At 57.1% G+C, this 57150-nt stretch carries 54 protein-coding genes and 2 pseudogenes (1 of these 56 only partly in view); 19 read left to right on the forward strand and 37 right to left on the reverse strand.

From position 1 onward, the window contains the following. Positions 1-280 precede the first annotated feature (280 nt). From IQ265_RS07245 to IQ265_RS07275, 7 genes are all read right to left on the reverse strand, one after another. A complete protein-coding gene (locus IQ265_RS07245; protein WP_194052009.1) occupies positions 281-676 on the reverse strand; it encodes a type II toxin-antitoxin system death-on-curing family toxin in 396 nt (131 codons plus the stop codon). Next, positions 663-962 (reverse strand): hypothetical protein, encoded by a 300-nt coding sequence (locus tag IQ265_RS07250; protein ID WP_228037684.1) that lies wholly within the window; start codon positions 960-962, stop codon positions 663-665. The genes IQ265_RS07245 and IQ265_RS07250 overlap by 14 nt, the downstream gene beginning before the upstream one ends. Before the next feature lie 19 nt (positions 963-981). Next, positions 982-2190 (reverse strand): 4-hydroxy-3-methylbut-2-enyl diphosphate reductase, encoded by a 1209-nt coding sequence (locus IQ265_RS07255; RefSeq protein ID WP_194052011.1) that lies wholly within the window; start codon positions 2188-2190, stop codon positions 982-984. A gap of 79 nt (positions 2191-2269) precedes the next feature. Then, positions 2270-2476: a DUF2283 domain-containing protein gene (locus IQ265_RS07260; protein ID WP_228037685.1), complete on the reverse strand. Its 207-nt coding sequence runs from the start codon at positions 2474-2476 to the stop codon at positions 2270-2272. Positions 2477-2778: 302 nt separating this feature from the next. Further along, positions 2779-4182: an ATP-grasp enzyme gene (locus tag IQ265_RS07265; RefSeq protein WP_194052609.1), complete on the reverse strand. Its 1404-nt coding sequence runs from the start codon at positions 4180-4182 to the stop codon at positions 2779-2781. A gap of 38 nt (positions 4183-4220) precedes the next feature. Continuing rightward, on the reverse strand, positions 4221-5042 hold the full coding sequence (locus IQ265_RS07270; RefSeq protein ID WP_194052013.1) for a class I SAM-dependent methyltransferase: 822 nt from the start codon (positions 5040-5042) through the stop codon (positions 4221-4223). A gap of 20 nt (positions 5043-5062) precedes the next feature. Then, positions 5063-6316 carry a sedoheptulose 7-phosphate cyclase gene (locus IQ265_RS07275; protein WP_194052015.1) on the reverse strand — a complete coding sequence of 418 codons (1254 nt, stop codon included), beginning with the start codon at positions 6314-6316 and terminating at the stop codon, positions 5063-5065. A gap of 1341 nt (positions 6317-7657) precedes the next feature. On the opposite strand from IQ265_RS07275, the gene IQ265_RS07280 reads away from it, so the two are divergent. Next, complete coding sequence (locus IQ265_RS07280; protein ID WP_194052017.1) at positions 7658-8092, forward strand: hypothetical protein; 435 nt, start codon at positions 7658-7660, stop codon at positions 8090-8092. A gap of 77 nt (positions 8093-8169) precedes the next feature. Here the strand turns inward: IQ265_RS07280 and IQ265_RS07285 are convergent, their stop codons facing one another. The 9 genes and pseudogenes from IQ265_RS07285 to IQ265_RS07325 all read right to left on the reverse strand — a co-directional run bounded on the left by IQ265_RS07285 (position 8170) and on the right by IQ265_RS07325 (position 21339). Next, positions 8170-8622, reverse strand: coding sequence for a hypothetical protein (locus IQ265_RS07285; RefSeq protein WP_194052019.1), 453 nt, complete (start codon positions 8620-8622; stop codon positions 8170-8172). Positions 8623-8675: 53 nt separating this feature from the next. Beyond that, a pseudogene (locus tag IQ265_RS07290) lies at positions 8676-9368 on the reverse strand (DUF924 family protein). Positions 9369-9392: 24 nt separating this feature from the next. Further along, the gene (locus IQ265_RS07295; RefSeq protein WP_194052021.1) at positions 9393-9875 is read right to left on the reverse strand and encodes a hypothetical protein; all 483 of its coding nucleotides are present in this window, start codon (positions 9873-9875) and stop codon (positions 9393-9395) included. Between the two features lie 359 nt (positions 9876-10234). Continuing rightward, on the reverse strand, positions 10235-11851 hold the full coding sequence (locus tag IQ265_RS07300) for a DUF3574 domain-containing protein (RefSeq protein ID WP_194052023.1): 1617 nt from the start codon (positions 11849-11851) through the stop codon (positions 10235-10237). Positions 11852-12003: 152 nt separating this feature from the next. Next, positions 12004-14070: a calcium-binding protein gene (locus IQ265_RS07305; protein ID WP_194052025.1), complete on the reverse strand. Its 2067-nt coding sequence runs from the start codon at positions 14068-14070 to the stop codon at positions 12004-12006. Between the two features lie 263 nt (positions 14071-14333). Then, complete coding sequence (locus tag IQ265_RS07310) at positions 14334-14987, reverse strand: VOC family protein (RefSeq protein ID WP_228037687.1); 654 nt, start codon at positions 14985-14987, stop codon at positions 14334-14336. Between the two features lie 156 nt (positions 14988-15143). Continuing rightward, positions 15144-15593 (reverse strand): hypothetical protein, encoded by a 450-nt coding sequence (locus IQ265_RS07315; RefSeq protein ID WP_194052027.1) that lies wholly within the window; start codon positions 15591-15593, stop codon positions 15144-15146. Between the two features lie 302 nt (positions 15594-15895). Then, entirely contained in the window at positions 15896-20107 is a 4212-nt protein-coding gene (locus IQ265_RS07320) for a BTAD domain-containing putative transcriptional regulator (RefSeq protein ID WP_194052029.1), read from the reverse strand. A 215-nt stretch (positions 20108-20322) separates the two neighbouring features. Further along, the gene (locus IQ265_RS07325) at positions 20323-21339 is read right to left on the reverse strand and encodes a zinc-binding alcohol dehydrogenase family protein (protein WP_194052031.1); all 1017 of its coding nucleotides are present in this window, start codon (positions 21337-21339) and stop codon (positions 20323-20325) included. A 119-nt stretch (positions 21340-21458) separates the two neighbouring features. On the opposite strand from IQ265_RS07325, the gene IQ265_RS07330 reads away from it, so the two are divergent. Beyond that, positions 21459-21689: a hypothetical protein gene (locus tag IQ265_RS07330; RefSeq protein ID WP_194052033.1), complete on the forward strand. Its 231-nt coding sequence runs from the start codon at positions 21459-21461 to the stop codon at positions 21687-21689. A gap of 199 nt (positions 21690-21888) precedes the next feature. Beyond that, the gene (locus IQ265_RS07335) at positions 21889-23163 is read left to right on the forward strand and encodes an S-layer homology domain-containing protein (protein ID WP_194052035.1); all 1275 of its coding nucleotides are present in this window, start codon (positions 21889-21891) and stop codon (positions 23161-23163) included. Positions 23164-23420: 257 nt separating this feature from the next. Here IQ265_RS07335 and fetB read toward each other — a convergent pair whose 3' ends face one another. Then, positions 23421-24224 (reverse strand): iron export ABC transporter permease subunit FetB, encoded by an 804-nt coding sequence (gene fetB / locus IQ265_RS07340; RefSeq protein ID WP_194052037.1) that lies wholly within the window; start codon positions 24222-24224, stop codon positions 23421-23423. Between the two features lie 98 nt (positions 24225-24322). Beyond that, positions 24323-25027 carry an ATP-binding cassette domain-containing protein gene (locus IQ265_RS07345; RefSeq protein WP_194052039.1) on the reverse strand — a complete coding sequence of 235 codons (705 nt, stop codon included), beginning with the start codon at positions 25025-25027 and terminating at the stop codon, positions 24323-24325. Between the two features lie 95 nt (positions 25028-25122). Here IQ265_RS07345 and IQ265_RS07350 point away from each other — a divergent pair, with 95 nt between their 5' ends. Next, positions 25123-26022: an EamA family transporter gene (locus IQ265_RS07350; RefSeq protein ID WP_194052041.1), complete on the forward strand. Its 900-nt coding sequence runs from the start codon at positions 25123-25125 to the stop codon at positions 26020-26022. A 114-nt stretch (positions 26023-26136) separates the two neighbouring features. Here the strand turns inward: IQ265_RS07350 and lnt are convergent, their stop codons facing one another. Beyond that, positions 26137-27750: an apolipoprotein N-acyltransferase gene (lnt, locus tag IQ265_RS07355; protein WP_194052043.1), complete on the reverse strand. Its 1614-nt coding sequence runs from the start codon at positions 27748-27750 to the stop codon at positions 26137-26139. 164 nt (positions 27751-27914) lie between these two features. Between lnt and IQ265_RS07360 the strand changes: the two genes are divergently transcribed. Further along, a complete protein-coding gene (locus IQ265_RS07360; protein WP_194052045.1) occupies positions 27915-28220 on the forward strand; it encodes a hypothetical protein in 306 nt (101 codons plus the stop codon). Here the strand turns inward: IQ265_RS07360 and IQ265_RS07365 are convergent. Continuing rightward, positions 28162-28878 (reverse strand): heme oxygenase (biliverdin-producing), encoded by a 717-nt coding sequence (locus IQ265_RS07365; RefSeq protein WP_194052047.1) that lies wholly within the window; start codon positions 28876-28878, stop codon positions 28162-28164. The genes IQ265_RS07360 and IQ265_RS07365 overlap by 59 nt on opposite strands. Before the next feature lie 303 nt (positions 28879-29181). Continuing rightward, on the reverse strand, positions 29182-30036 hold the full coding sequence (locus tag IQ265_RS07370; protein WP_194052049.1) for a universal stress protein: 855 nt from the start codon (positions 30034-30036) through the stop codon (positions 29182-29184). Positions 30037-30278: 242 nt separating this feature from the next. On the opposite strand from IQ265_RS07370, the gene IQ265_RS07375 reads away from it, so the two are divergent. Both IQ265_RS07375 and IQ265_RS07380 read left to right on the forward strand, forming a co-directional pair. Further along, the gene (locus IQ265_RS07375) at positions 30279-30716 is read left to right on the forward strand and encodes a thioesterase family protein (RefSeq protein ID WP_228037688.1); all 438 of its coding nucleotides are present in this window, start codon (positions 30279-30281) and stop codon (positions 30714-30716) included. 151 nt (positions 30717-30867) lie between these two features. Beyond that, a complete protein-coding gene (locus tag IQ265_RS07380; protein WP_194052051.1) occupies positions 30868-31374 on the forward strand; it encodes a pentapeptide repeat-containing protein in 507 nt (168 codons plus the stop codon). A 71-nt stretch (positions 31375-31445) separates the two neighbouring features. Here IQ265_RS07380 and IQ265_RS07385 read toward each other — a convergent pair. The 3 genes and pseudogenes from IQ265_RS07385 to IQ265_RS07395 all read right to left on the reverse strand — a co-directional run. Continuing rightward, positions 31446-31781, reverse strand: a pseudogene (locus IQ265_RS07385) (radical SAM protein); the annotation flags it as partial. Between the two features lie 11 nt (positions 31782-31792). Then, positions 31793-32495 (reverse strand): IS1 family transposase gene (locus IQ265_RS07390; RefSeq protein WP_194052070.1). Its coding sequence is split into 2 segments (ribosomal slippage): positions 31793-32161 and positions 32163-32495, totalling 702 coding nucleotides; the frame shifts between segments, so codons are not numbered across the junction. A gap of 27 nt (positions 32496-32522) precedes the next feature. Beyond that, positions 32523-33827 carry a radical SAM protein gene (locus IQ265_RS07395; protein WP_278002733.1) on the reverse strand — a complete coding sequence of 435 codons (1305 nt, stop codon included), beginning with the start codon at positions 33825-33827 and terminating at the stop codon, positions 32523-32525. Between the two features lie 391 nt (positions 33828-34218). Here IQ265_RS07395 and IQ265_RS07400 point away from each other — a divergent pair, with 391 nt between their 5' ends. Continuing rightward, positions 34219-35199 (forward strand): tetratricopeptide repeat protein, encoded by a 981-nt coding sequence (locus tag IQ265_RS07400; protein WP_194052071.1) that lies wholly within the window; start codon positions 34219-34221, stop codon positions 35197-35199. 125 nt (positions 35200-35324) lie between these two features. Here IQ265_RS07400 and IQ265_RS07405 read toward each other — a convergent pair whose 3' ends face one another. Further along, positions 35325-36338, reverse strand: coding sequence for a type I glyceraldehyde-3-phosphate dehydrogenase (locus IQ265_RS07405; protein WP_194052072.1), 1014 nt, complete (start codon positions 36336-36338; stop codon positions 35325-35327). A gap of 524 nt (positions 36339-36862) precedes the next feature. Between IQ265_RS07405 and murC the strand changes: the two genes are divergently transcribed. Beyond that, complete coding sequence (gene murC / locus IQ265_RS07410) at positions 36863-38410, forward strand: UDP-N-acetylmuramate--L-alanine ligase (RefSeq protein WP_194052073.1); 1548 nt, start codon at positions 36863-36865, stop codon at positions 38408-38410. Between the two features lie 59 nt (positions 38411-38469). After that, positions 38470-39396: a UDP-N-acetylmuramate dehydrogenase gene (gene murB / locus IQ265_RS07415; RefSeq protein WP_194052074.1), complete on the forward strand. Its 927-nt coding sequence runs from the start codon at positions 38470-38472 to the stop codon at positions 39394-39396. Between the two features lie 131 nt (positions 39397-39527). On the opposite strand, the gene IQ265_RS07420 is transcribed toward murB, so the two are convergent. The 3 genes from IQ265_RS07420 to IQ265_RS07430 all read right to left on the reverse strand — a co-directional run bounded on the left by IQ265_RS07420 (position 39528) and on the right by IQ265_RS07430 (position 41639). Beyond that, positions 39528-40709, reverse strand: coding sequence for an FAD-binding oxidoreductase (locus tag IQ265_RS07420; protein WP_194052075.1), 1182 nt, complete (start codon positions 40707-40709; stop codon positions 39528-39530). Between the two features lie 85 nt (positions 40710-40794). Then, on the reverse strand, positions 40795-41451 hold the full coding sequence (locus IQ265_RS07425; RefSeq protein ID WP_194052076.1) for an HAS-barrel domain-containing protein: 657 nt from the start codon (positions 41449-41451) through the stop codon (positions 40795-40797). 2 nt (positions 41452-41453) lie between these two features. After that, positions 41454-41639, reverse strand: a complete 186-nt coding sequence (locus IQ265_RS07430; protein ID WP_106873072.1) for an NAD(P)H dehydrogenase subunit NdhS — start codon at positions 41637-41639, stop codon at positions 41454-41456. Between the two features lie 413 nt (positions 41640-42052). On the opposite strand from IQ265_RS07430, the gene IQ265_RS07435 reads away from it, so the two are divergent. Next, positions 42053-42556, forward strand: coding sequence for a DUF4168 domain-containing protein (locus tag IQ265_RS07435; RefSeq protein ID WP_194052077.1), 504 nt, complete (start codon positions 42053-42055; stop codon positions 42554-42556). 114 nt (positions 42557-42670) lie between these two features. Further along, the gene (locus IQ265_RS07440; RefSeq protein WP_228037690.1) at positions 42671-43276 is read left to right on the forward strand and encodes a CAP domain-containing protein; all 606 of its coding nucleotides are present in this window, start codon (positions 42671-42673) and stop codon (positions 43274-43276) included. A gap of 38 nt (positions 43277-43314) precedes the next feature. Here the strand turns inward: IQ265_RS07440 and IQ265_RS07445 are convergent, their stop codons facing one another. Further along, positions 43315-44928 carry a histidine kinase N-terminal 7TM domain-containing protein gene (locus IQ265_RS07445; protein ID WP_194052081.1) on the reverse strand — a complete coding sequence of 538 codons (1614 nt, stop codon included), beginning with the start codon at positions 44926-44928 and terminating at the stop codon, positions 43315-43317. A gap of 313 nt (positions 44929-45241) precedes the next feature. Between IQ265_RS07445 and IQ265_RS07450 the strand changes: the two genes are divergently transcribed. After that, on the forward strand, positions 45242-46276 hold the full coding sequence (locus tag IQ265_RS07450) for a hypothetical protein (protein ID WP_228037691.1): 1035 nt from the start codon (positions 45242-45244) through the stop codon (positions 46274-46276). 158 nt (positions 46277-46434) lie between these two features. Here IQ265_RS07450 and IQ265_RS07455 read toward each other — a convergent pair whose 3' ends face one another. The 3 genes from IQ265_RS07455 to tmk all read right to left on the reverse strand — a co-directional run bounded on the left by IQ265_RS07455 (position 46435) and on the right by tmk (position 48774). Beyond that, complete coding sequence (locus IQ265_RS07455) at positions 46435-47097, reverse strand: DUF4145 domain-containing protein (protein ID WP_228037692.1); 663 nt, start codon at positions 47095-47097, stop codon at positions 46435-46437. A gap of 64 nt (positions 47098-47161) precedes the next feature. After that, the gene (locus IQ265_RS07460; RefSeq protein ID WP_347404927.1) at positions 47162-48118 is read right to left on the reverse strand and encodes a DNA polymerase III subunit delta'; all 957 of its coding nucleotides are present in this window, start codon (positions 48116-48118) and stop codon (positions 47162-47164) included. Then, entirely contained in the window at positions 48091-48774 is a 684-nt protein-coding gene (gene tmk / locus IQ265_RS07465; RefSeq protein WP_194052083.1) for a dTMP kinase, read from the reverse strand. The genes IQ265_RS07460 and tmk overlap by 28 nt, the downstream gene beginning before the upstream one ends. A 224-nt stretch (positions 48775-48998) precedes the next feature. Between tmk and IQ265_RS07470 the strand changes: the two genes are divergently transcribed. Beyond that, positions 48999-49316: a hypothetical protein gene (locus tag IQ265_RS07470; protein ID WP_228037693.1), complete on the forward strand. Its 318-nt coding sequence runs from the start codon at positions 48999-49001 to the stop codon at positions 49314-49316. A 74-nt stretch (positions 49317-49390) separates the two neighbouring features. On the opposite strand, the gene IQ265_RS07475 is transcribed toward IQ265_RS07470, so the two are convergent. Together IQ265_RS07475 and IQ265_RS07480 are read right to left on the reverse strand one after the other, a co-directional pair. Further along, positions 49391-49846 (reverse strand): FHA domain-containing protein, encoded by a 456-nt coding sequence (locus IQ265_RS07475; protein WP_194052085.1) that lies wholly within the window; start codon positions 49844-49846, stop codon positions 49391-49393. Between the two features lie 317 nt (positions 49847-50163). Then, positions 50164-50739 (reverse strand): cyclic nucleotide-binding domain-containing protein, encoded by a 576-nt coding sequence (locus IQ265_RS07480; protein WP_194052087.1) that lies wholly within the window; start codon positions 50737-50739, stop codon positions 50164-50166. Between the two features lie 287 nt (positions 50740-51026). Here IQ265_RS07480 and IQ265_RS07485 point away from each other — a divergent pair, with 287 nt between their 5' ends. The 4 genes from IQ265_RS07485 to glp all read left to right on the forward strand — a co-directional run bounded on the left by IQ265_RS07485 (position 51027) and on the right by glp (position 54408). Beyond that, entirely contained in the window at positions 51027-51872 is an 846-nt protein-coding gene (locus IQ265_RS07485) for an RMD1 family protein (RefSeq protein ID WP_194052088.1), read from the forward strand. A 7-nt stretch (positions 51873-51879) separates the two neighbouring features. After that, positions 51880-52698: a tetratricopeptide repeat protein gene (locus IQ265_RS07490; RefSeq protein ID WP_194052090.1), complete on the forward strand. Its 819-nt coding sequence runs from the start codon at positions 51880-51882 to the stop codon at positions 52696-52698. A gap of 119 nt (positions 52699-52817) precedes the next feature. Beyond that, complete coding sequence (locus tag IQ265_RS07495; RefSeq protein WP_194052092.1) at positions 52818-53036, forward strand: hypothetical protein; 219 nt, start codon at positions 52818-52820, stop codon at positions 53034-53036. 142 nt (positions 53037-53178) lie between these two features. Continuing rightward, the gene (glp, locus tag IQ265_RS07500) at positions 53179-54408 is read left to right on the forward strand and encodes a gephyrin-like molybdotransferase Glp (protein WP_194052094.1); all 1230 of its coding nucleotides are present in this window, start codon (positions 53179-53181) and stop codon (positions 54406-54408) included. Between the two features lie 8 nt (positions 54409-54416). Here the strand turns inward: glp and IQ265_RS07505 are convergent, their stop codons facing one another. The 3 genes from IQ265_RS07505 to IQ265_RS07515 form a co-directional block, all read right to left on the reverse strand. Then, positions 54417-54755 carry a hypothetical protein gene (locus tag IQ265_RS07505; RefSeq protein ID WP_194052095.1) on the reverse strand — a complete coding sequence of 113 codons (339 nt, stop codon included), beginning with the start codon at positions 54753-54755 and terminating at the stop codon, positions 54417-54419. Positions 54756-54979: 224 nt separating this feature from the next. Then, complete coding sequence (locus IQ265_RS07510; RefSeq protein ID WP_194052097.1) at positions 54980-55618, reverse strand: type I restriction endonuclease subunit R; 639 nt, start codon at positions 55616-55618, stop codon at positions 54980-54982. 70 nt (positions 55619-55688) lie between these two features. Further along, positions 55689-56501: an A24 family peptidase gene (locus IQ265_RS07515; RefSeq protein ID WP_194052099.1), complete on the reverse strand. Its 813-nt coding sequence runs from the start codon at positions 56499-56501 to the stop codon at positions 55689-55691. Between the two features lie 205 nt (positions 56502-56706). Between IQ265_RS07515 and IQ265_RS07520 the strand changes: the two genes are divergently transcribed. After that, a protein-coding gene (locus IQ265_RS07520) for an aminotransferase class V-fold PLP-dependent enzyme (protein ID WP_228037695.1) crosses the window boundary here: on the forward strand, positions 56707-57150 show its start. The gene runs 681 nt beyond the window's last position; the window shows 444 of its 1125 coding nt (coding positions 1-444); the start codon lies at positions 56707-56709; its stop codon lies off the right edge, out of view.

Here is a 57150-nt window from a genome sequence, read left to right on the forward strand (position 1 = left end):
CGACAGCCCCGAATGAGGGTGGGGTTTTCGGTCAGGGGGCGAGTTTCCTGGGCCTGGGCTGGGGCAACCGCTAGCGTGCTGGCTGAAACGAGGGCGATCGCGCCAAACGAAAAATTTCGCAGCATTTTCGGTGACATAGATGCTCCTGGGGGCTAATCTCAAGGATTTTGGGACAATTTGGCGATCGCCCCCGCTATTCTACCATCCTCAAAATTAGCCCCAGCCAGGGCGTAACGAAGCTTACCGAAGCGTCAAAGCCCAGCCGCGCCGCCGATACCGCTTAGGATCGCGGTTCTAAAGCACCCACCAGGATTTCAGCCAAGGTAGCCTTATCCACCTGCCCCTGGGCGACTCGCATCACCAGGTCGTAAGCGTCGTCATCGCTAAGGGTTAAACCGTAACCATTTACCTCTAAAAATGTATCCATCACCGCAAAGGCTGTTCGCTTGTTGCCATCAATAAAGGGATGGTTGCGCGACAGATGGTACAGGTATGCCGCCGCCTGCTCCGCTAAGGTAGGATGCAGCAGCTCACCGCCAAAGGAAGCCTTTGGTTGAGCCAGAGCAGAATCTAGTAGCCCCTCATCGCGCACGCCAGGAGTGCCGCCAAAACTCTCGATTTGGTCGGCATGAAGCAGTAAAACATCGTCTCGGCAGAGAAAATTAGGAGTCGGCAAGACGACGATAAACCTCGGCACGCTTTTGCTTAGACCGCTGATAGGCTTGCCAGATAGCGGAATCTTTAACTGTTTCGGCTAATGGCTTGCGAGATTTGATGTAAACCAAAATCTCTGTCAGTGTTTCCGCAGGCAGGTCGTCTATCGCTTCTAAAATTTCGTCTTTGAGTGTAGTGGTGGTGGTCATTGCTCTGGCCTTAAACAATGGCTTGAGTCCTTCTATTAATAGTAATGGGGTCGCGTTGAACCCAAAGGCTTGGGCTTTGCCCATCGCGCCGTAGCCCATAGGCAGCCCCTAACCTGGCTTAAACCACCGCCGTAGCGGCTTTGATCGCAAAGATATGCTCGATGGTGTCTTCGACAGAGCGATCGGGGGTAGACGCGCCGGAGGTAACGCCGACGGTAATGGGGCCGTCGGGCAGCCAGTTCTCGGTTACCGTCAGGTCGCCGTGAAGGGGCTTGTGCTCGATACGGTTGCCGGGGCCAATGCGGCTCGCGCTGTCGATGTGGTACGAGGGAATGCTGCGATCGATCGCAATTTCTTGCAGGTGGGTAGTGTTAGACGAGTTGTAGCCGCCAATTACCACCATCAGATCGAGCTTTTCATCCACCAGCTCAAACATGGCGTCTTGGCGCTCTTGGGTGGCGTCACAGATAGTGTTGAAGCTGAGGAAGTGGTCGTTGAGGGCCTGGGGGCCAAACTTCTTCAAGATGGTGTGCTCGAAGAGTTTGCCAATTTGCTCAGTCTCGCCCTTGAGCATGGTGGTCTGGTTGGCGACGCCGATGCGATCGAGGTCGGTGTCGGGGTCGAACCCGGCGGAGCAGGCACGGCCAAACTTGGCCATAAATTCGGCCTTGTCACCGCCGTTAAGAATGTAGTCGGCCACGTAGTTGGCCTGGTCTAGATTGAGCACCACCAGATATTTGCCCGCAAAGGAGCTGGTGGCGACGGTTTCTTCGTGGTTGTACTTGCCGTGGATGATGGAGGTGTGGTCGCGTTTCTTATGCTTTTCGACCGTGTTCCACACCTTAGAGACCCAGGGGCAGGTGGTATCGACAATAGTGCAGCCCTTGTCGTTGAGCAGTTGCATTTCCTGTACGCTAGCCCCAAAGGCGGGCAGAATCACCACATCGCCCTGGCCCACTACGGAGAAATCCTTCTCGCCGTCTACCACTTCAATAAATTCCACCGCCATGTCTTTGAGGCGCTGGTTGACGCTGGGGTTGTGAATAATTTCGTTGGTAATCCAGATGCGCTCGGTGGGAAAGTGCTGGCGAGTTTCGTAGGCCATCGCTACGGCCCGCTCGACTCCCCAGCAAAAGCCAAAGGACTGGGCCAGCTTAATAGTGACGGTGCCGCGAGTGAGGGTGTAGCTGCGATCGCGAATTTCCTGAATTAGCCCGCTGTTGTACTCAGTCTGCATTTGCCCGGCCACCGCGTCTCCGTGGCCAAACCCCTGGCGAAAGTACTTGTCGGAGTGGTTGAGCGATCGCTTAAAAGCCTTAGTATCCATCGAATCCTCACCAGGTGCAGCACGTTATCTAGGATAACGGGTTGTGGGCGGGGGTTTGGGTGCGATCGCCCAGTAAATTTCAATTGTTGACCATAGCGCCGATCCAATTCACTACCAACGTCAGTGTCGGCAACAATTCCCCTGGTAGGCTCACTTCTATGGCGGGGGTGGTTACGGCCCGACTGTAATGCTCCGCCATAGTGCCCACCAGGCGGCCTTCATCGTCGAAGTCGATAATCAGGTTCTCGTTTAGCACCTCTGATTCGGGGCTGGGGCGATTGGCCAAATCAATATATATGGAAAAATTACTTCCCAGACAGGGGTGAGCAATATCTCACCTAACGGTTTGTGGTTACTTTGCAACGACCGCGAGCATTTCTTGCCCCGCTTGAATTCCGAATTGCGACAATTGTGCAGCATTGCCGATTGTGACGCTGTAGGCGAAAGCAGCAATTGGCAAATTGTCGGCGAACGCAGAATGTCAAACTAGGATGGTTCAGTTCATTTGCAGCCTTTGTTTAACGAAGGCTGCAATTCCTGCTTTACCTAAAGAAAAGCCTGCCGAACTGAGTTAAAGCCAGCAAACTCCTACTCAATTAGTTCCCCAATATTAAAATCAATGCGAATCCAGCTTCTCAGCTTTCTCAAACTGTCGAGCAGTAGAAGAGGAATTTGCCAGTGATGCACCATCAAGAACGGTAGGGGATCGTTCACCATAAAAACGGCTTCCTTACCCTGCCAGATGTTGTTAAACCAGCATTGCAGTTGTTGAAGCGATCGCACCTCATTCAACCGCCACAGTTCGTGATAAAGCCAGTAGGTAGGTCTGCTACTCGTGAGCGGTTGCAAAGGTTCTAGGGGAGCATTGGAACTCAGGTAGGCATCGGCGACACCGGGATGGTTGTAAAACATGGTGAGCGCCGAGTGAGTGCGGGGGTTACACTCGATCGCGTGAACCGTTCCGTCTTCAGCTTGAATCAGGTCAAAGGAGGCCTGTCCATAACCCGGAACAGCCGACAGAAACCGTTCAACCCAGGCGGCAATTTCAGGTTTATCGACCTGCTCGTAGTTCACCTGAAAGGCAGAGGACTCACAGCAGCAGTAGAGCGTTGAGCGACCGTCGCGAACAGTGCTGTGGGTACAATACTCCTGCCCCGGAATAAACTCCTGCAAAATCCAGGGTTTGGCCTCGCTAATCGGCAAACTGTTCACAAAAGCCGCCGTTTCCCCTGGGGTTTCGCAGGGGAGTTTGGTTAGATCGAGACGATGCTTAGAATCGTAGGGGATGCTTTTCAGAATGTATTTGCGTTTCTCGTTTGAGAAATCAAAATTTAAGACCTGTTCTGGGGATGTGATTTGATAGGACTTGGGCACGGTCAAGGAAAGCGATCGCGCCTGTTCTGCAAAGGCAAACTTATCATCCAGCATCCGAATTGTTTCGGCATCAAAATGGCAGACCTCACAGTAGTCGGCCAGCGGATGCTCTGTCATACCGTCGTAGTAAAGCACAGAAAAAATCGCAACGGGAATGAACAAGTCAATCTTCTCTCTCCGAGCGATCGCCTGGAGAGTATTGATGTAACCCTGCAAATCTTTCGCCGGATCGGGCACGGTATAGAACGCTGCAACCGCGTTGGAGTACTGGTTGCCGCTATGCCAAAACTTTTCTGTATCAATCAAAATTGCCCGGTGTCCAGCCGCATGAAATGAACGAGCAAGCTGAAGTGCCTTGGTCATTCTGCCGCCCGCAATTAAGATGCTTTTAGGTTGCTCGGCTGCAATGACCGATGGTGACGAACGACGCAACCCACTCCAGAGAAGTGATCCAAGCACGAGCATCAGGTTAAAGGGCAGGGCAATTGTCAATAGAGCCAATACGCCAAGATTTTGTAGAATTGCCCAAACGACAGTTTGAAGATTGCGGCCCACTGTAACGGTCTTGATCGGAGATGTTGTCTCTGTTGGCTTAGGCAGCAGCGTTTCGGTTGACATGGGTTTGTAGGTTTCGGTCATAATCTCTAGCCCAGCCCTCAAACTCGACGAATGAGCGTCAGGCCATCTCGCACCGGCAGTAGCACCTGCTCGGTTCGTGGATCGTCAGCAACGACCTGGTTAAAGTGAGCGATCGCCTTGGCAGTGTCCGATCGCTCCGACTCTGACAGGTAAACTTCTCCCAAAAACAGAGTGTTGTCGGCACAGATATAGCCGTTGGGAGCCAGTAAATTGCTGCCAATCAGTTTTTCGTAGTACTCCACGTAACCCGCCTTATCCGCATCAATAAAGGCAAAATCAAAGCTTGCCCGGTCGGCAATCAGTTGATCTAGGGTGTCGGAGGCAGGCCCTAATTTAACCTCGATTTTGTGCCCGTGGGGCGATCGCTCAAATAAGCTCTGAGCAAATTGGGCGGCATAGGGGTCGATTTCACAGGCAATCATAGACCCATCGTCGGGTAAGCCTTCTGCCATTGCCAAGGCAGAGTAGCCAGTGAACATCCCAACATCTAGAATCCGCTTTGCCCCGACCATCCGCACAAACATCTTCAGCGCCTGCCCTTCCAGGTGCCCGGTTAACATTTCCTGCTCTAGATGTTGCTCCGTTTCCCCACCCTCAAATTTCGCCTGCCAGGGTTCGTGCTGCGTTTTTTGGGCAATCTGCGTCAAAGCAGGAGATTCGGGCGTAGTCGATCGCTCCAGGTAGCCATCCAACCCGGCAATTAGCAGCAGCGCTTTTTGCAGATGGATGCTTAAATCGCCAGGATCATCGGTCACCTGTGGCAACAGGGCGATCGCTTGTTCCAGATGGTGGGCCGCAATGGTTACAGGCGTAATGGGGCGAGGTGGAGATATGGGCATGGGGTTTGCAACGCCGAATGTCATACTTGACCTCCCACCAGTGAAGGAACGGATTTAGCAAAGCTTTCTTCTGGTTTTACATAGGCATCAATTCCATCCCCTGCTCTGGCATAGTCGGCACACAAATTCTTGTGTTCTTTCAACGTTGCCTCCAGTTCGTCACGGGTTAGATCATTGACAAAGTGGCATTTACCAATGGGATGAGGAACCGCTGCCCGCAGTAAACCATCACGGGTGAGGGTAATAGATTGGTTGGCTTTCCAAAGCAGTTCAACGTCTAAACTAGGATGATCCAGAGCTAATCCCAGACGACTCATTAAGCCTAGAATGCGATCGCGCTCTGCGGAGGTAATGTAACCACGACGAGCGGCAAGGGTGGCGGAAAATGCCATATCAATGTTGACGGCATGACCGTGAAGTAGCGGTGGCTCTGGCGTGAGTTCTAAGGTTGGACTCCAGGTATGACCGTAGGCAATCACGCGATCGAGCATCAACTCATGCAGGTTAGGGGTTTCTAGCTCCAGCATGGTTTTAATCGATTCGTAGTTCACCTGATGCCCAATCTTCTGCAAGAAAGTATCATCATTGCGGTAGCCGAAGTGGTTGTACAGCAGATCTTCGCCGTAGCGATCGAGCAGGTCAAACACCTGTCGATTGGAGACGACGGCGATTTTAACTAGTTCTGCCATGCCATTGCGAATTTGATCGACGGGCAGCGTTCGCAGAAACGAAAAATTGAGGAAGGTAGCTTTTGGAGCGTGGTAGGCACCCAAGCGGTTTTTTAACTTACCGTGATTAACCGCCACTTTGATGGCAATTCCGGCATCAATCAGGCCGATCAATGTAGTTGGAATTCGAATATAGTTGGTGCTCCGCCGATAGGCGGCACAGGCAAACCCTGCCACATCGGTCACCAAACCACCGCCAATTACTAAAACAGGTTCCTTGCGTAAAAGATTAAAGCGACAAAAGGCATCAATGATGGCCTGCCAGGTTGCGACCGTTTTATCAGGCTCTTTAATAGAGACCGGAAAGACCGTTAAATCAATTCCATAGTACTGAAAGTATTGCTGCAGTTGGGGGCCATACAATCGGTTAACGGTATCATCCACGATCGCAAGACATCGCTTGAGGGTTGTGTAATAACTTGCCAGTTCGGGGTGGTGAATGTCGAACAACCCTTCAACAAACTGAAAATCAAGTTCGATCTTCTCATAACCTTCAACTCGAAAACCGGTTGAAGTTGCAGAAAACTGCGCCTGAATATTGCTCATGGCTCTAATGGTAATTTTGCTGAGTTAGGGGACTAGCAGGCAGAGGCATATCAGCGGAGATGTCCTAAAATAGACATCTCCATGAAACTGTTCCAGCATAAATGATGTGTCCTAAGCCACAAGCAGCTTGGGACAGGGGGCATTGAAGCCTCGACGGATTGAACTCAACGACGACCTGAACAAACTGCTTACAGATTCTTCAGCAGTTAGTAGATGTTCAAAAGTTGAAGTTCAACAAGGCTAGATCTGGAAGAGCCAATCCGTGACCACGAAATGAGAGTAAATAAAAACTCGAATTCGGATAGACTTGGCAAACTCCCAAAAAGTCACGATTCCAAAGATGCCTCTGCGCTGAATCATCGTGGAGTAATACCAAAACTGTGGGTAGCTTAATTTACTCCTGCAAATGATGAACTCTATCAATGGGTAGAGAACAGCTGCCGCAGTAAGGCTCCGTTAAAGAGCTATCCGAGCAGTTTTCTGCCTATTTGTAGGGGCAGACCGTCCTACCAAAGACGGCAAATCACAGATGCAACGCTGATTTCGGTGCCTAGGCAAGGCAACACTCAGCACGAAAACTAAACCATGCAAGCAGGGCAAGATATCGCCTGGTACCAAGTGCGAGGTTCAAAACCCTCGGATCAAAACAGATATTCCGCAGGACAAGTGGTCGTTTGTCCCTAACCAATCAGGGATAGGCAACCAGGGTTTGTCTAAAAATAGCCGTCCCTATCGACTTCGCTTGGGGAACGGCTATGGCTGTTATTGTTGAAGGTGCCGCGCTAGAGGTATGGACGATTAGTCTGAGATCAAAAAAATAGAAGCTTAGTTTCTATCCACCGAGTATCTCCTTCAAGCTCTGCCCAACTCTCACCAGGTATGATGGCAGCCAAGTTTTAGAACAGCAGGCCATACCGAGTTGCTGTATTCAGGCTGCAACACAGGAAGGAACCGCCGCCCACATGCTTCCAGGCGACGGTATCTTCTACGACGAGAACTTGCCCGCAAGGGAATTTGAGGCAATGCCAATAACCCTGCGTCCTGCCGGAAAGATCTGCAGGACACCTCAAAAGGGCAAATGATTCTGGGGCTGCAGCTAGGGGCTGTCAGCAGTTAACTGCTGATGACCTCAGAATCTAGCGGTTACGGCCTCTAACCTGTTTTTGGGGTCGGGCGTGGCACCACCTATGGGATAAGGATTGTAGCGAGAGTTGATGATTCGCCCTAGGGCACACTTCCCCTTAGGGACGACCAATTCCTAACGAGATGTGTAGACAGGGCATCAGGGTGCCCCGGTAGCGATTACAACAAAAGATCCGTTTTCCTGTGAGGATCGTTGCTGTGAAGAAGCGTTTGCCGTCTGGTGTTTTAGTTGGAGGATGTTTGGTTGGCCTGGCGGCCTGGATGCTGAGCGTGCCCACTGCTCTAGCGGCTCCTTGCACCGTGAACTGTAAGTCGGGGCAAATTCAATTTACGCCGGGCGATCGCATCACTATCCAAGTCGTCAACGTGGGCAGTCGCCCCCTCAGCCTGGAGCAACCGCCTCTGCTTGGCCCTCGCGTGCTCTATACCGGCAACACCATTGAAACTCAGGTGGGCTGGACGGCTCAGCCCAACCCATCGGTGTTTTTTTGGTCGCAGGAACGGCTGCCTGTGCGGGCAAGACTGAACCGCCCCGGCCCCAATACGCTGCGGGTGGAAGTTTACGATGCGCCCAGTGAACCGAGCGATCGCAGCATCACCATCGAAGCCGATGGCCGCGTCTCGGTGAAATAACGGTGCGGGTGTCAAGTTGCCTAAGATCTTGGAAGTTCTTTGACACCCCGCCAACGCGCTCAACCGCAAGATAGCGCTCAGGCTGGCGCAAAGGCCAGGGCCAGCATAGCCAGAGTAAAAACAGCGGAACCAGTAATGCCAAGGGTTCGCGGCCAGTTGTAGGCAATTAATTCCTGAATGACTTCAGGCTGCTTACCGCCCCGCTCCAGCCGAAAGTGGCGCGGAATCTCTAGCGCTACCGTAACCCAAAGCCCTAGCAGACCGCAGGCCGCATTGGCCAGAGCCAACCCCAGGGGCACCGACCCGGGGCGCAGAAAGATAATCGCTATGGGCACAAGGAAGCAGGAGAACCCTGGAATAATGACCGGCAGCGGTATTTGACTGGAATAAAACTTGTGGTATGTGACATATTCTGCTGGGCCAACCTTGGCAAAAAGAGGATAGACCACAAGCTGCGCGAACCAGATGGTACCGAGGTTGTAACAGATGAGCACCGTGTAAAACAATAAGAAACCGTGGGAGAAATCCATTGAATTCGCTCTCTATAAATGACAAGTTTGACTGGTGAAATGAATTGTCCCTGTCACTGATCACTGAGTAGTACAGACAGGTGAGATGGCATTGAACGGGTGTGGACCAACTGGCCTGTCGCCAGGTAATCGAGTTCTTCAGGGGTTGAGTGGCGGCCTAGCAAAGCGTTGCGGTGGGGCTGTCGGCCAAACCGGGCAATCACCTCTCGGTGGGCGCGCGCTTGGGAGGCAGAAAATGCCAGCAATTCGCGATGTTCAGGTAGGGCCTCTTGCACCAGTTCATCGGCCAATTGAACAGCCAAATCCAATTTTTTCAGCTCTTCAGAATGGCCCAGCGGCAGCAAGAAAAACGTTTTTTCCTAAGGTGTTTTTAGGGCGGCGTAATGGCCGATATTAACGCCTTCTAATGCCAGTAGACAGGCTTTTGCATCCTGGGCGAAGGCTTGGGCTGTGCCTTGATAGCTCGTCCGGGAAAACTGATCAAGAAGAATGATGAGCGCTAGGCGCGATCGCGGTTCCTTCGCCCAGCTATCAAGTTCACCTCGGGCGGCCTGCTCAAGCAGCGGCAAAAAACGCTCGTTTTCACTGGCGCTTATGCCACCTCGAAACCACCATTGCCACTGGCGAACGATGGCCGCCTGCCCCTGGTTGAGTTGATTGGGAAACCAGAACTGAAGAATAGTTTCAAAAGGTTGGATAGTCATGGTGTACATTTCTTTCTGCTGACCGTCAACGTGTGATGCCATTGTTTTGGCAAACTATGATGTGACCTAAACTGACGCTAACTGAATTGGCTGTCCCATCATTTTTTGAATTGACTCGGGTCGCATGGCTTCTTCATACTGAGGCACAAACTCTGGCGGCATAAACTCAAATAGGATGCGATTTTCGGCCCAAAATTCAACTACGCTAAAGGGCACAACATCACCCCGGATACGGACAATTACCCGCCATCCCTCGCGCTGCCCAATCTGCTCAATTTGATCGGGGCTAGTGGGCACCGAAATGGCGGCATGGGAAGGCATAAACTGAACGGGTGAAGTTTGACGAACTTTGGCCGACTCAGTATCGACTCCCGGCATCCAAGCATCGCCTTGCTTAAACACCACGATGTGGGTGCCGTAGTCGTCAAAAGGCATGACCAAAAAGCTACCGGGGACCAGAAATGTGTAGACCTTCCCTTGCCAGATTTCGGCTAAGACGCTGGCAACTCGCAGGGGCTCTTGAGCATCGATGGAAATGTGGTGAATCATGTAAATTTACCTCCTGGTTGGGGTTGTTAGGGGTTAGGTGATGGTTTAACGCTGTTTTGCCTGGGGCAGGGGTGGCACATCAATCTCTACCCCGCATCGCCGAAAAAAGCTTTGAGCACGGCAAACGCTGCTGAATTGTCGCTAAGTAGCGCGTGGTTTGAGTGGTCAAATACAATCGCTTCTTCTGCCGGTATATAGACAGACTAGGCAGTTTAGGGGCAGGCGTAGTTGCTAAAGCTCGATCGCTATCATCTAAAAAAACGTGAATCTTCATAGGTTTATTCCCGTTGTAAGGCAACTGCAAAAAACAGCAATAGTGTTCAATTGAGTTAGGCGGAAAGCTTTGGTTTGAGCGTGGCCTAGACCACAACAATGTCCGCGTTACTTAGAGCAGGGGCACCGCTTAGTACGGCCACTAGCACCTGGGCTTGGCAGCCATTACCATCGCAGTCAAAGAATAATTCCCCTGACAGATTGTTGTAGATGAAGCGATCTTTGCCATCAGCGGCGGCTGTGCCTAAGCTAAATTGCTCTGGCGAAATGGGCGCGCCAGCTACCAATCCGCCACCAAAGCCCGCCGCTCGAATTAGGATGCGATCGCCTTCGGCAGCAAAATCAGTGATTTTGTCACCTCCTTGATGCAAGTTGTTAAAGCGGAACGCATCGTAACCCTCGCCACCGGTTAGAATGTCGACTCCTTTGCCGCCAATAAGGGTGTCATTGCCGTCTTCACCAAGCAAAATGTCATCGCCAGAATTGCCACTGAGCCCATCGTCACCTGCTCCTCCTCGCAGCAGGTCATCTCCGCTTAGGCCTCGGATGCGATCGCTGCCACCCTGGCCATCAATGATGTCGCCGGAGTCTTTAAAGCCCTCAAATCTGTTGTCCAAATCGCCTAAAAAGATCGTGTCGGTGTCGAAGGCAACCTGAATGTCTTCATCAACAACCTGTAAAACCGATTCCTGCTGGAACTGTTGCTTATAGGCCTGGATAATTTGAGCGATCGCTGCTTCATTTTCTACGGTGTCTTCAAAAATGAGCGAGACGATTTTGCTGGGCTCTTGAACCAGGTCATTTGTGCTGCTGAGGAACTGCCCATCAGCGTCGTAAACCGTGAGCCCATCGGGAAATCGCGAGGTAATCTCCTGATTTAAGAACTGCTGAAACTCTGCCTCTGAAACTTCGCCACCTCCGGCAATGTTGCGACCAAAGTAAAGATCGGTTTGGATCAGTTCTGGAATCGGGTCATTATCGATTAGATCTTCCGATTGGCTAAAGCCTACTTTAACCGCTTCGTTGACGATTTCTAAAACCGATTCTTGCTGGAACTGTTGCTTGTAGGCAGCAATAATCTGATCGATACTTTGCTCATTTGCTACCGTGTCTTCAAAAATGAGCGAGACCACCTGGCTGGGCTCTTGAACCAAGTTTCCGGTGCTATCTAAGAACTGCCCATCGGCATCATAGACCGTCAGACCATTGGGAAATCGCGGTGTAATTTCGGCGTCGATAAACGCTTGAAAATCAGCCTCTGAGACCTGGCCGCCCCCCGCGATGTTGCGCCCAAAGTACAGATCTTCCTGAATCAGCTCTGGAACTGGGTCATTCTCAATCAGGTCGTCGGCCTCGTCAAAGCCAACCTTGAGGTAATCGGCGTTGACAATTTCTAAAACTGATTCTTGCTGAAACTGCTGTTTGTAAGCTTCGATAAGTTGGTCAACTTCTGCCTGGTTTTCCAGAGTGTTCTCAAAGATGAGGGTGACTACCTGGCTGGGTTCTTGAATTAGGCTACCGGTGCTGTCTAGGAACTGCCCATCGGCGTCGTAAACCGTCAGCCCGTCGGGAAATCGCGGTGTGATTTCGGCATCGATAAACGCCTGAAAATCGGCTTCTGAAACTTCACCGCCACCGGCAATATTGCGCCCGAAATATAGATCCTGCTGAACGAGCCCAGGGCTAATACGATTGGATTCCACACCTGACACGACTTGTTGGGTATGGGTTTCTGCATAAATTGGGGGGACCATAGCGTGTCCTTTTGTCTGTATGTCTGTATTCAGAATTAATCTGCTGTAAGGAGGCTCGTGAGGGAGCAGAGCCCCCTGCATGAGCCTCTGGACGAGGCGGCCTAGACCACAACAATGTCGGCGTTGCTAATCGTCGGCGCACCGCCCAGCGTGGCCAGCAGCACCTGGGCATGGCTGCCGGTGCCGTCGCGGTCAAAGAACAGTTCGCCGGAGGTGTTGTTGTAGATGAACCGATCGCTGCCATCAGCAGCCGCAGCACCCAGCACAAACTGACTGGCTGAAATTGCCGCACCGGCATTTAACCCACCGCCAAAGCCCGCCGCCCGAATTAGGATCTGGTCGTCAGCGGCGACAAAATCAGTGATGATGTCGCCCGCCTGATCTAAGTGGTCAAAGCGGAAGGAGTCGCTGCCCTCGTTCCCCGTTAGGGTGTCTGCACCCTTGCCGCCTAGCAGGGTGTCGTTCCCCAACCCGCCGAGCAGGGTGTCGCTGTTGACGCTGCCGACGATGTTGTCATGGCCTGCGCCCCCCTCGATGGTGAGCTGAATGCGGTTTAGCTCCAGGTGATCGGCTTTGATTTGGTCGTTGCCGTTGCCGCCGGACACCAGCAGGCGATCGCTGGCATCGGCCCGAAAGATCGAAACGTTGGCGGTTAGCCCAGAGACCACTACATCGTGACCTGAGGTAGCGATGCGAATGGCATCGTGACGATCTGAACCGGTGATGTTGATGGTGTCGATTTCACCATCGCCTCCAGCAGTGCCCGAAATTCCTAAATTTAGGTTGATTTGCTTGATGTCGGTGCCGGTCAGATCATTGATATTGACGGTGTCAGCGCCCCCAAAGGCTCGGAAGTCTACCTGCTCCAGGTTGTTGGTATCCATCACCACGGCACCAACGTTGCGCAGGAAGGTGAATCGCTCGCCGTTGGCTAGCATGTCAATGATTTCGCTGGCACCGGAGCCGTTGAAGAGCATCGTGTCATAGCCGGCACCACCGTCGATGCGGTCATTTCCTTCGCCGGGGTTCCAGAGAAACGCGTCTTTGCCCGCCCCTAAGAACGCGATGTCGTTGCCGCGCTTGCCATCGACAAAGTCGTTGCCGTCGCCGCCCAGCAGCGTGTCGTCTGCGGCACCGCCCAGCAGCAGGTCGTCGCCTTTGCCGCCATCCAGCAAAAGCTGCATGGCCCCCGCTGGAGAACTGCTGGGGTCGGCCAGGAGATTGGTGGCGTCAATCGTGTCGTTGCCGCCTAGGCCATTGACCACTAGCAGGTCTTGCCCCAGATCGGCCCCCAAAATCTTGACCTCGGCCCCCAGCCCCGACACCGTGGCGCTATTGCCAATGCCGCTGATATTGAGCACGTCGTTGCGGTGAGAGGCATTGAGGGTGGTGAGGTCGGGTGAGCCATCCCCGGTAGTTGAGCCCGGGGCCACTAGGTTGACTTCGACAGTTTGCAACCCAGCCCCGGTTAGGTCGTCAATGGTAACCTCATCGAAGCCCGCCAATGGGTTGATGACGAGGCGATCGCGATCGCCGTCGCCGCCCACAATGTCAACCTGAGCGGCTAGGCCTTTGACAGTGGTTTTGCCCGCGCCTCCGCTGACCTTGATAGCATCACCATTGCCTGAGCCATTGAGGATAATGGTATCGGTGGCCCCGTCACCAGCCGTCGAGCCAGCGGCGGCCAGATTGAGGTTGATCTGCTTGACGTCGGTGCCCGTCAGGTCGTTGATGGTGATGGTATCGGCTCCGCCCAGAGCGTTAAAGTCGACCTGCTCCAGGTCGTTCGTATCCATCAGCACGTTGGCTATATCGCGGAAAAAGCGCAGCCGCTCGCCCACCGCAGACATATCAACCTGTTCAGCGATATTGGCACCGTTAAAGAGCATGGTGTCGTAGCCGTTGCCGCCTTCAATGGTGTCGTTGTCTTCGCCGGGGTTCCAGCCAAAGAGGTCGTTGCCATCGCCGAGAAAGGCCAGGTCGTCGCCATCGCCGCCGAAGACCGAGTCATTGCCTGCGCCAGCCAGCAGTGTGTCGTTGCCGTCGAGGCTGGCGATCAGGTCATCACCGTCTAAGCCAAAAATTGTGTCGATCTCTTCGGTGCCCAGCAAGTTGCCCAGGCCAGAGGTGCCAAAGTCGCTGTCGTTGCTACCCGTAATAAGCGCCATGATCAAACTTCCTTTTGGTGTAAATAACTTGGGTGTGCAGGGCGTAAGATGTTGCTTTGCGTTGGCGAAGCCTCCCGGAACGGGAATCGCCGTTCCCCGCTCAAAGACAACGGTGAAACCATCCCAAGGGGAAACACATCCCCTCAGGTTTGGCCGTCTTCATATCGGAAGGCACTAAGTGCTAGGTGGGTTACGCAGTCGCCACCTAAGGACAACTTTGCTAAACCCAAAAATTTAGAGGTTAGGGCGATCGAGCTAATTACTCACGCGTTGGCAGCGGCCATAGACATGGCGAAGGCTCTACCTGCTGCCCGATATTTTTCAACATCCTTTGGGGTTGCCGGTTGGCAATCGGTGGTGTCGCCATATAACGTACTAAACTCTCGATGCCATCCGGCAAATTCGAGCACGATACCGTCTGGGTCTTGAAAATAGATCGAACTCACAAAGGTCTGGTCATTGACCTGATCTGAGGCCTGCATCGGCGAGTTATCGTGGTGAATTACCGGACTGACCTGAACACCCTTCTCGATCAGTTTTTGCCGATAGGCCTCAATGTTTTCCGCTGGCACGTTAAAGGCGAAATGATTCATTGATCCATGGGATGAGACTAAGGAAGCTGGATCGTTAAAATCAACTGCCATATCCAAACTTCCGCGAGGATTTGAGAGGCCGGGTTGGCGCTCGGCTGCTTCGGGGAACCAAAAGAAGGCGATGCACTCGCCCTCACCCATGTCGAAGAAGAAGTGCTGCCCAAGACCGGCCGGCAGATCGAAGGCTTTGATAAGCTTCATGCCGAGCACGTTGGTGTAAAACTCAACCGTGCGTTCCATGTCTTTGCAGACTAGGGCGACATGGTTTAGACCCATGATTTTGAATTCAGAATTTGTGTTCTGCATCGAATATTTCTCCTGCATAGTTGGGGGCTTTACTGTGCTGTTCAGAATGTGATTTGATATTGAGTTCTTTGCAATACTTGTTCTGAACCTGGGCGTTTAAGGTTGAGTGGAGCAGTGTCCCCAGAAAAGGCGAGAGACACTGCTTAGGCCATGAGTCATCTACAAAACCACAACTTAGCGAGTTAGGCTGAATCCTAGATGTTCTCGCTGCAGTTCATTAAAATCGACGGCATCTTTGTCGAGGTTTTCTTGACGCAGCCGATCGAAGTCAACCGCGTTAGATTTCTCCAGGTTTTCTTGACGCAGGCGGTCAAAGTTAACAGCACCTTTCTCGAGATTTTCTTGACGCAGCTGATCGAAATCAATCACGTTGGATTTCTCCAGGTTCTCGCGACGGACGCTGTCAAGGTCAACGGCACTTTTCTCAAGGTTTTCTTGACGCAGCCGATCTAATTTAGCGGTGTTAGATTTTTCCAGATTCTCGCGACGGACGCTGTCAAAGTCAACGGCATCTTTGTCGAGGTTTTCCCGGCGCAGCTGGTCAAAGTCAACTGCATAGGCTGCGGGAACAATCGCGATCGCAGCAACAGAAGCAGCCAATATAGACAGTGCAAAACGTTTCATGGGTTTGACTCCTAGGGGGTGAGTAAATCAGTTCAGGTGTAGATGTCGAACCGAGTCATCTATCAGATTGTTTTCACCCTAAAGGTCGAGGCGTTACTAAAGCGTTCCAGGGCGTTCCGGCAGCGTTCTGTTGAGCTGGCTAGGGGTAAATGCAGTGGATAAAAGGGCATTTCGCCGTCACCAGTTCAGTCCAGACAGTTCTGCCGGAATGTTGCAAAATCTAAACGTCCCCACATTGGAACGGTTTGAAAACTTCCCGATGTCCTAATTGACTGAGCGATAGCTATAGCGGTGAAGTTGACCTATTGCAGCAGGGTTTGATAAATCCGCTGAGTGTCAGCGCTGGGGTCGAGGCCCAGCTCATCCTGCAAAATCTGCATGCACTGGTGATAGATCTGAATGGCCGTGGCGCGATCGCCGTTCTGACTGTGGAGCTGCATCAGCGCTTGGTAGGTCGATTCGCGCAGGGGGTCGGTTTGCAGCAGCAGCTGGCCGTAGCGAATGGCCTGGGGATACTGCTGCTGGTGCTGAAGCACGGCAACAAGCCGATCTAGCGCCTCCAGGTAGCGCTGGTGAAGGCGATCGCGGGTCTGCGCCAGCCACTCGTAGTCGAGCTGGGGCAGCAGGGCACCGCTGTAGTAGGCGATCGCCGCTTCCAGGTCGTGCTGCTGACTGGCCCTGTCTTCGGCTGGGGCGGCCTCAGCGCGGCCCAGGGCAACTTCAAAGGCGGCCACATCCAGGCTAAAGCTCGACTCTGGTTTCCACTGCACCAGCTGAGCCTCAATGTGCAAAAACGAGTCTGGCTCAGGCAGCGCCTGCCGCAGGTTGTAGAGATCTTTGCGCAGGGCCGTGCGAGACTGCGCCTCGCCGAGATCTGGGTAGAGACCGTAGGCCATCTGCTGGCGGCGGTGGGGGCTCTGGGGATGGAGCACCAGATAGGCCAGCAGCGCCTGCGATCGCTCACTGGTGACAGCCAGGGTCTCGCCGCCGTAGCGCAGGCTGAAGCCATTAAAGAGCTGTATTTGGAGCCGGGGCACCTCTCCCGAAGCCGGGGCGACCTCCCTCGCCTCGGACGGCCTTGGGGTCAAGGTCGCGCCGACGATTGAGGGCTCAGCGGCAGGCCCCCTCCAGCCCAGGGTGGGGTCGTAGCCAGTGAGGTGGCTGGGAAAGCTAGCCGTTTCCCATAGCGAGTCGGTGGGGGGTGGCCCCGAAGCAGCGGGCGGCGCAGGCGGTAGCCCCACAGGCGAGGCGGGATCGACGGCCCCCAATTCCTTCAGCACCGCTAGCTGACCGGCGGTGAGCCCCTGAACTCCGGTAACCACCATGCCTTCGTAGGGGCGCTCGGGCTGGAGCGATCGCACCTCTTCGCCCGTGGCGCAGCGCCAGAGTTTGATCATGCCGTCGTTGCTGCTGCTGGCCAGGGTTTGCCCATCGGCGCTAAAGGCCACGGCCTGCACCTGGTTGGTGTGGCCACCCAGGGTGCGCAGTAGCGCTCCGGTCTCGAGATCCCAGAGCCGGATGGTGGAGTCGCCGCTGGCGCTGGCCAAAATGGGCTCTACCGGGCTAAAGATCACCGATTGCACCTGGCTGCGGTGGCCCCTAAAAACCTGCAACAGTTCGCCGCTGGCGCTATCCCACAGACGAATGGTCTGGTCGGCACCGCCGCTGGCTACCCACTGGCCGTTGGGGTGCCAGGCGACGGTGAGCAGCCACTTGTCGTGGCCCTGCAACAGCCGGATCTGCTCGCCGGTCTCGGTGTGCCACAGCCGCAGGGTTTCGTCATCGCCGCCGCTGGCCAGCAGGGGCTGCACCGGGTTCCAGGCCACCGATCGCACCTTGTTGGTGTGGCCGCTTAGCACCCGCAGGCACTGGCCAGTGGCCACCTGCCACAGCCGAATGGTGCCGTCGGCACTGCCGCTGGCCAGCCACTGACTGGTAGGGTCCCAGGTCAGAGATCGCACCGAGTCGGTGTGCCCCCGCAGAATTTGGCTGGTTCTTTCGCGCTGGGGCTGAGCGACTGCCTGCCCTTCCCACAGGCGAATGGTTTTGTCGGTACTGCCGCTGGCCAGGGTGCAGCCATCGGGGCTAAACTGAGCGGCGCGCACCCAAAGACTGTGACCCGGCAGCGTGGCCAGAATTGCCCCGGTCTGCCAGTCCCAGAGGCGCACGATACCGTCCAGACTACCGCTCACCAGCCAGGGCTGATGGGGATGAAAGGCAACCGCAAAGATCTGGTTGGTAAATCCCCGCAGGGTTTTCAGGCAGTGGCCGGTCTGCACATCCCAAAATTTCAGGGTTTGGTCATCGCCCCCGCTGGCTAGCTGCGGCTGGTTAAAGGCCAAGGCCCACACCCAGTCGTGGTGATCGCGCAGGGTGCGCAGCGCGTTGCCCGATGGGAGTTCCCACAGTTTGATGGTCTGATCAGCGCTGCTGCTAGCCAACAGCTGGCCGTCAGCACTAAAGGCCACGGCGAGAACGGGGTGACTGTGGCCATACAGGGTCAGATAGCCGGTTTGCGTGGCCACATCCCACAGCCGAATTGTTTTGTCGGAGCTGCCGCTGGCCAGAGTTTTACTATCCCCATGCCAGGCCAGCGTCCAAATGCGATCGCGGTGGCCCTCCAGCGTAGCCACACAACGGCCCGTGGCGGCGTCCCAAAGTTTCACTGTGCAGTCAGAGCTGCCGCTGGCCAAATAGGTACCGTCTGGGCTAAAGGCCACGGCGCGCACCGGGCCATCATGGCCCACAAGGGTTGCCACAGCGCTGCCAGTGTGGGTATCCCACAGTTTGAGGGTGCCGTCGTGGCTGCCGCTGGCCAGCTGCCCCTGGGGATGAAAGGCGATCGCCTGCACGTAATTGGTGTGGCCCGCGAGGGTTTGCAGCGCCTGGCCTGTGGCAATATCCCACAGGTGAATCATGGCGTCGTCGCCGCCGCTGGCCAGGGTGCGGCCATCGGGGCTAAAGGCCACCGCCTTAGCCCAGTCGGTGTGCCCCGGCACGGTCAAGAGCAGCTGATAGTCGGCCAGTCGCCACACCCGCAGGTTGCCATTGCTGTCGCCCGCCGCCAGCAGGGTGCGGTCTGGGCTGTAGGCGATCGATAAAATGCTGCTGAAGGTTTGACTAAAGACCGCGTGAATGAAGTGGGCCTGGGTAAAGTTAACTCGGCGCAGCAGGGCTTTGGGCAGGTAGGCATGGCGCAGGCTGAGGTGAGAAAAATCGTAGCCCGCCAGATCAAGGCCGAGCTGGGCGCAGAGGTTGAGCAAATTGCCGCCGCCGTAGCCCGGCATCTGAGCTTCGCAGCGGCGCACCTCCCCCAGCAGCCGCAGAATTTGCTGCTCTAGGGCCGCTTCAGAGCTAAAGGTGTGGCTAAACTGGCGGGCGATCGGCTGCAAGAGCAGCCGCCGCTGGCTGTCGCGCAGGTAGTCATCGACGGTGGTTTTGATCAGGGCGTGGCGCAGAAATACAACGAGATCGGCGCTAGCCAGCTCGTAGGAAATCCGCTCAATCAGCTGGTCGCTGACGTACTCCATCACCACGGGCTGCTGGCTGTAGCGCCCCGCCTGCGTCTCAATCAGGCTTCTCCAGCGCAGCGACTCCAGAGCTTCTAGCACCTGCGGACGAGTGACCGAGGGCTGAATGTCGGCGACCAGCTCTGCAATTGATGTCCAGTCGCGGTTGATGGCCAGCCAGCACATGACCGTTCGCTCTAGCTCAGACAGCCGCCGAAACTGCTGATCGAGCAGGCGCTGTAGACCGTTAAAGATGACGGTGTCTTCGGCTAAAAACCCGGCCACGTCACCGTCAAACAAGCTTTGAATGGAGGTGGCGACAATTTTTAGGGCTAGGGGGCTGTTGCCGTAGCGGTGGGCCAGCTGCCGCTTCTCGTCGGCCGAGCCGATTAGCCCTTTGGCCTCGCACAGGGCAAGGGCCGCTTCTAGAGATCCTGTTAACAGATGCGATCGCACCGGCAGCCCGTTGCCGGCCAGCATGCCCACCACGGCGGGCTGCTCTCGACTGGTCACCACCACACAGCTCTGGTGGCGCGTTTCTGCCACAATTTGCAGCAGGTCGTCGTAGTCTTCGTACCCATCGCGAAAGTAGCCAGCCCGCTCGCCCTCGTGCAGCAGGGTTTCCATGTTGTCGAGCATCAGCAGACACCGGCTCTGCCGCAGCCAGTAGAGCAGCTGTTTGAGCGTGCCCCCGGTATCCTGCTGGTCAGAGACAAACCCCACCAGGTCTTCGAGCAGTTCATCTAGGGCTGGGGCATGGCGCAGCGATCGCCAAATTATTCTCTCAAAGGGAGGCTGGGGCAGGTCTACCAGGGTCTCGACTAGCTTGGCCGTCAGCGTGGTTTTGCCAATGCCGCCCATGCCCAACACCGCCACCAGGCGACAGCCGTCGTCATCGACCCACTGCGCCAGAGTGGCAATCTCCGCCTCGCGACCGAAGAAAACCGAGACGTCTGGAGCTTCACCCCAGTCGATGGCAGGGCTCGAACCTAGAGGACTTTTCACCACGCGGCCCCAGAATTGGGTAGCGATCGCTGTATCCGTAGCCCAGTTCTGCGATCGCCTGATCAGCACTCATCGAGATCGTCAGACCCAGCGGCTACTGACAATTATATTAAGTGAAGCAGAGACCAGAGGTTCCCCTACTTCAGCACCCCTAGCGCTAGCCAGCTTGCAATGTTTTCTGGCGAACGTGGATGTTCGGTGCCACTGGGCTCGCCCTATCTCCAGCCCGTCAGCACCAGTTTGCCAATTGTCCGCCCCGACTCGATCTGGGCATGGGCCTGGCGCAGGTTGGCGGCGTTGATCGGCGAGAGGGTTTGCCCCAGGGAGGTGCGAACTGTCTTAGCATCGATCAGCACCGCCACCTCGTCGAGCAGGTGGCCCTGGTCGCCCATATCGGCGGTTTGGTACATCGAGCGGGTAAACATAAACTCCCAGGCGAAGGTGGCGCTTTTGCTCTTCAGCAAATTCAGGTCTAGCGGGTCGGTGTTTTCGACAATGCCGACGATTTTGCCCTGGGGACGAATCAGTTCTGACATCAACGACCAGTAGTCGTCGGTGTTGTTGAAGTTGGCGATAAAGTCAACCTCACGGTGACCCAGCTGGGTCATTTCTTCGATCATCGCCTCGCTGTAGTCCACCACGTGGTCGGCCCCTAGTTCTCGTACCCAGGCCTGGGATTGAGGCCGCGACGCGGTGGCAACTACCACCAACCCGGCCAGTTTGGCTAGCTGAATCGCGATCGACCCCACGCCCCCGGCTCCGCCAATGATCAGAATCGACTGGCCCCGGTTTTCCCCGTTGCGGCCAATGCCCAGACGGGTAAACAGGGCTTCCCAGGCGGTGATGGTAGTGAGGGGCAGCGCGGCGGCCTCAGCAAACGAGAGGGTCTGGGGCATGGTCCCGACAATGCGCTCATCCACCAGCTGAAACTCGGCGTTGGAGCCGGGGCGGGTGATGTCTCCGGCGTAGTAGACCGCATCGCCGGGCTTGAAGCGCGTCACCCCATCGCCGACGCTGTCGACCACCCCTGCCGCGTCGTAGCCCAGCACTTTGGGGTCATCTTCGACTTTGTCCTTGGGAGCACGCACCTTAGTGTCAACCGGGTTGACCGACACAGCCTCGACCCGCACCAGCAGATCGCGGCCCGTGGGGCTGGGCTTGGGCAAGCGAGCGTCGAAGAGTGAGTCTGGATCGCTGATGGGCAGGTAGTGGGTGAGGGCGACAGCTTTCATAACCAATGGCAGATCAACACCCCCAGTGTGCCTTGCTAAGGGACGAAGCGGGAGCTACCGGGGCCAAAAATTCTTACCTTTAGGAACAGGGCTAAAACCGCGATCGCCCCCTTATAGCGATGGCCATCGCGCTTGGAATATCGGCCTCTTCCAGTGGCAAAAACTGGGACAGCGCCATGGCGTATAGCCACCGCTTTAAGGGACACAAGTCATGTCCTAACCGTTCTGGCGATGGCTATAAATTCAGTCTTATGAAGGATGGGAACACCAGCACAGGCTGGCAGTCTGTAATTAAAAGAACAAAACAAGTTATCGAGTTTTCGGTGCATTTACTTGTCTGCTCCGTTTAGTCCCTAGCCATCCCCCAGTGGTTAGCTCTTTGTGGTGTCCTTTTCTGCCAATTCTGCTTAAAATTTCGATAATTTTGGCTGTTCTTCGCATAACTGCCTCCACCCTGGCTCTTTGACTTGTTCTAGAGCCACTTTTCTGCGACTGGCGACCTTTTCTGCCTTCGCGCTGAAACTACCTTGTTTAAGGAAACCCCGAATGATGAGCACCGTACTGAACCGATCCGCTAAAACCGCAACCCTGGCGACCCTAGGGGCCGTGGCAGGCGCAGCGCTGGCCCTACCCGCGATCGCGCAAACCGCCGAATTCGAAGATGTTGGCAGCAATTACTGGGCGCGCCCCTTCATCGAGAGCCTGGCCGAAGATGAGATTATTGCCGGATTCCCCGATGGCACCTTTCGCCCCGACCAGCCGGTAACTCGCGCTCAGTTTGCCGCCATTGTGCGCAACGCCTTTCAGCAGCCCCTCGATCGCACAGCTCCCCGCTTTAGCGATGTGCCGAGCAGCTACTGGGCCAGCGCCGCGATCGCCGATGCCTACAGTCAGGGCTTTCTCTCTGGCTACCCCAACGGCGCGTTTCAGCCCGAAACCCAGATTCCTCGGGTGCAGGTGCTGGTTGCCCTGGCCAACGGCCTCGACTACAGCGCCAGCGGCTCAGTGAACGAAGTCCTGGGTACCTACCGCGATGCGGGCCAAATTCCTGAGTATGGCCGTGGCCCTGTGGCCGCCGCCACCCAAAATCGGCTGGTGGTTAACTACCCCAACGTCGATGTGCTAGGCCCCCAGCGCACCGCCACCCGCGCCGATGTGGCCGCCTTTATTTACCAGGCTCTGGTGGCCCAGGGCCGGATGCCTGCCCTGCAGGCTGGATTGAGCGCTAGCAACTACATCGTGGGCTACACCCCCGGCACCAACACCGGCAGCAACACGGGCAACAACACGGGCAACAACAACAGCTCGCCCCGCCTGGTGGCCAACGGCACTCGGCTAGATGTGCGCTATCCCAATGCCAACGTGGATATTGTGGTTGCCCCCGGCCAGTCTGTAGCTACCAACCTGGAGATCGCCCAGCCCATTCGCAATAGCCAAAACCAGGTGCTAATTCCGGCGGGCAGCAGCGTACAGGGGCGGATTGTGCCGGTCGAAATTCGCGGTGCTAATGTGACGGCGGCTAAGTTTGTGGCTGACACCCTCACCGTCAACGGGCGCACCTACAACATCAATGCCGAGTCGAGCGCGATCGCCGCGACCACCAGCGTCAACACCGGCACGCTACAGGGGGCGTTGATTACGGGTGCCGCCGAGTCGATTTTGACCACCATTACCGGCAACCGAAACCTGGGCAGCGTGATTGGCACCGTTATTACCGGCGAAAACCAGCCCACCTCGAACAGTGCGGTCGTGGTCATTCGCCCCAGCGATCTCGACCTGACCGTGCGCTCTGACTTCACGGTTGATGCGATCGCCAATAACTAACACGGCATCCTGGTTGCATACCTCCGATCGTTCAGGGCAAGCGGCGGCTTGCCCCTACAAATTACCTGTTTGGATTCGGGGTTCTCTCAAACGAGAACCCCGTTTTTTTGCCGTATATAGCGATGGCCATCGCGCTTAGGGCATCGGCCTCTTCCAGCGGCAAAAACTGGGACAGCGCCATGGCGTATAGCCACCGCTCTAGGGGATACAAGCCATGTCCTAACCGTTTTGGCAATAGCTATATCTACCACAATTTCTCACCGCTTGGCTTTTTCCAGATAGTCGAGCCGCAGCTGGTGGTCGGGGCTAAGCAGGCGGCGGTAGGCCAGCAGCACGACGCCAAAAATTCCCAGGGCGGCCCCGGCGGCAATCATGAACAAAATCACAATTTGGTAGCGCACGGCATCGATGGGGTTGGCCCCAGCCAAAATTTGCCCGGTCATCATGCCGGGCAGGCTGACTAGCCCCATCACCATCATCGAATTAATCGTCGGAATCATGCCGACCCGAATGGCGTTGCGCACCTGGGCGTGGGCGGCCTCCCACCGGGTTGCCCCCAGAGCCAGCAGGGTTTCGACCTGATCGCGCTGGGCAATCAGCCCTTCCAAAAAGCGGTCTAGCCCTAAAGAAATGCCGTTGAGAGTGTTGCCCAGCACCATGCCCAGCATGGGAATCAGGTACTGCGGGTCGTACCAGGGCTGCACCCGAATAATGCCAACCATAGCAAAGCCCGTCACCAGGGCCGAGGCCGTTAGCACAGACAGCAGGCTGTGCCAGTAGATGCCCGCAAAGCGACGCTGGGTGCGGTTAACCGCAGAAACCCCGGCGATCGCGGTCATCACCAGCGCGATCGCCACCACCACCAGCGCGTTTTCTTGGGTAAACAGCCACTCCAGCACAAAGCCAATCAGCAATAGCTGCACCACCATACGCAGGGCGGCAATCAGCAGCGATTTGCCCAGGCCCAGCTGCAGCGCTGCCGACAGCGCCACGTTCACCAAAATCAGCAGCGCCGCCAGCGCCAGTTGACCATAGCTGATGGCAATGTAGTCGCTCTCCATAGGCCGATGCTCAGAATACAAGGAGTCAAGGTACAGGGGTTCAAGGTATAAGGTTTAGGGCCGCTCCTTGAACCTTACACCTTGAACCCCATACCCGCTTACGCGAAGTCTCTCAGGTCGAGCTGGCGATGGGTGAAGCGGTGAATTTGCTCGGCGTCGTGGCTGGTCATCAGGCAGGCCCGATGGGGGTGCTGGAGCCAGTCGTGCAGCAGGGCTTCGACGCTGGCGGTGGTGGCGGCATCGAGGGAGGCGGTGGGCTCATCGAGCAAGAGCACCTGGGGGTCAAGCTGGAGCGATCGCAGCAGCGCCAAAATTTGGGCCTCGCCGCCCGACAGCCTGGCACCCTGTAAACTCAAAAACTCGGGGCCACGCCCCAGCCGGGCCAGCCAGGTGTGGATGATATCGGGGTCAAACTGGCGCTGGCGATGCACCCCCAGCTCAAACACCTGCTTGAGGTTGTCTTGCACTGTGCCGTCAAACTCACTTCGCGCCGCGTTTGCCACGCGACTTGAGACAAGTATGCCGATGGGCGTCGCCCGCTGGGGCACATACATCACTCGACTGCGGTAGGCAGGCAGCGACCACGCCGACAGAGGTTTGCCCTCCAACCTCACCTCCCCCTGCTGAAGCGGGTCGAGCAGCACCAGGTTGCGCATAAGCAGAGTTTTGCCTGCCCCCGAGGGCGCAACCAGGCCAACGCAGTCTCCCGAAAACAGCTCAAAATTTACCCCTCGCCACAGCCAGCGATCGCCCAGCTGGCGACCCAGGCCCTCGACAGATAGCAGAGCTTGGCTAGATTTCATTCAATCACCAGATCACCAATATCTGCCATACCGGAATGTTTACCGCAGAGACACTTCTACAATACACAGCAGGGCAACACCAGAGGAAATGCGCAGTGGCACCTACCTCAAACCAGCGGCGATCGACCCTAATTGGGTTCTCAGCAGTACTCATGTGGGCCACCCTGGCCCTGCTCACCGACCTCAGCGGCACGGTACCGCCGTTTCAGCTCACCGCCATGGCGTTTACGATCGCATTCGGCATTGGCCTAGCGGCCTGGCGGCAGGCTGGGGGCAACGTGCTTCAACACCTCAGGCTGCCCTGGCGGGTTTGGGTGCTCGGCATTGTTGGCTTGTTCGGCTACCACTTTTTCTACTTCATGGCGCTGCGCCACGCCCCAGCGGTGGAGGCGAGTCTAATTGCCTACCTGTGGCCGCTGCTGATTGTGTTTTTTTCGGCCCTGCTGCCAGGGGAGCGGCTGCGGTGGTTTCACGGGGCGGGGGCGATCGCAGGCTTTCTCGGCGCGGGTCTACTCGTCACCAAGGGCCAGGGCTTCAGCTTTGATCCCCAGTACACCACCGGGTACCTGGCGGCGCTGGTTTGCGCCCTCACCTGGTCGGGCTACTCAATTCTCTCGCGGCGGTTTGGGGCAATTCCGACCAGTGCGGTGGGGGGCTTTTGCGGCGCTACAGCGGTGCTGGCCTGGGTCTGTCACGCCCTGTTTGAGACTACGGTGGTACCTGCGACCTGGGAATGGCTAGCGATTTTGTGCCTGGGGTTGGGGCCGGTCGGCCTCGCCTTTTTCACCTGGGACTACGGCGTTAAGCACGGCAATATTCGCGTACTGGGGGCGCTGTCCTACGCGGCACCGCTGCTCTCAACCCTGCTGCTGATTGTCTCCGGACGGGCAGAGGCCACCTGGTCGGTGGGGCTAGCCTGCGGGTTAATTGTTGGCGGAGCGTTGCTGGCTACGCTCGATTTTCTGCGGCCTGGAATAGAGAACAAACCCAGCTAAAGGAGTTGAGTACTGCCCAGCAGTAACCATCTATTTGCCAGCCCCAGCCTTTACCCCCAGAAAAAAGAGGTTGGGGATGCGGGCGTGACCAAACACCCTATGGGCTGAATGAACCTAACGGCTGACGCCCCACCAGCCCCAAGCCACCGTTAGTCCCAGCAGCAAGGGCGTCAGCCAGTCGCCCCAGCGCACATAGGGGGTGAGGGTTTGACGGCGCTCCAGCTCGGCCCGGTGAACGAGATACGTCTGCGGCTCCCCCAGCCAGAGGGTGCGACCGTGGTTATCGACCAGGCCCGAGAGGCCTGTATTGGTAACCCGCAGCGCCCAGCGATCGCTCTCCACCGCCCGCAGCACGTCAAACCCGTGGTGCTGCTGCATCATCCACACCGGGTAGGGGTCGTTGTTAGAGGCAGTGACTACAAATTCACCCCCCGCCCGAGTTTGACGGCGAAACAAGCGGCTGTAGGCCGACTCGTAGCAAATCCCCACCGTGACTTTACCCACCGAGGTCTCAAACTGCTGCATGGGCTGGCCCGGCACCAGGTAGCTATCCAGCGGCGAGAGGCGGCTAATCAGTCGGCCCAACAGCGCCTCAAAGGGAATGTACTCACCCAGGGGCACCAGCTGCACCTTGTTGTAGCGCCCGTGGTACTGGCCGTCGGTTCGCAGTTCCAAAATGCTTTGTGTGTACTGCGTACGGCCCTCCCCCGGCACAGGCGCAAAGGTGCCCAGCCACAGCGGCACCCCCGCCTGACCAACAGTTTGCAGCATAGCCGCCAGCTGGGGCGAATTGGGGTTCCACAGCTGCGGCAGCGCTCCTTCGGGCGTCACCACCGCCGCCACCCCCTGTTCGACCAGCGATCGGTAGCCCTCGGTATAGCCCTCTAGCGCCTGCCGCACACCCTGGGGAGTGAGCTTTTCGCGGGTCGGCACGTTGCCCTGCACCAGCCCCAGGGTTAGGGATTGGCCAGCGGCAGCGGGAGCGGCCTGGGCATAGAGCCGTGCGCCAAGCAGGTGACTCGCAAAAACGAGAGCGCAGGCTGTAAGGGCAAGGGAGCGGCGGCGGGATGCAGGGATGAGGAGATGGGAGGATGGGAAAGATGAGGGGATGAGGGAATGAGGGGTGAGGACAACGGCAAGCAAGCCATTGGTGGCAACGAGAATAGCGGAAATAATCTGTGGCCCCGACAGACGGGTGAGGTGTAGTATCCACAGGTTGTTGGGGCTTTGGCTAAGGCTGAGGGGCGACCAGTCGAGGGGGCTGTAGTTGCGTAGGGTTTCCAGGGTGCACCACAGCGCCGTACCCGCCAGCACAGTCCAAACCCTGCGCCCTGGCCAGCGATGGGTTAGCCACGCGATCGCCCCACCCCAGGCTGCAATACAGACCGAGCCCCAAATCACAATAAATATCCAGGCTGAAAGGGCGATCGCAACGCTGCTAAGCCACGGCACCCCCATCCACATCAGCGGGTGCAAATGCGTAATCCAGGCCAGCGAAATACCGTAGTACACCAACCCCCACAGCAGCCCATAGGCCGCCGCCAGAGCGATCGAGGGCGTCGCCACGACCACCCACCACAGCGGCACCAGCCCCACCCACGCCAGCGGCCACAGGCTGAGGGGCGGTAGCGCGATCGCCATCAGCACCCCGCTAAGAGCGACCAAACTAGCCTGCCGCCAGTCCCAGGTGTAGATTAGTTTTCGCAACCAGGTCGCCGCTGCTTTCATTTTCAACCTCAGCTATTCCTTCTAGCCTGCCACACAGGCTTTTTGAGAAGGCCTGATCACATGGTGGGCACTGCCCACCCTACAATGCTGCCGGCTCAACGGGGCCTCGTTTCGCCCTACCAGAGCTACCAAGCGGTCAGTTTGCAGAACAAAGGTTTAAACCGATGATCAATCACTCCTTTCCGTTGGGTCCAGGGCGGCGGCACGGCCCTGGTCGACGGGGTCTGGGGGCAATCGAAACGCCCCCAGCGGTAGATTTGGCTTTGAAACCCATTTTCCCCGCTCAAACTAGCGGTGCATTGCTGCGCGAATGCACCCTACGGCCAAAAAAAATCGAGGAAGCGATCGCAGGTCGCTTCCTCAATACCGTAATCGAAAATTTAGAGTCTAGCGCTCCAGCCTCAGCCCAATCTACTCGGCGGTCGCCAGCTCAGTGCTGCCCCGACGCCGACGGCTGGTCAACGTATTAAACAGCATCTGACCGATCGCCTTGATCAGATTCCCCTCCAGCTCCTTGAACATCTCCATGTTCAAACCAAAGGCGTCGTTGGCCTCTTCCACAATGTTGGACACCATAGCCTCATCCACCGGAGCCGCATCCATCGACTCACGGTACTTCGCCTTAAACGCCTTCTCGTCGGAGATTTCAGGGAACTCGTAGAACGCCGTTCCCTCACCCTCGGAGAGGTTCATCGCCCGCTGGGCAATACCCTTGAGAATTTGGCCACCCGACAGGTCACCAATGTAGCGGGTGTAGGAATGGCTGACCAGCAGTTCAGGCTGGGTGCTCGCCACCTCGCGAATGCGATCGACATAGCGCTGACCGCCAGGCGTCATCGAAATTTCATTTGCCCAGTTGGGGCCGTAGTAGTAGGCCAGGTCAGACTCCAACGAGGCCTTGCGGTGCAGCTCAGGGAAGTAAATTTTGGAGACAACGGGGTGATCTTTGTGACGCTCCAGCTCCTCCTCCATCGCCGCATAGGCGTAATAGAAATTGGCCACCAGCTTGCGGTAAGAGTTCTTCTCGACCACGCCCCGCAAAAAGCAGCGCACAAAGCCCATATTTTCGGCCATGGTATGGGCCTTCTTGGTGCCTTCGCGCAGCTCGGTGGATAGGTTACTGCTCATGCTGACTATCTCGCTCTAGGGTGAATTAAAAGGTGTGGTTTAAACGGAGTTTCGGTTAGCCAATACCTGCCCAGACTGGCTCAGCGCCAAAAATGAGAGCGCCTTAACTGGCCATTACAAAGGACACGTTTGTTTAACTTAGACCGATTTGATTGCCGTTTCCATTACGAATTTTTACAGGCTATTACTGAAAGCCCGTTTTTCTAAGGAAACAATTGAACCACAGTCAGGCTTAGAACTTGTCCGAAAGTCATCTTTCTTAAGTCATAGCCCAAGGGGTAGAGGAGTTTTTCGGCTAGGTGCCTAGCCCGCCATTCGAGTTAGCAGCACCGGGCAGGGGGCGTACACCCGCACAAAGTCGGTCAGCGACTCGCCCAGCACCTTGTCTAAATCGGGCAGTCCCTTGGCGATAGTAGGACGGCGATCGGGTGAACCCAGAATGATCAAATCCATGTTGCGCTCTTCGGCCAGCTGGCAAATGCGGCGACCGGGCTTGCCCTCGGGGGCCGCTAGCTTGTAGTCGATGCCGTACCGCTTCACCTCGGCTAGGGCATTGGTCAAAATGGGGTCTTGGTTGGGGTCGCTGCTCGCCACATCAAAGGGCTTGGTCTTGAGGCTCGACACCGTGTGCACCAGCGTGATCTCGCCGCCCTTAATATCGCGCAGCAGCGAAATGGCAATGTTCAAACCCTCCTTGGCTGAGTCCGACTTATCCATCGCCACCATCACCCGCTTAGTGGGGCGAATGCTGTAAAGATCATCTTTGACCAGCAGCATGGGCCGCGACGACAGCTGAAATACGTACTGGCTGACCGAGTTTTCGAGAATGGCCTTTAGCCCCTGCAAGCCCCGCGACCCCATGATGATTAGGTCGGCATCGACTTCTTCGGCGACCCGAATCACTACATCTTTGGGGTCGCCCTCCCGCAGCACGGCGTTTACCCGGCTGGGGTCGAGGTTGAGGTTGGTAATGGCGGCAGCCAGGGTGCGCCCCCCGGCTTCCCAGCGCTCGGCCATGGTTTCGGCAGACACCTGAGAGGGCACGACGTGCAGCACCGTGATCGAGGCTCGCTGCACCAGGGGAATATTCATTAGCGCCTTCATCATGGCTTCGGTATTGCCAGTGCCAGAATCGGCCAAAAGAATTTTTTCTATCATGATGTCCTCGTAGGGTTGCGCTCGACGGCATAGGGCTGAGCGGACACTGGTAGAACCACAGCAGGTGCCCCGATGGGTGACCGCAAGGATCCTAGGCTATGCCTCATCTCACTCCGCTAAAACAGCGGATCAACGGGATGTAAAAGTGAGTTAATGTGTTCTCAATCATCATAGGCACTGGTTTTGAGCCTATTTTGGCGCGATTCATAATTTGTAGTAGAGTCTGCCCAACCGGCAGATCGATGCGTGAAACAACCTTGATCAACCCTTACCACTGGTATGAGCACCGGGTCGTAGTGCAGCCCCACCACACCGATTACGCAGGTATTGTCTGGCACGGCACCTACATCGCCTGGATGGAGGAAGCGCGGGTGAACTACCTCAGCGACTGTGGGCTGAGCTTTGCCGACTGGGTCAAGGCTGGCGTTGACCTGCCGGTGGTAGATTTGGGGTTGAAATATCGGCGATCGCTCACCATGGGCGACACGGCCCTAGTCAAAGCCCGCCTGGGGCCAGCTAAAGGAGTACGCTTCGTGTGGCACTACGACATTCAAAATGCCGCTACCCAGGAAACCTGTATTGAGGGCAGCGTGACGCTGGTTCCGGTCGATGTCAAAACTCGGCGGGTGCTGCGCCGCCTGCCCGACCCCCTGCAAACGGCCCTAGCGACTATGCTTTGATGCAGGCATTGGTCTGCGCTACCCCAAAACCCCGGCCTCAAAACTTAGCCCAAAACTTTGTAGGATGAGCAAAGTGTGCCCAATGCGCTCTAGCGCTAAGTTTGGCTGGGCACGGCCTGGCCCCCTTGCCCATTCTACGGTTGCCCCAACTATGTTCTTCACCCTCACCCAAGCCCTCGCTGTAGTCTGCACTCTGGTCGTTGCGATCGCTGGCTGGTGCGGCATTACCCCCGCCGCCTACGCCCAGGACAACACTGTTGACTACACCCTCACCGACCTCAGCTTCCGCGACTTTTCGGGCAAGCAGCTCTCGGGCACCTCCTTTGCGGCGGCAGAAATGCGGGAGGCCAATTTTAGAAAGGCCAACCTGAGCAAAACTATTCTGACCAAGGCCTCGTTTTTGCGGGCCAACCTCTCGTTTGCCGACCTGTCGGGCACCTTCGCCGATCGCGTCATTTTTGACGGCGCTGACCTGTCCAACGCCATCTTTACCGATGCCCTGCTCACCAGCAGCAGCTTTGGCGAGGCTAACATCACCGGGGCCGATTTCTCAGGAGCGATTATCGATCGCTTTCAGGTCGCCCAAATGTGCAAGTACGCCGACGGCGTGAATGAAATTACTGGAGTGGCGACCAGAGACAGTTTGGGCTGTCGGTAAATGGGTGGATGGTTGGATGAGGTAGGGGCAAACGGTCGTTTGCCCTCGGGGGTCTACCTCACACAGCGTCCTCACACCGCCACTACTTCCACCCCTGCCGAGTCAAAGTGCTTTTGCAGGGTGGCCTTGGGCAGCGGCCCCAGCAGGTGATCCCAAGGCAGCGGCTGATGCAAATCCCAGTCTTCGTGGACGTAGTATTCCAGCGGTGGAATTTGGCCCTGAAAGTCATTGAAGGCGCGGCGGTAGCTGCCTAAGCTATCGCCGTAGTGGCGCACCCGTTCGAGCACGGGGGCAAGGCGGCGATCGCCCCGCGAGATCAGCGCTTGAATCACCGACCAGTTATAGCTTTCGGGCCGAAAGTCAATGCCCTTAGAGCGCAGGTGCTTTTGCAGGTATTTGAGCCGCTGGCGTTGCTGAATCAAGAGATGAACCTTGACGGGACTGGCACATCGCCGAACTTGAGGTAGTGAAGTAACAAGCGAACAGAGTGAGCCAGCATTTCTACGGTCTTGGAGTAGCAGAGCGTTTTGCGGTGCAGACGGGCTAGATAGTGCCGTAATCGAGTGTTCTCTCCTTCAACCCGAGTCATATAGGTTTTGCTGACAATCTGATCGCCTGCTGGAATAAAGCTGGGATACACCGTCCATCCATCGGTGACATAGAAGTAACACTGCCAGCTGCCAACCAGGGTCCAAAGCGGTTGAAACGTCTCGGCACTATGGTCGCCTAAGACCCAACCCAAGATTCCTTTTTTGAAGTGGTCAACGGCTGTCCACAGCCAAATCTTGTTTTTTTGAGCCTACAAAGGTTTCCAACTCGTCGAGTTCGCCGACCTCTGGCGTCGTTTCAGGGGCGTAAGCATCGGGGAGGCGTTCGCCCACTTGCTTCACCCAAGTAATGACCGTCGTATGGTGCACCCCTTTGACTCGCTCTATCGCTCGAAACCCAGCGCCGTTAACGTACATCTTGAGGCATTCGCGTCTGACCTCATCCGAGTACCCTCGGTGAGGCTCATAGGCCTCAATAAACTGACGACCGCAGGCTACACAGATGTGGTTTTGTTTACCTTTCCGCTTGCCATTCTTACGGATGTGAGTGGCTCCACATTCTGGACATTGCATCGCAGATCACCCTAACTCATCTCTCAATTATGCAACGCCGAGCCGCTTTTCGGCCTCCTTGTTCACGCCATACCATTGAAAGGGGGTGTGGGCCTTGGGCACAAAGGTGCTGCACCCAAAGGTGAGGCGCAGGCCGGGGGCCGCTTTTTTGAGCCGCAGCATCAGGGCAACGGTTTGCTCCAGGTCGGCCATGGTTTCGCCCGGCACTCCCGCCATGCCGTAGAGCTTCATAGCGCTGAGGCCACCAGCTTTGGCGTTGACAGCGGCGCGCTCAATGTCGTCGGTCTCAAGCTTTTTGTTGACAATCTGGCGCACCCGCTCCGAGCCGCTCTCGATCGCAATGGTGATCGAGCGGGTGTCGTGGCGGGTGAGGGTTTCGGCCAGCTTCGGGGTGACGGTGTTGGTGCGCACCGAGGCAATGCTGAGTCGCACATCGTCGAACTGGGGCTGATTTAAATAATCCAGCAGGGTCTCAAATTCGGGGTGCTGGGTCACCGACGCCCCCAGCAACCCCAGCCGATTGGTCACCGCCAGCCCCTGCTCAATGGCGGGCAGCAGCGAGTCTTCCAGGCTGGCGGTGCGGAACGGCAGCGTCAGATAGCTGGCCAGGCAAAAGCGGCACATCTCGGGGCAGCTGCGCACTACCTCCACCATAAAGATGTTTTCCCAGGCGGCGTGGGGGGTAACCACGGTCGAGGCCGAAAGCACATTGCCCCGGTAGGTCTGCTTTTGTACGGTAGCAGGGATTTCGCTGGTCACAGGGGCGATCGCCCGCACCCCGCCAGTCGGCCCCTCGTAGGTGACGCTGTACAACGACGGCACATACACCCCAGGCACCGCCGCTAGCCGGCGCAGGGTTTGTGTACGGCTAGCGGATTTTAGCTCAACCAGCGCGTCAAAAAAATCGTCCAGCAGCGTCTCGCCATCCCCTAGCAAGATCACATCAAAAAAGTCGGCAAAGGGCTCAGGGTTGGCGGTCAGCACCGGGCCGCCGCCGAAGAGCAGGGGGTGAGCTTCGGTGCGATCGCTGGCAAAGATGGGAATATCAAGGGTTTCGAGCTGGGTGAGCAGGTTGGCGTAGTCTAGCTCCCAGGAAAGCGAAAAGCCCAGCACGTCTATCGTCGGGGGCAGCGGCTCGGAGCCATCGGTAAACAGGCGGCTAACGCTGATGTCGGCCCGGCGGGCCAAGGTCGCCCACACCACCTGGTAGCCCAGGCTGGTAATGCCCACGGTGTACTGATTGGGGAAGGCAAACACCACCGCCAGCGCATCGTCATTAGCGGCGGCGGGTTCAAACAGCAGAGTTTCGTCGTGAAGGGGGAGGGGGGCCAAGGGTTAGCGCTAAAACGATGCAGCTTCTCCAGTGTAATCAGTGCCAGCCTAATCAGTAGGCCTAAACCTCAAAGCCAGGGCGGAGGCTTTGGTAGCCGCAGCTCCGGCCGGTAAAACTACGGGGCAGACTAGCGAGCTTTACAAAGACAGTGGACTAGGCCACCTCAAACTCACCCAGATTTCTCAACAGCGACATCTTTGCTCACACAAATCGAGAAAATATCAGTTGATTTGCGCAGGAGGTAGGGGTATGCCCAGACAATATGTCGTAAAAGCACGGTGTCAACCTAGGGAGCATAAACCTACGATTAAGACAACGCGATCTACCTAGCTACCTGCCTGTGATGACAACCCTCTAGATGCACCCGCAGTAGTCCTGCGGATTCGGCCTATGACTCCCCCAACTCCTCCCATGCGCCCCACCTATATTCTTGCCGATGAGGCCACCGTACGGATTCCCCGCGATCCGTCCCTACTCGCTCAGGCCGAGCGCATCGCCCAGGGCTACCACCAGTGCCAGGCCGCCGAGGCGTCCCAGTGGCTCAAGCAAGGACTGGCCCACCTGCGGAAGGGGCAGTACACCCCAGCCCTGGCCCTGCTACAGCAGGCGCTTCAGAGCTACCGCAACCTGGGTGACAAAGAGCGTCAGGCCAAAGTATTGCTCACGTTGGCCCACCTCTACTACCGGGTGGCCGACTACCTTTGGGCGGCAGACTACGGTCGGCAGTGCCTGCGCGTGGCCCGTGAGCTAGGTGATGATGATCTGATGCAGCAGATCCTGGGCCACCTGGGCAACAGCTATCGCCACCTGGGCAACCTGCAGCGGGCGCTAGAGTACATGGGCCAAAGCCTGACTATAGCTAAAAAAATTGGCGATCGCCCCGGCGAAATGCGATCGCTCAACAACCTGGCCATGGTCTACCGCGCCAAGGGGTTAACCCGTCAGGCAGCCACCCTCTACGAGGCCAGTCTCATGATGGCCACCACACTGGGCGATTCCGGAACGGATCGCTGCGCGAATCGCACCACCAAGCTGCAAATTCTGCAAAACCTGGGCAATACCTACCTCACCCTGCGCGAGTATGCCCAGGCCGTCAACTGCTACGAACGTCTGCTGAGCGTCAGCGAAAACGGCGAGGGCAAGCTCGACACCCGCACTACCCGCCGCGTACTCACCCAGCTCACCCTGGCGAGCATTGCCATGGGTGACCACAACCGAGCGATCGTGCATCTCCAGCACCACCTGTCGATCGCCTGTGCCCTAGGCGACACCAAAGGCGCTGCCAGCCTGATCGATGACCTCAAGCGCAGCTATGTGGCGCTGAGCGAAGCGCGGGTAGCGGTGCTGCGGCCAGAGCTACCCTCGATGTAGCCAGAAATTTCGTGTGGCTAACACAAAAAGGGGGACGCAGCTGCGTCCCCCTTTCTAATGGATGTCATTTGGGAATATCACCTAACCAGGGCAGCGTTGGTTAATTCCATCGCTGCTCTTGGTATCTACTGCCACTTAGAGGCCACCAGTTCAGCCAGGTCAACTACCCGCTGGCTGTAGCCCCACTCGTTGTCGTACCAGGCCACTACTTTCACCATGTCGCCGCCCATTACCATGGTCAGGCTAGAGTCAACGATCGAAGACTCGTCGGTCTTGCGGTAGTCGATCGACACCAGAGGCAGGTCGCTGTAGGCCAAAATGCCCTTCATCGAGCCTTCGGCGGCAGACTTTAGCACCTGATTGACCTGGTCTGCGATCGCGGGCTTTTCGACCTGAACCACCAGGTCAACCACCGACACGTTGGGGGTGGGTACCCGCAGGGCAATCCCGTTCAGCTTGCCCTCCATTTCAGGAATAACCAGGGCTACAGCCTTGGCGGCCCCGGTGGTGGTGGGCACAATGTTCAGCGCAGCGGCGCGAGCCCGGCGCAGGTCGCGGTGGCTGGCATCGAGCAGGCGCTGGTCACCGGTGTAGCTGTGGGTGGTGGTCATGGTGCCTTTGATGATGCCAAAGTTGTCGTTGAGCACCTTGACGACCGGAGCCAGACAGTTGGTGGTGCAACTGGCGTTGCTCACCACGTTATTTTTGTCGTGACTGTAGTCTTCGTGGTTGACCCCCATCACGTAGGTACCAATGCCGCCGCCCTTACCAGGAGCGGTGATCAGCACCTTTTTGGCCCCGGCTTCGATGTGGCGAGAGGCACCCTCTTCGCTGACAAACACGCCGGTAGACTCAATCACCAGATCGATGTCCCAAGCCGCCCAGGGCAGGTTGTTGGGGTTGCGATCGGAGTAGCACTTAATCGTCTTACCGTTAACAATCAGAGTGTCTTCTCCAGCGCTGATATCAGCGTCGAGGCGACCCAGCATAGAGTCGTATTTCAGCAGGTGGGAGTTAGTCTTGGGGTCAGACGTGTCATTGATAGCCACCACCTCAAGCTGGCTGTTTTCGCGCGTCAACCAGCAGCGCAGAAAATTACGACCAATGCGGCCAAAACCATTAATTGCTACTCTAACCACTGCGTTTAACCCTCTGTTGTAGTCGACTAGGTATCTATTCTTAGACGACACCATAATATCGCAAAGCATGATCCACTTTATAGGGGCTAGCCATTGAACTGAATCTATTCATTATTGAAAATAGACCTCAAAACTCTATGAATAGGTTGCTATGCCCAGCAGCAGCGGCCCTCGGGGATCAAGCCCAGAAAGTAGCATAAGCATTTCTACTCTATTTATTTGAATTTCATAGAAAATTGCTATGCAGTTCTTGCAGTCTCTATATATATCCAGATTCCAAAGGTCGGCCATCGTGCAATGTATAGATAAAAGCCCAGCCTAGGAATAGGTAGACCTCAGGCATAGCAAGCACTGGGGCGCTACCCCTAGGGGCGATCGCCTGTTCCTCTTGCACCGCTAGGGCATTTGAAGAACAGGCAGCGGCAATCTGGGCAGGCTAATGCCGATGTTTAGGCCAATCTGGCAATTCTTGCTATGATTACGCCTGACACTTGGTGTGGTGTGGTGTTCTAAGGAGTGTAACGATGCCGATTTCCGTAGATTTTACCGGCAGGCCCTTTCATTTCATTGGGATAGGGGGCATTGGCATGTCGGCATTGGCCTACATTCTGACCAAGCGCAACCTGCCAGTATCGGGGTCTGACCTGCGCCTTAGCCACATTACCCGTCGCCTGCAAGAGGCCGGAGCCCACATTTTTTGGCAGCAAGAGGCCGCCAACCTGAGCTATTTTCTCAACTCCGACCCGTCGGTGCTAGCCGCTGCCACAGAGTGGGCCAGCACTGGGTCTAGCCTCGTGGTAGAGCCTAAGCCTGCTGCCCTGGCTTCAGACGCTACTCCTCAGGTGGTTTGTTCCACTGCGATCGACGTCCGCAACCCTGAGTACCAGGCGGCCCTAGAGCTGGGTTGCCCGATCTTGCACCGCTCTGACCTGCTGGCGGCGCTGATCCAAGAATACAGCAGTATTGCGGTGGCCGGAACCCACGGTAAAACCACCACCAGCAGCATGATTGGCCACATGCTGCTCAACGCCAATCTCGACCCCACCATCGTGGTCGGCGGCGAAGTTTCCAGCTGGGGCGGCAATGCCCGCTTGGGCCAGGGGCCTTACCTGGTAGCAGAGGCCGACGAGTCAGACGGCACCCTGGCTAAGTTGTCGGCCAGCATTGGCGTTGTCACCAACATTGAGCTTGACCACACCGATCACTACCACGATTTAGAGCAGGTCGTTGCCACCTTCCAAACCTTCCAGCGCCAGTGCGGGCTGCTGGTCGCCAGTGCCGACTGCGCGGTGGTACGCACCAGCCTCACTCCAGACGTCACCTACAGCCTGGAGCCATCTACCGGCGCGACTTACTACGTCACCGATGTTCAGTTTGGGGCCGATGGCACTTCCGCCCTGGTGTGGGAAGAGGGGCAGCCTCTGGGGCTGCTGCACCTGCGAGTGCTGGGCTGCCACAACCTCAGCAACGCGCTGGCCGCCGTGGCGGTGGGGCGTCATTTGGGTGTTGCCTTTGGCGATATCGCTGATAGCCTAGAGAATTTTTGCGGAGCCCGCCGCCGCTTCGAGCACCGGGGCAGCTACAGCGGCATTCAGTTTTTTGACGACTACGCTCACCACCCCAGCGAGATTCGGGCAACGCTGGCAGCGGCGCGCATCAAGGCCGATCAAACGCTGCCAGCGACGCTGGCCGACAGCCGCCATGCCTACGAGGGTCGCCGAGTGGTAGCGGTGTTTCAGCCCCATCGCTTTAGCCGCACAGCAGCGCTGCTCAACGACTTCACCGAGGCCTTTGGCGATGCCGACCAGGTGATTATGGCCGACATTTACAGCGCGGGTGAGAGCAATACCTTTGGGGTCTCGGGGCGTCAGCTAGCCGATGCCGTGGCCCATTCGCACCCCCGCGTGCTCTACGGCCATACCCTAGACGACATTCAGGCGGCCCTGGCCCACAGCCTGCGTCCGGGCGATCTGGTGCTGTTTATGGGGGCCGGCAACCTCAACCAGATCATTCCTCAGGTGATGGCCTACTATGCCGAGGCAGAGGTGCCGTCGCTTCAGGAAGCCTGCTGAACAGCGGCAACCCCCACACATTTGGCTAGCATTGGGAACAACCGTTGAGCACTGGGGACATGAACCAAACCCTCGGGGTTGCACCAACCCTGGCCTGCCTGAAACCACAGGTGTCGCTACAGCCGCTGTCCACCTTTCGAGTGGGCGGGCCAGCTGAGTGGTTGGCGATGCCCCGCCACCAGGACGAATTTCAGCAGGTTTTAGACTGGGCGGTTGGCGCTGGCATTCCTATTACCTCGCTGGGGGCCGGGTCAAATTTGCTGATCGGCGATCGCGGCATTGCGGGCCTGGTTCTCTGTACCCGCCGCTGGCGCAGCACCCGGTTTGATGGAGCGGGGCGAGTCACCGTAGCCGCTGGCGAACCGCTGCCAACGCTGGCCTGGAAAGCCGCTAAGCGCGGCTGTCGCGGGCTGGAGTGGGCGGTGGGCATTCCGGGTACCGTGGGTGGTGCGGTGGTCATGAATGCCGGAGCCCACGGCGGCTGCACCGCCGATGTGCTGACGTCGGCTACCGTGCTCGACCCAGCCAACGGCCTGCGATCGCTCTCCCCTGCCGACTTGGGCTTTCGGTACCGCACCTCGACCCTGCAGGGACGGCAGCATGTGGTGGTACTGGAGGCCACGTTTCAGCTAGAGCCAGGCCACGACCCAGCTGTGGTAGTCGCCGATACCCTGGCCGGGCTTAACCAGCGGCGGGCTACCCAGCCCTACGACAAGCCCAACTGCGGCAGCGTGTTTCGCAACCCCTACCCCCATACGGCCGGGTCTCTGATTGAGCAGAGCGGGCTTAAGGGCTACCGCCTGGGCAATGCCCAGATATCTGAGCGCCACGCCAACTTTATTGTGAACCTGGGCGGGGCTAGCGCAGCCGACATTCGTCAGTTAATCCACCATATTCAAACCGAGGTAGCCGATCGCTGGGCCGTTCAGCTTCAGACAGAGGTCAAGTTTGTGGGCGAGTTTGCAGACGGCCACGCTCTAGCTTAGTTCTTGGGCTGAAATTAAGGCTTCATAAGGTGGGGTAACTGTCGCCGCTATAGATGGCGAGGCAAACTAACCTAGCTGGGCATGACAGTGCCACAACCCCACCAAGCGGGGTAACTAAGTAGGATTCGGTATCAGGAGTTTTGAGCAAAGCGATCGATCGCCATGGCCGCGATCGCAGGGTCGGGCTCACCCGCCACCGCCTGGGCAAAGCGCTGGGCCACGGGCGGCAGGTACACAAAGGGAGCGCTAAACCCAGCCATGAGGTGCAGTCCTTCGACCCCAGGGATACCACCTACCAGGGGCAGCCCGTCGCGGCTAAAGCTAACTCGACAGTAGCGCCAGGTGCCGGGCACATTGGCCAGGGTCGGAATTGGGGCTGCGATCGCGGATCGCAGCCTGCGATCGCTCTCTGCCGCATCCAGTTCTGCCTCCAGGTTGGTGAGGGTGCGGCTAATTTGGCCCAGACAAAGGTGGCCATCTAAAAACTGAATCGCGCCGCAGTCAAGGATGGCTGGGGTTAGCTCGTGCCCCGGCTGATCCCACTGGGCATCGGTGCTGGGCTGGCTGGCCTTGGCCTCCATAGCAAAGCGCTCGGTCTGGGCAGGCATGATCAAGGCCCGCAGGGTGAGGTCTAGGGGCGGTGTTTCAATCAGTTCGGCATAGGTGTAGTAGAGCGGCACGGTAAGTTTGACCTGACGCAACAGAGCCCGACTAAAAGCCCCAGCCGCTACTAGCACATGCTTGGCGGGGTAAGCCTGCTCGGTCGTCAAAATTCCGGTGACGCGATCTTTGATGCGAACCAGATCCACCACAGAGGCCACAATCCGGGTGCCGCCCAAGCGCTGAAACGCCTGATTGTAAGCCTTCACCAGAGCGACTGGCGAGACATGGCCGTGGCGAACGGTGAAGGCCCCTGCGATCGCAGCCTCATTCAGCAGCGGCTCTAGCGCTTTGGCCTCGGCAGCAGACACAAACTGGGGCGGCGTTGCACAGCTGGCGTAGGGCTCGGCGGCAGCTTTAGGATCGCCGTCTGCGGCCAGGGTTAGCACCAGGTCTAGCTCGCGAAACTCGGTGTCGCCCTCGAGTTCTTCACTGAGCTGGCGGTGCTTGGCAATGCCTTCGCGGCAAAGCTGCTGGGTGAGCGCGGTGCTGCCCGACCAGTAGGGGATGCCGCCGTAGCTGTAGCGGGTAGCATTGCCGGGTTCGAGAGCGCGATCGAGCAGCAGTACAGAGAATCCGCACCGAGCCAGTTCGTAGCTGACCGCCGCCCCCACCAGGCCGTTGCCAACTACAATCCAGTCAAAGGTTTGCATGGGGTAAAGGTGTAGGGTTCAACGGGTAGAGTTTAAGGGAAAAATAGGTTCCTTGCCCTGAGCCTTACACCTTGAACCTTAGGCCTCACGCGTAGACCTGCCCCAGAATGATTCGCAGGCGATCGTAGTCATCTTTCAAAAAAATGCTCAAGGTGCGGCCCGCAGCTACCAGCCAGGAACGATCGAGCTTGCGCAGCTGGTAGCCCTGGCGCAGCACCGCCGCCACCAGACTATCTACTGGGGCGCTGCCCATGGCCAGCAGCGTTCTCAAAAAATCGAGCTGTTCAGTGAACTCAATTACCGCTTCAGAGGTGCAGCAGTACACCGCCTGATGCACCTGGGGTGGACGCGGCGGCAGGTGCTGAAACAGCGGCCCCAGGGGCTGCCCGGCCAGATCGGGGGCGCGAAATCCTACGATCGCGGCCTTGAACTCGGTCTTGAGCATGGCAAAGATCTGCGGCTGCTGCTGGCGCAGATCCTCCAGCGACAGGCCCAGCGCTCGCGCCCGGTGCACCGAGTCAATGGGGCTGGTGGTGGCGTGATACACCACGCCGTAGATCGTGTTGCCCGATTCCTCATCGACGGCGGTGACCCAGCTGCCAAAGGGGGGCATAGCCGAAAATGCCAGGGCTTCTGGCTCTAGACACTGGGCCAAAAACTCGGTGGTCGCCGTCTCAATCACTTCGGCAATGTGATCGGGCTGACGCGCCTGGGCGGCGGTCTGGGGCAGGGGCAACCGCATGGCTAGCGCCGCTTGCCGGAGCTCACTGGCTCCAGTTCCGACATATTAAAGGTGACGAGTTTGTCCCAGTTGCCGCCCTCAAACAGCACCGCTACCTTGCCGTCGGTAATGCGCTGCACCAGGCCCTGAAAACCGTAGTAAGTATCGTTGACGTTAACGACCGTAACCGGAGCCCCAGGAAAAATCATGGCTACATAATGCTTTTGATCTGCCCCTACAGTTTAAGGCATAGTCAGCCTTTGCCACCTGGAGTGAGGCCTAGAAACCAGGGGCACCGATTCGATACTGCCGCAGTTTATTTAGTTAGGACACTTTAACTTTAATAGGCGGAATCCTCCGGTAGGGACATTGCAGTGCAATGCCCCCTACACCGGACCTGTCCTAACCCAGTGGCGTTTCTAAGTAGTGGGAAAGAACTTGAGGAAATTGGGGAGAACTTGGGGCGGCAGCTCGCACCGCTGTCACACCATCGTCACATGACCGTCATAGCGCAGCCATGATTGCCCCATAGGGTGTCAACCCATGGGCGCTGTTACGCCAGCGCCCGCTGCAAACTTTCTCAGCGAAGTTTGCGGCTGATGATATTGCGAGGATAATCGCTATGAAACCGTCAACCCTGTTCAAGAGTCTGCTGGCCGCCACCCTCATGCTCGGTGTGCCTGCGGCTGCGATCGCCCAGGGCCAAGAGGCCCCCACCCAAGCCCCCGCTCAGTCCGAACAGCCCGCCGCGATGGAGGTATCTGAGGGCCAAATTGACCGTTTTGTCAGCGCCTATCAAGCGATTCAGACCATTCAGCAATCGGTACAGGCCGAACTGGTTGCCGCCGTTGAGGCCGAGGGGCTCACGGTAGACGACTACAATGCGATCGCTGAGTCGCAGCAGTCACCCGAAACTGCTGCCGAAGTGCCCGCCGAGCAGGCTGAGCAGTTTGCCGCCGCCGCCGCCCAGGTCGCCACCCTGAGGGAAGGGGCTCGCGAGGACATGCAGGCCGCGATCGTGGCTGAAGAGTTGACTGTCGAAGAGTTTGAGCAAATTTTAGCCCAGGCGCAGCAAGACCCCGCCTTGCAACAGGCCATTGTCGAACGGCTCAGCAGCGGTGGGTAACGCGGCCACCAATTTACACAGATTAAACTCTTAAAAACAGCCCTGGTCATACCCTGGTGCGGCGTGCTCGTCCTCCCAGGAATGGCCAGGGCTATTCGATTCAAACTGCCGCCCATGCCTTTTCCAAAGAATTCTGCCCAAGGTCGGTCTGCCCAGGTGCTGCAAGCCGTCGGTTTTATGGCGATCGCCCTAGCCCTGGTCGGTTGCGAGCCCACCGACTTGGCTACTGATCTAGAACAACTGGTTGAACGCATTCCGCCGATCACTCGCATTGGGCGAGAGCCCCCCGCTGCACCAGACGCCGAAGCAGCTCAGTCGGCGGCGGCCGCCGCCATGGAAACCCTGGTCTACGAACGCATCAACCAGATTCGTCAGCAGGAAGGTCTCAACCCACTACAGCCCAATGGGCCACTGGCTCAGGTAGCGCGCCAGTATAGCCAGCGGATGGCGGACGAAAACTTTTTTGGCCACGTCAGCCCAGCCGGTGATGGGCCAGCCCAACGGGTATCAAACGCCAATATTCCCTACACGATGGTGGGCGAAAATTTGTTTACCAGCACCAACGCCCCCGACCCTGCCCCCCTAGCCGTGCAGGGCTGGATGGATAGCCCCGGACACCGGGAGAACATTCTGCGATCGGGCTTTACCGAAACAGGAGTCGGCGTCTGGCAGAGGGGCAGCACCTATTACTTCACTCAGTTATTTATGCGCCCTCTATAAAATTTAACTATGGCTCCAGGCATTGACTGCTCAATGGGTTAGCAGTGCAGGCTGCCGGAGCAGACAATTCGGTTACGCCCTGTTTTTTTAGCCTCGTAGAGCGCTAGGTCGGCGGCGTGGAGCAAGTCATCGTCATTGATGCCCTGGTTGGGAAAAATGGCGACACCGCCAGATACAGTCGTTTTCACCTCGGCCCCTGACCAGGGAACTGACAAGGTCTCAAATGTCCGGCGAATGGCCTCGGCTCGCTGCTGACCAGCATTCAGCGCTAGCCCAGGAAACACGACCAAAAACTCCTCACCACCGAGCCGAAACGGAATATCATCCGCCTCCATCTGTTGTAGAAGAATTTGGCTAAAAGACTTGAGTACCAGATCGCCCACTCGGTGCCCAAAGGTGTCGTTGATGTGCTTAAAGTGGTCGATATCAAACATGACAAAGACTACTGAATAGCCCGCCTGTTCTGCCTTTTGTAGGGTTTTGGGTAAAATCTCGCTGAGGTAGTGGCGATTGAATAGTCCGGTCAACTGATGTCTGGCCTGCACTTTTAAGCTGGCCTGCAGAAATTTGATCTCTTCTAGCTGATGTTGAAGGCGGTCATTGGCCTGGCGCAGTTCTACCTCTGCCTGGTAACGCTTAGTAATATCGTGCAGTATGAGCAACCGCCCGTGAATTTGGCCCTGGTAATCGCTCAGGGGCGAGATTTGAACAGTGGCATAGAGCAGAGGTTGAGAGTTTAGCCAAAGACCAAAGGGTGTTTCTAGGCCGTGGTCATAGTTGTTCAAAAGTTCTGGAAAATCGGCCAGAACTAAGTGGAGCGATCGCCCCAGGCAGTCGCCCTTTAGACTTGTCAGCGATCGCCCCTGGGGGTTGATATCAACAATCCGATGCTGCAAGTCGACAACAATAACACCGTCCTGCAAATGCTCGATTAACATTTCGCGGGCAATGGGCACGGCATCAAACGCACCCATGCGAAAGAGTGCCCAAAAGAAAAAGAGCCCCGTTGCCATAAACGACATCGGGGTAAGGTTTAGGCCAGCGGGGGTGATTTCTAAAGAATAGAGTGCGCCGCTGACATAGGGAAACAGCGCCCCCAGCAGCAAAAACAGCGCCTGCCGCCGTCGTAAAGGTCCACCGCGAAAGGTGGCGTGGGCCAACAGCTGAAAGCTCCGCAGACCGTACAGATAAATGCAGCTAAGGATCCAAAAATAGCCAGGGCCGTGCTCGTAAACAGCACTAGTGCTGGGCGGTAGGCCTGGCAAAACCGCAGTCCAGACCCAATGGTGCCAGCTATTTGTGGCCACCAAAATAACGTTGAACAGGGGCCAGAAACTGAGCTGCACCAGTTGCTTAGGCCTAAAGCGCGATCGCTCGCGGGCAAACGCCTCAGCAAACAAAAGAAAGAAAACGATAATACCGCCGGTGCCAACGTATTCCAGCGTAGACCAAAAAATCTTGTCGGCGATCGCCACCGACCCTGCCTCCATAGCGGCTACCACCGCGTAAAAGGTGGCCGCCACCATCATGAGCGAAAAATAGGTGCGTGCCAGCGTTGCCCCCCGCCGCTGCCAGGCCATACTGGCAACCAGCACGTTGATCACCGCCGTAAGGGCGAGCACACCAAAGGAAAGGTTAAGTTGAAAGTCCATGGAGCAGCTAATTGACCCCACGGGGTGACAGCAGAGGCACAGGGGCAGAACCTGATGCAGTGCGGTTGCCCTCATCTGCTCAGTTTTCCCGCTTGACTAGCCTGCCTTTGCCCCTCTCTGGCAAAGGGTACCAAACTTTGTTTTTAATTTAGTCCCAATTCGCTGCTAAAGCCATGATGCGGGTACGTTAGCCCCTGCGCCCGGCACCGCACCCGCAGCCCAGAACTCATTGAGCCCGATCGCACCCTTAACGCGGGCAGACGTGGGAGAATGGACAGCCTGTGCGTGTGGTATCAACGGTATGACGGCGGCAATGCCCTATTCTTCTGAGGCAATTGAGTCAGCAATGCAGGCGGGAGAGCTGCCCCTTGCCCTGCCCGACCCCAACGACGAAAACCTCTCTGACTACGAGTTTAATCAGCAGATGGAAGCCGCCTGGCAGGTGTGCGATCGCTTCGATCTGCAAACCGATATCTGGCGCGGGCGAATTTTGCGGACGGTGCGCGATCGCGAAAAGCGCGGCGGCGACGGGCGCGGCACCGGCTTTCTCAACTGGCTCAAAGACCGCGAAATTACCAAAAGCCACGCCTACAATCTAATCGAGCTAGCCGAGAGCGCCGACCAGCTGCTCGACGCGGGCATGCTCACCCCCAAGGAAGTCAACCAGTTCAGCAAGCGCGCCTTTGTCGAAACCGCCAAGTCGGCTCCCGAAGTGCAGCAGCTCGTCAGCGACTCCGCCCGCAAGGGCGACCACATCACCCGCCGCGAAGTGCGCCAGGTGGCCAATGAGTGGGCCGCCATGACCTCCGATCTGATTCCCGAAACCCTGCGGGAAAAAGCCGCCAACAACACCATTCCTACCCGCTACATCGCGCCCCTGGTCAAGGAGATGGAGAAGCTGCCCGCCGTCCACCAGAGCACCCTCAAAACCGAGGTCGAGCTAAACCCCGACCTCGACACCCTCAAGCAGGTCACCGCTGAGGCCCGTTACCTCTCCAAATACCTGGCCTCCGCCAACCAGGTACAACTGCTTGAAGCCAGCGGCATTGACCTCGAACTCGCCCTCGAAGAAGCCCTGCGGGTGGGCTGCCTCAACTCTGCAGCAGATATGGTGGCCCAGGCCGCTCAAATCGAACAAACCGCCGTCAAACTCTTTACCGCTTGGAAGCGCCTCAACCAGTTAGCAGAACGGGTCTTTGTAGACAGCGGCGAAAGCACCCCTCACCTGCGCGCCCTGCTCACCGCCCTCGGCCCCGTCACCAGCGAAACCGTGCAGGTGCGCCTGGGCGAAATCGACAGCGTCACCGCCCAAACCATCCGCTGGCGACTGATGGTGGAGGAAGATTAGTACAAACTCCTGAGGTGCATTGCTGCGCGAATGCACCCCACGAGACTAAACCTCATCCAAGTTCAGAAGTGGAGCTCTGTCTTTGGGCAAATTGCCGCTCCCAAGCTGGACTCGGTGTAAAACACTTTCCGGCCTACTCAGCGGATTGCCTATGCATGTTAACTTATTAGATAATTTGCTAGAAATTGATTGACATATTTAATCATGTCAATCACATCGTCCTCTGCAAACTCATTAGGTTTGCCATGAGCTGCACTATTTCGTATATCTGCTAAGGCAGTTATTCGTTTTTGTATAAACTTATTGTATACACCAGCTTTAGCTAGATCAGCATTCATCTTATCTAGCCTTGCAACTGAAATACCTTCCTTTTCACATAGCTCTCGCAGTGCTGTTTCCAATACAACTCCCGCCACGACAGCCGCTGCCGTAGAGTAACCGCTATTTAACAATTCATTTGCTTGTTCAAGTTCAGAGTCAAAAACCTCCGCCTGAACAAGCGCTCTCATCGACGAAAGATATCCACCTTCGAAATCTTCCTTTGCCGCCAAGAAGATAGCCTTTAGACTTTTAAAGATATCGTAGTTCGTTTCATAAAGTATGCCAGTCTCTTTTGTCTCAAACTGCTGAAAGTACTGAGATTCTTCACCGCAAACTTTTGATAGGAGGTCTTTAACTTTTACTTTCCAGTTCGAGAAAAAATCATCATCAACGTATTCACGACTACCAAATCCTTCATTGTGGTGCATTGATTTAGAAGCTTCAACTTGAATGGCTTGAGCTTCTAACTCATCGAAACGTTGCCTGAAAAGCTTGTTCAAGATAGAAACTCCAATTAGTCAATAGCACTAAACATTGGCAACAATGCGCTGATTTGTAGATTTTTTACGGCTTTACCAAATCCATCAGCATGACTTCCCATACCAGGCGGGGCTGCACGAAGCGGCGCAGGTAGCTTTTGGCGGCTTCAAGTTTGAGCAGCCAGAGCTGGCTCTCGGTTGGGTAGTTCTGCCAGTACCAGTTGAGCAGGTAGTCAAGCAGCCAGAGCTGGGCTTCGGTGTCGAGGGCCTTGGCTACCTGGCGGGCCTGGTCGAGGGCATCGCGTAGGGTGCGAGGGGGCTGGTGCAGGGCGGTGAGTAGGTCAGCGGGGATAGTTTGGAGCTGATTGTAGGCCGCGATCGCCCCCCCCGGGCTACCCTGGGCCATTGCCAGCATCTGGGGCTGCTGGAGCACTTCCTCCTGTCCCACCCGTTCAAGCACCGTCGCCATATCCGTCGCATTCAGCCGCTGAAAGGGAATCATCTGGCAGCGCGACACCAGGGTGGGCAGCAGCGCCTGGGGGCCGGGGGCAAGCAGAATGATAGTGGCCTGACCCGGTTCTTCTAAAGTTTTAAGCAGTCCGTTAGCGGCTCCTTCAGCCATCGTTTCGGCGGCCTCAATCACCACCACGGCGCGCGGCGCTTCTAAGGGCGGGCGACCCAAAAATTGAGCAATCTGGCGCACCTGCTCCAGGCGGGTTTGGGGCGGGCTTTTGCGGCTAATCCCTTCCTCCATCGCCTGAGATGCCCCGATCAGTCGGCCCTGGTGCAGATAAGTGGGCTCCACCCACAGCAGGTCAGGGTGGTTGCGCTGGGCAATCCGACGGCTAAGAGTGGGGGATGGATTCTCGGCATCAGGGGCAAAGAGAACTGCCGCAAACTGCTCTGCTGCCAGCCGCCGCCCCACCCCGTGGGGGCCAGCAAACAGGTAGGCGGGGGCAACCCGCCGCTGCTCGATCGCGCGGCAGAGCAGGGCCACAGCGGTCGCTTGGCCCACTAGGCCGTCAAACTGGGGGCGTACCACTGCTGCAAATACCCTTCTACAACGGCAAAAATTTCGGCAGCGACAGCCTCTACAGACCCCACTGCGTCAATGGCCACAACCCGGTCTGGGTGCTGCTGGGCCAGTGCCTCAAAGCCCCCCTGCACCCGCTGGTGAAAGGCCAGATTGGCCTGCTCCATGCGATCGGCGGCTCCCCGCTGGCGGGTGCGGGCTAAGCCCACCTCGGCATCGAGCCTGAGCCAGAGGGTGAGGTCGGGCACCAGCCCCCCGGTGGCCACCTGGTTGAGCTGGTCGATCAGCCCCAAATCTAGACCGCGGCCGTAGCCCTGGTAGGCCACGGTGGAGTCGATAAAGCGATCGCACAGCACCCAACAGCCCTCGGCCAGTGCGGGTTTAATTACCTCTTCGACATGCTGGGCGCGATCGGCAGCATACAGCAACAGCTCGGCCCGGCTCGCCATCGAAGCCCCACCGCGATCGCCCAGCAGCAGCTGGCGCAACCCCAGACCCAGCTCTGTACCCCCTGGCTCACGCGTAGCCAAAACCTGGGAAATCAAGCTCCGTCGCTGGAGCTGCTGGAGGCTGTCGTGTTTTAGCAAAGCAGCGTGCAAGATCTGCAGCTGAGTCGATTTACCACAGCCCTCTACCCCTTCAAAAACCAGCAGTTTACCCGGCATTGGCCCATACTCTAGTAGTTGCCCCCTCAAGCTTACAAGCAAGACCTGTCGCCTCAGCTACAAGACCGCACCCCTGACCCTCCACAAAAATTATGCTATACATAAGGATACAAACCCAGGATTTGCCACGTTCTGGGTCAAGTGGGTTCGTTGGGGAACTAAACACGAGTCGCCATCGACCTGGCACTGAGCAATAGTTGTTACGGTCTCAGCAAAGGACGCCTATGGCCCGTTATACAAACTCTCTCCCTGTTCCCGAGACAACTTCTCGGCTGCGAGACGCTATCATCAGCTCGCTGCAAGCCTTTGGGTTGCACATGGTCTACGAAAACGGCGATTATTTAGTCGCCAAAGAGCAGCCCGGCCGAGTGTCGCTCTCCCAGCTCACGACAATCGAAGTGCTGATTAACCAACCTACCGTAGCTGCAGGGTCTGGCTGCGTCAATCTTGTAGTCAAAAACGAAGAGCTACCGCTCAGGCACGACAACCACTGCGAGCAGGTGTTTAGCGCCGTCAACCAAGCGATTGTAGCTCTGGTCTAGGTCATTTGCTGTTGTTAGACTGGCGTGCATAATCCAGTACCAGCAAACGTGAAAGTCCTCCTCAATGGGCAGGCCTAGATCTCTGTATCGTCGTCCAAGTCTGTCCCATCCTCTTCACCCTCTTCAACCATATTGGGGCTGATTAGAGTGATATCAAACTCGTCGGGGGGGAGGGTAGACTGGCTGTCGCGCTTGAGCTGATAGTAAATAGCGCGGGCCTGGGGGCCAAAGACGATTTCGTCCTCGTTTTTAAGGTCGTGGGCCTGGAGCTTGCGCCCGTTGATCAGCATGCCGTTGGCGCTGGGTTTGCCCTTCAAGTTGCCGTCTACGATACGGTAATAAAAAGTATCGTCGTCTTTGGGCAGCTGCACCAGGGTGGCGTGGTGCCGCGACACAAACTGCGACGACAGCCGAATATCGCACTTTGGGTCGCGCCCAATGGAGTACACCGAACCGTCTAAAACAATTTCTCGACGGCCTTTGCTGTCTTCAACAATGAGAATATTACTAAGTTTGGTATGGAGTGGCATGCTCTGACACTTGCAAAAACGGAGCCCAGAATCGATTTGGTAGGGAACTTGGTAGGGAACACAAAGCTGATTGGCGGCTTAGTAGGTGGTCATCTTACCCTGCTTTCACCGCCGTAGTAGCCCTTGTTGGCAATCTATGACATTGCGCAGATGTTGTGCCCTTTGGCCCACCCAGCCGACTGGCGTGAGCTGACCGCTACCGAGGAAAACGACCCTGAAAGTAAACCGACGGTTGCCCTTAGTTTACCCATTCCTACCATTGCCTGAATGGTAGCAGAATCCTTCCTAGGTGGCTGACTGGTTGCTAGCCTTTGTAATCAATCGGCAGAGTCTACTTCTAACTCCTCCCAGGGATTGGAGTTGACGTCGCGCAGGCGCTTGAGCATCCAGTCAAAGCGAATGCCGCCAATGGAGAGCATGTCGTTCATTTCGTCTAGACCAGCGTCGTTGAGGCTGGCGACCGGTCGCCAGTGTTCTCCCTGCAGATGCTTGACGGTGCTGCGCAGACGACTAGAGAGCAAAATGGCCAGAGCGCGGTAGAACCGAGAGGCAAACCAAATGTCTTGCTGGAGTTTGTGGCGCAGCTGAGCGCAGGAAATAGCCAGCACAATGCTGGGCGCTAGGGCCGATACCGTCGCTGAGGGCGGCTGACTATCGACAAACGACATCTCACCCACTACTTCGCCAGTGGCCAGATGGGCAATGGGCTGGTCGCTCAGGGCCGCCACGGAAACCTCTAGGCCACCGTCTAAAATAAGATAGATGTGTTCGCAGGGTTCGCCCTCGCGAATGAGCACTTGCCCCGGCTGAAGCTCTTGTCGCTGCCCAGCCTCAATCAACCAGTCAACGTCGTCGTCGTCTAAAACCCCAAGAATGAATACCACGCGCTTCATGGCTGCGGCCCTACTCCACAATAGCCCGCCTGCCGTAAGCAAGGCTGGGGGGGAAAACCTGGCACTGGGCCACAGTGGCAGAGCAACCAACCTGGAATGCTGGAGTACTGCCGCATAGCTACCTAATGTAAGTCATGCCAGTTTTCTAACATACCCTACGATGGGATGTATGAAACATTGCCGCCGTGAAGGTGTTCTGCAACAGTTCTAAACACGGTTTGACCTATTGAAATTTAGCGGCTGGGATGGCTGTATAGCTTCGGCTTTCTTTATTTTTACCTTTACCTATGACTACCGTAAACTCAGCGGCGGCTGTAGCGGCCCCCACCCCCCGCACTGATATCACCGTACGCGCCTATTTTTTGGGCCAGAGCATTGACCTAAGGGCGATCGCTCAGCAAAGACAAATTCAAGCTCCCCTACCAGCCCTGCTGATGGTGTCGATTGGCGAGCCGGGTGGCGAAGAGGGCCAGGGGGTGCTGTTGAGCTACGGAGCGGTGGTGCTGTTTGGCCTCTCGGAGGCGGCGGAACGAGGGTTTATTGCCACCCTAGCGCCCTACATTCAGGCCCCCTTTGAGCAGCCCGAAACCGAGGCAGCTACCATTCGATTGGCCGAAATCAGCAGCGGCAAGGTGCAGGACGGTCTGATTTTTCTGTCGTCGCTAGACGATCTGCGGCTACAGCTAGTGGCCGATGTGATGGCCAAAAGTGTGGTGCTGGCCCACTACGAAATTGGGGCGGCGGCGGTCTTTGATCGCATTGAGCCCTATGCCGCCGAGCTGCAGCACCAGCGCCAAATTAGGGTGCGGGGCGATCAGCTGCTCAAACAGATTGGCCAGACGCTGACCATTCAGCACAAAATTGTGGGGCGAGTCGAAATTATTGATAAACCCGAGCTGCTGTGGGAATATCCGGAGCTGGACTTGCTGTATCAGCGCCTTGAGGATGAGTACGAAATTCGCGATCGCCATTCGGCCCTGGAGCGCAAGCTCGACCTGGTCAGCCGCACCGCTGAAACGGTGCTCGATCTGCAGCGGCAGCAGACGGGCCTGCGCTTAGAGTGGTACGTGGTGCTGCTGATTGTGATCGAAGTGCTGCTGTCGCTATACGACCTGTTTATTCGCCCCCGCTGAGGTACCGATGGGACAATCTATTGTTGTGAACCAGGCCGAGTTTGATCAGGCGGTGCTGCAACCCTCGTTTGAGCAGCCGGTGCTGATCGATTTCTTTGCTACCTGGTGCGGCCCCTGCCAGTTGCTCAAGCCCCTGCTCGAAAAGCTGGCCCAGGAGTACGACTTTACCCTGGCCAAGGTAGATATCGACGCCAACCCCGAACTGGCCAAGGCTTTCAAGGTGGAGGGGGTGCCCGATGTGCGCATAGTGACCCAGGGGCAGGTGCAGGAGGGGTTTGTGGGGGTGCTGCCCGAGCCACAGCTGCGCGAGCTGCTGACCGGGCTAGGCCTGCAGTCGAGCCTGGAGCAAGACCTGGCGGCCTTCGATACGGCCCTCACCACTGGCGACCCCGCCGAGGTTCTTTCGGCCCTGACCACGTTACTGACCCGCTACCCCAACAATAGTCGGATCCTGCTCAAGGCGGCTCAGCTCTACATCCTTCAGAGTGACGATGCTTTGGCCAGCCAGTATCTGGAACTGATTGACCCCGGCGATCGCGACGCCACTGACATGGCCAATGGCCTGCGGGGTCTAATCACTCTGCGCCAATCCCTTACGGATCTGGGTGATTCACCGCTAGATGACAGCTTTAGAATCGCAGCTCAGGCTGCTCTGAAGGGCGATTTCGCTACTGCTCTGGAGGGGTTTTTGAGCGTAGTGGAACGCGATCGTACTTACCGCAACGACAGTGCCCGCAAGGCCATGCTCACCATCTTCAAGCTGCTGGGCGATCGCGAGCCGCTGACCGTGGCCTACCGCAAACGCCTGATGCAGGCTCTGTACTAAGAAAATTTTGAAGACTTCTCGGAGGAAAGTTTTTGGTCAAGGCAATGACAGTTATTCTAGAAGCAGTTCCCTAAGCTGATTTCCTAGCACTTTGCCAACCCTACCTGAGTGGTAAACCCATGGCATTCTTAACCCGCTGGCTTCAGTTTTTGCGGTTTCTTGAAGGGCTACTTGAGTTTTGGGATTTTCTCACGACTCCCCTGGGTCTGGTAGCCAGCGTGGGGCTGGGTCTATACAGCCTGCTGCTAGCCCTGGGTACCGATGCTGCTGCAGCCGCCACCCTTGCAGGCTCCGTAGCCCTGGGCTTAAGCTGCCTCATCACCCGCCCCAACTTTTAACTCCTGAGGTTCTCAAGCTCAATCTAGGGCAGCTTTGCCGACGCCTGCACCAAAGTAACGCCTACTCCAAGGCACTCCCCCAACAGAATCAAAGAAATTACCCTCACCTCACGGTCCCCATTCCCTCACCCTTTCCCCGCCCATGCTCCCCGCTGCCGAGGCCGAAGCCAAAATTCTCGATCTGGTCGCCCTCCCCACCGAGACCGAGCAGGTGCCTCTAGACGCAGCCTTGGGGCGCATTTTGGCCCAAGCTATTCCCAGCCCGCTCGATTTTCCCCACTGGGACAATTCGGCGATGGATGGCTACGCGGTGCGCTGCGCCGATGTGCAGGCAGCAAGTGCCGAAAGCCCGGTGGCGCTGACGCTGACGGAGACCATTCCGGCGGGGCGATCGCCCACCCAGCCCGTCGCCCCCGGTCAGGCAGCACGAATTCTGACTGGGTCAATGCTGCCGATCGGAGCCGATACCATCGTCATTCAAGAAGTGACCCAGCGTGAGGGCGAGCAAGTGCTGGTGCTAGAAGCGCCCGAACCTCAGCAGTTTGTGCGCCATCGGGGCAGCTTTTGCCAAGCGGGCGACCCGCTCATGCGGTCAGGACTGCTAATTGGCGGGCCAGAGCTGGCGGTGCTGGCCTCGGCCCAGTGTGTGCAGGTGCCGGTGTGGCCTCAGCCCCGAGTGGCAATTCTGTCTACGGGCGATGAGCTGGTGATGCCCGAAACGCCCCTACAGCCGGGGCAGATTGTAGATTCTAACCAATATGCCTTGGCTGCTCTGGTGCGGCAGGCTGGGGCCATTCCAGTGCCGCTGGGGATTGTGGCCGACCAGCCCCAGGCGCTGCGGGCGGCAATTCAGACTGCCCTGGCACAGGCCGATGTGATCGTATCGTCGGGGGGGGTATCGGTAGGCGACTACGACTATGTCGATGACATTTTGGCGGAGCTGGGGGCAACGCTGCACATCCGCTCGGTGGCGGTAAAGCCCGGTAAACCCCTCACTGTGGCGACTTTCCCAGCCCAGCAGGGAACCGAGCCGCTGTACTTTGGCTTGCCGGGGAACCCGGTGTCGGCGTTGGTCACGTTTTGGCGGTTTGTGGCCCCGGCCCTGCGCAAGCGATCGGGGTTAGCTACAGGCTGGGAGCCAGGGTTTGTCCCCGCCATTACCCGCCATGCTCTCAAGGCAGGGGGGCAGCGCGAAACCTACCTGTGGGGCAGGCTGACCCCAACGCCAACGGGCTACGAGTTTGAACTGGCCAGCGGCGGCCACAACTCGGGTAATTTGATCAACCTGGCGGGCACCAACGCCCTGGCGATCGTGCCTGTGGGCAAAACATTCATTGCTGAAGGCGAGACCGTACAGGTCATGGCCGTCTAATTGGTTACTCATTGCCCAGACCCTGCGATCGCACACACGTACTCCATCGCTGCCGAATTGAGTGGATCGGGATCGACGGGCATCCAACCCCGGCTGCCAACGGGGCCACTGAACTCCACATCGCGAAAGCGGCGGCGATCGCAGTCGTATTCGGTTAAGTAGTCGGTGCGCTGGGGTGCACCAGAGCGGCGGTCGACGTAGTAACTGCCCACCCGCACGTGGCCTTGGCCCCAAAATTCTACCGAGTCGAGATCGACAAATTGCTGCTGCTGGCCCTGGCTGGTTTCAGCGACCGGGTACCAGGTGGTGGCCAGGGCGCTGGTAGGGTAGACAGGCAGGATCAGCAATAGTCCTAGCAGGAGGGCTATTAGGGTCTTGAGATGCGCTTGGACAATAACCAGGCTTCGCGATCGCAGCCCAACACCCAAAGACCAAGAACCAAGCTTAAACCATTGCGGGCGTTGTTTCACGGTGGGCAATCTGGGAGTATGGTTGGCTCAGGCTAAGCGGCGACGGCGTAGTCTCCAGTGCTACACCCCAGGGGTTTAGAAAAGCTTATATAGGTTAGCAATCAGGTTTCTAGCTCAATGACTTGGCCAAATCGTTTTAATATCTGCAAAACGCCGTAGAGTTCGTGGATGGAGGTTAGCGCTGAAAACACTCTCGATACACCGTAGACCCCAGTCCTACCTTTTTGCAGCTTTACAAAGACAGAGTCGTCGCCATTGGTCATTAGTGCATAGGCTGGCTGCTTAGACTGGGGAGCTGCGCCTAAGTAGGCCAGGGTTTGGGGTAAAGCTGACCATACCGAAAGCGCTGTCTTCTCAGACTCTAGCACCACCACCCAAAACTGATCTTTCAGCACTAATACATCGAGTCGCCCCTGCAAAACCCCTTCAGAATCTTGCAGAATGAGTTGAATCGAGTCTTCTGCCTTAACCCTAAAGGGTGGGTCATAGAACCCAGCCAAGGTCAGTAGTGGCGAAGCGAACAAAAGCAGTACGGTGCTTTCTAGCAAATGTCCCTGCGATCGCTGGTACAAATAGCGACGGCGCAAATCTACTAAGCCTGTCTTTTCGGTTTCATTGAGGCTAGGTAAGTCAGTATTCCAGTCTGAAAAAAACGACTCCTCTTCCGTTCTCGTCAGGTTGAAGCGTTGCTCTGCCTCGGCCAGCGTCGTAATCGCTTCTGTAATAGCAACTGACATCATTTCTACCGGCTACGATTTACCCATTCTAAAAGACGGGTACAGCATCCTTTCGGGGCATTCTCTCGGCAAATTACAGCACGGGGAAAAACAGCGATCGGTAGGCACCAATAATCGCCTCGCCCCAGAACACCGTGATCACCGCGCCGATCGCAAGAAACGGGCCAAAGGGCATCGGCTGACGACGGCTGATCAGCTTGAGGGCGATCGCGCCGCCCCCCACCGCTGCCCCCACCAGGCAGGCCAAGAACCCGCTCAGCAATACCCCCTGCCAGCCCAGCCAGGCTCCCAGCATGGCCGCCAGTTTGGCATCGCCGCCGCCCATGGCTGTCTGCCCCAGGGCCGCCGAGGCAAATAGGGTAATTAAATCAAACAGCCAGATGCCCAAGACTGCGCCAATAATGCCGCCTAAGAGTCCCAGAATCGGATTGGGCCAGGGTTCCCCTTGTAAGATCGGTAGGGCAAACTTGACCGCCAGGCCGAGCAGCAGCCCCGACCCGGTGAGCACGTTGGGCAGCGTCAGCGTGTCGATATCGATAAAGGTGAGGGCCACCAGCCAGCTCAGCAGCAGCCAGTAGCCCACCGTGGCCCAGCCCAGCCCCAGCAGCCAGAATGTCGCTAAAAACAGCGCTCCCGTAAACGCCTCGATCAGCGGGTAGCGGGGCGAAATTGGGGTGCGGCAGTAGCGGCAGCGGCCCCGCAGCCAGAGCCAGCCCAGCACCGGCACATTGTCGTAGGGTTTGAGCTGGGTGTGGCACTTGGGGCAGCGCGAGGGGGGGTGCAGCAGCGACAGCCCCGCCGGTACCCGGTAGATCACCACATTGAGAAAGCTGCCCACGGCAGAGCCGAAGAGGAAGACGAGGGCAGAGGTGATGAGGGCGTCCATGGATGGGTGGATGGGTAGATGGGTGGGAGGGTGGATGGGTCAGGGGGTTGAGGGAGGAGAGTAGGGTTAGGGTGCCCGGATGGGGGAGCGGGTTTGGTGCGCTGGCGAAGCCTTTCTAAGCGGGAATCGTCTGGGGCGATGCCTCAAACATCGCTTCTACAATCAGGAGAATGTCATTTCCCATCATTTTATGTCTCCCGAAGCCATGTCCTTCTCTGCCGATACCCAGGCCATCCACAGCGGTCGGGGTATTGACTCCGCCACCGGAGCGCTGACTGCCCCCATTCACCTCTCGACCACTTTTGAGCGCGACGCCGACGGCAGCTATCCCAGGGGCTACGTCTATGGCCGCAGCGGTAACCCCAACCGCGATGCCCTTGAAAAGGCTCTCACTGACCTGGAGCAAGGGGCCGACACCGTCACCTTTGCCTCTGGCTCGGCCGCCACCTTTAGCCTGCTGCAGGCGCTTGGACCCAGCGACCACGTGATTGCGCCCCAGAGTGTTTACTTTGGTGTGCAGCAGATGCTGAGCCAAATTTTTGCTCCCTGGGGGCTGAGCTATACCCTGGTGGATACCACCGACCTGGCGGCGGTGGCCGAGGCGCTGCGCCCCAACACCCGCCTGGTGCTGATCGAAACGCCGTCGAAT

The sequence above is a fragment of the Nodosilinea sp. LEGE 06152 genome (assembly GCF_015207525.1).
Classification (GTDB): Bacteria; Cyanobacteriota; Cyanobacteriia; order Phormidesmidales; family Phormidesmidaceae; genus Nodosilinea.

Coding starts and splice junctions, on each gene's coding strand:
- IQ265_RS07295 (WP_194052021.1), bottom strand. CDS start 9,875: ATGATTCACCACATTTCCATCGATGCTCAAGAGCCCCTGCGAGTTGCC.
- IQ265_RS07380 (WP_194052051.1), top strand. CDS start 30,868: ATGTTCTTCACCCTCACCCAAGCCCTCGCTGTAGTCTGCACTCTGGTC.
- IQ265_RS07430 (WP_106873072.1), bottom strand. CDS start 41,639: ATGATTTTTCCTGGGGCTCCGGTTACGGTCGTTAACGTCAACGATACT.
- IQ265_RS07360 (WP_194052045.1), top strand. CDS start 27,915: ATGATCAATCACTCCTTTCCGTTGGGTCCAGGGCGGCGGCACGGCCCT.
- IQ265_RS07345 (WP_194052039.1), bottom strand. CDS start 25,027: ATGAAATCTAGCCAAGCTCTGCTATCTGTCGAGGGCCTGGGTCGCCAG.
- IQ265_RS07450 (WP_228037691.1), top strand. CDS start 45,242: ATGCCCTATTCTTCTGAGGCAATTGAGTCAGCAATGCAGGCGGGAGAG.
- IQ265_RS07420 (WP_194052075.1), bottom strand. CDS start 40,709: ATGCAAACCTTTGACTGGATTGTAGTTGGCAACGGCCTGGTGGGGGCG.
- IQ265_RS07445 (WP_194052081.1), bottom strand. CDS start 44,928: ATGGACTTTCAACTTAACCTTTCCTTTGGTGTGCTCGCCCTTACGGCG.
- IQ265_RS07515 (WP_194052099.1), bottom strand. CDS start 56,501: ATGGACGCCCTCATCACCTCTGCCCTCGTCTTCCTCTTCGGCTCTGCC.
- IQ265_RS07250 (WP_228037684.1), bottom strand. CDS start 962: ATGGGCTACGGCGCGATGGGCAAAGCCCAAGCCTTTGGGTTCAACGCG.
- IQ265_RS07485 (WP_194052088.1), top strand. CDS start 51,027: ATGACTACCGTAAACTCAGCGGCGGCTGTAGCGGCCCCCACCCCCCGC.
- IQ265_RS07315 (WP_194052027.1), bottom strand. CDS start 15,593: ATGAAACGTTTTGCACTGTCTATATTGGCTGCTTCTGTTGCTGCGATC.
- IQ265_RS07335 (WP_194052035.1), top strand. CDS start 21,889: ATGAGCACCGTACTGAACCGATCCGCTAAAACCGCAACCCTGGCGACC.
- IQ265_RS07285 (WP_194052019.1), bottom strand. CDS start 8,622: ATGGATTTCTCCCACGGTTTCTTATTGTTTTACACGGTGCTCATCTGT.
- IQ265_RS07330 (WP_194052033.1), top strand. CDS start 21,459: ATGGCCATCGCGCTTGGAATATCGGCCTCTTCCAGTGGCAAAAACTGG.
- IQ265_RS07375 (WP_228037688.1), top strand. CDS start 30,279: ATGCGTGAAACAACCTTGATCAACCCTTACCACTGGTATGAGCACCGG.
- murB (WP_194052074.1), top strand. CDS start 38,470: ATGAACCAAACCCTCGGGGTTGCACCAACCCTGGCCTGCCTGAAACCA.
- IQ265_RS07490 (WP_194052090.1), top strand. CDS start 51,880: ATGGGACAATCTATTGTTGTGAACCAGGCCGAGTTTGATCAGGCGGTG.
- IQ265_RS07270 (WP_194052013.1), bottom strand. CDS start 5,042: ATGCCCATATCTCCACCTCGCCCCATTACGCCTGTAACCATTGCGGCC.
- IQ265_RS07255 (WP_194052011.1), bottom strand. CDS start 2,190: ATGGATACTAAGGCTTTTAAGCGATCGCTCAACCACTCCGACAAGTAC.
- IQ265_RS07265 (WP_194052609.1), bottom strand. CDS start 4,182: ATGTCAACCGAAACGCTGCTGCCTAAGCCAACAGAGACAACATCTCCG.
- IQ265_RS07425 (WP_194052076.1), bottom strand. CDS start 41,451: ATGCGGTTGCCCCTGCCCCAGACCGCCGCCCAGGCGCGTCAGCCCGAT.
- IQ265_RS07435 (WP_194052077.1), top strand. CDS start 42,053: ATGAAACCGTCAACCCTGTTCAAGAGTCTGCTGGCCGCCACCCTCATG.
- IQ265_RS07305 (WP_194052025.1), bottom strand. CDS start 14,070: ATGGCGCTTATTACGGGTAGCAACGACAGCGACTTTGGCACCTCTGGC.
- IQ265_RS07275 (WP_194052015.1), bottom strand. CDS start 6,316: ATGAGCAATATTCAGGCGCAGTTTTCTGCAACTTCAACCGGTTTTCGA.
- IQ265_RS07495 (WP_194052092.1), top strand. CDS start 52,818: ATGGCATTCTTAACCCGCTGGCTTCAGTTTTTGCGGTTTCTTGAAGGG.
- IQ265_RS07310 (WP_228037687.1), bottom strand. CDS start 14,987: ATGCAGGAGAAATATTCGATGCAGAACACAAATTCTGAATTCAAAATC.
- fetB (WP_194052037.1), bottom strand. CDS start 24,224: ATGGAGAGCGACTACATTGCCATCAGCTATGGTCAACTGGCGCTGGCG.
- IQ265_RS07440 (WP_228037690.1), top strand. CDS start 42,671: ATGCCTTTTCCAAAGAATTCTGCCCAAGGTCGGTCTGCCCAGGTGCTG.
- tmk (WP_194052083.1), bottom strand. CDS start 48,774: ATGCCGGGTAAACTGCTGGTTTTTGAAGGGGTAGAGGGCTGTGGTAAA.
- IQ265_RS07510 (WP_194052097.1), bottom strand. CDS start 55,618: ATGATGTCAGTTGCTATTACAGAAGCGATTACGACGCTGGCCGAGGCA.
- IQ265_RS07470 (WP_228037693.1), top strand. CDS start 48,999: ATGGCCCGTTATACAAACTCTCTCCCTGTTCCCGAGACAACTTCTCGG.
- glp (WP_194052094.1), top strand. CDS start 53,179: ATGCTCCCCGCTGCCGAGGCCGAAGCCAAAATTCTCGATCTGGTCGCC.
- IQ265_RS07475 (WP_194052085.1), bottom strand. CDS start 49,846: ATGCCACTCCATACCAAACTTAGTAATATTCTCATTGTTGAAGACAGC.
- murC (WP_194052073.1), top strand. CDS start 36,863: ATGCCGATTTCCGTAGATTTTACCGGCAGGCCCTTTCATTTCATTGGG.
- IQ265_RS07325 (WP_194052031.1), bottom strand. CDS start 21,339: ATGAAAGCTGTCGCCCTCACCCACTACCTGCCCATCAGCGATCCAGAC.
- IQ265_RS07400 (WP_194052071.1), top strand. CDS start 34,219: ATGACTCCCCCAACTCCTCCCATGCGCCCCACCTATATTCTTGCCGAT.
- IQ265_RS07480 (WP_194052087.1), bottom strand. CDS start 50,739: ATGAAGCGCGTGGTATTCATTCTTGGGGTTTTAGACGACGACGACGTT.
- lnt (WP_194052043.1), bottom strand. CDS start 27,750: ATGAAAGCAGCGGCGACCTGGTTGCGAAAACTAATCTACACCTGGGAC.
- IQ265_RS07370 (WP_194052049.1), bottom strand. CDS start 30,036: ATGATAGAAAAAATTCTTTTGGCCGATTCTGGCACTGGCAATACCGAA.
- IQ265_RS07365 (WP_194052047.1), bottom strand. CDS start 28,878: ATGAGCAGTAACCTATCCACCGAGCTGCGCGAAGGCACCAAGAAGGCC.